The organism is Streptomyces sp. NBC_00726, from assembly GCF_045161735.1.
Taxonomy (GTDB): Bacteria; Actinomycetota; Actinomycetes; order Streptomycetales; family Streptomycetaceae; genus Streptomyces.
On the sequence record NZ_CP108983.1, the window covers coordinates 3,023,627 to 3,080,506 of the forward strand.

Below are 56,880 nucleotides of genomic sequence, written 5' to 3' on the forward strand. Positions count from 1 at the left end.
CTCGAAGCCCACGATGCCGCCGCTCCGCACCACGCAGTTCTCACCGGACACGTTGGCGATGCGGAAGGCCCCGTACACCGTGCCGTCGGCACCCGCCGCGCCGGTCTTGGCCGACTCCACGCCGAGCTGTCCCGGATCGCACGGACGCATGGCGTCCACCGCGCTTCTGGACGGATCGGCGGACGCGCCGGCCGGATCGCCCTCCTGGCTCCGGCCGCTGCTGTCGGACGGACTCGTGGGTTCCTGCGGAAGCCCCTGGCCTCCGTTCGGGTGGCCGCCGCCGCTCTCGCCGCCGCCGTTGCCGGAGTCAGCGCCGGAGTCGTCGCCGCTGCCGCCCTGCGCCTGCTCACCGTGGCCGGCGATGGCGGGGCTGGCCGTGCTGGAGCCTTCGGAGTTGGCGACGTGCACGAACGCGGGGATCGCGGTGCCGATGAGCAGTGCCGCCGCCGCCGCGCCGACCAGGGCCTGCCGCCGGCGGGCCCGCCGGGCGGGCACCGCGCGCTGAAGCCGGTCGAGGCTGCCCTCGCTCGGCTCCAGGCCCTGCACGACACCGTGCATCATGCGGCGCAGTGCGTCCTCGGCACCGTCGTCGCCACCCTCGCCGAAGGACACGCCGCCGCCAGACAGGCCGGCCGGGGCCGCGAAGCCCAGCGTGTCGCGGTCGCGGCCCGCGTGCGGAGCGTTCTCCGGCCCGTGGTTCACAGTTCCGTTCCCAGTCCGGTCCAGCGGGAAACCGCGCGAGGAACCGCGCCGGTATCCGTTACGGCCCCCCGGCCGCGGGTCCTGTTCAGGGTCGTGGTCAGCACGCCGGCTCATACCTGCGCCTCCATCACCACGCGCAGGGCCGCGATACCGCGTGACCCGTACGCCTTCACCGAGCCCAGGGATATCCCGAGCGTCTCGGCGACCTGAGCCTCGGTCATGTCCGCGAAGTAGCGCAGAACCAGCACCTCGCGCTGGCGCCTCTGGAGGCCGCGCATCGCCTTGATCAGCGCGTCCCGCTCCAGCTGGTCGTACGCCCCCTCCTCCGCGCTCGCCATGTCCGGCATCGGCTTCGAGAGCAGCTTCAGCCCGAGGATGCGGCGGCGCAGCGCGGAGCGGGAGAGGTTGACGACGGTCTGGCGCAGATACGCGAGGGTCTTCTCGGGCTCGCGGACCCGGTTGCGCGCGGAGTGCACGCGGATGAACGCCTCCTGCACGACGTCCTCGCAGGACGCCGTGTCGTCCAGCAGCAGGGCCGCGAGGCCGAGCAGCGAACGGTAGTGGGCGCGGTAGGTTTCGGTGAGATGGTCGACGGTGGTTCCGGCTGCCACGCTCTCTTCAGCACCCTCGCGCTGCGCCGGCAGCCCCGTCTGACGCGCGGCGGGCATGGGCGCGATCACCGGCATGCCACCGGCTGCACGGGCCCGTCGGAGCGGTCGCACCGAAGCGCCGCGCAAGGGGCCCACCACTGTGATATCGAGAACCTCTGCCACGCCAGTTGGACACGCTTCCCCCCGTCAGGGTTGTACGCATACGGCACAGCGTTTGAGGCCCTGCGATATGCCTTCATACGTACCCGCTCTTCTCCAGATTCCCCGCACATGCGCTCCGCCGCGCAAGAAGTGACCGCTTAGACGCCCGGCGCCCGACCCGCGGTTGCAACAAACCGAAAGGTCATCGTCTGTCACGGCGACTGCCCAGCTCAAGAGGTTCAGACCAGCGAGTTGCTCACAGATCGTTCACAGAAAGTGCGAAAGGGGTTCGATCCGGACCTCATGATCACGGCCGCTCAGGACCGGGGAAATTCGGCGGCCACCGACTCGGCGATCTGCGCCACGTTGAGCGCGGCGCCCTTGCGGAGGTTGTCGCCGCAGACGAAGAGCTCCAGCGCCTGCGGGTCGTCCAGCGAGCGCCGGACCCGGCCGACCCAGGTGGGGTCGGTGCCGACCACGTCGGACGGGGTGGGGAAGTCGCCGGCGCCCGGGCTGTCGTACAGGACCACTCCGGGAGCGGTCGCCAGGATCTCGTGGGCCCGCTCGACCTCGACCTCGTTCTCGAAGCGGGCGTGCACGGACATCGAGTGTGTGGCGATGACGGGTACGTACACACAGGTCGCCGACACCCGCAGGCTCGGCAGGCCGAGGATCTTGCGGCACTCCTCGCGGATGGCCAGCTCCTCCGACGACCAGCCGCCGCCGGCGTCGGTCCCGGCCCACGGGACGACGTTGAGCGCGACCGGGGCGGCGAACGGGCCGCCGTGCGTGTCGCCCACGACGCGGCGCACGTCGCCCGGTTTCGTACCGAGTTCGGTGCCGGCCACCATCGACAGCTGTTCGCGCAGTGCGGCGACGCCGTCGCGGCCGGCGCCGCTGACGGCCTGGTACGAGGAGACGACCAGCTCCCGCAGACCGAATTCGGCGTGCAGGGCCCCGATGGCGACGATCAGCGCCAGCGTGGTGCAGTTCGGGTTCGCGACGATGCCGCGCGGCCTCATCCGTACGGCGTGCGGATTGATCTCGGGCACGACGAGCGGGACGTCGTCGTCGGTCCGGAAGGCGGCCGAGTCGTCGATGACGACCGCGCCCTTGGACGCGGCGAGCGGGGCCCAGCGCGCGGAGACCTCGGCGGGCACCAGGAACAGGGCCACGTCGATGGTCTCGAAGACGTCCTCGGTGAGTTCGAGGACCTCGCACTCCTCACCGCGTACGACCAGCTTGCGGCCGGCCGAGCGCGGCGAGGCGACGAGTCTGACCTCGCCCCAGACATCCGCGTGCTGCGAGAGGATCTGGAGCATGACGCCACCGATCGCCCCGGTCGCACCGACGACCGCGAGCGAAGGGCGGCGTGCGGTCATCGGCCGGTGCCCCCGTACACGACGGCCTCGTCGGAGTCGCTGTCGAGACCGAAGGCGGTGTGCACGGCGCGCACGGCCTCGTTGACGTCGTCGGCGCGGGTGACCACCGAGATGCGGATCTCGGATGTCGAGATCAGCTCGATGTTGACGCCGGCGTCGGACAGCGCCTCGAAGAAGCCCGCGGTGACCCCGGGGTTCGTCTTCATGCCCGCGCCGACCAGGGAGATCTTGGCGATCTGGTCGTCGTAGCGCAGCGAGTCGAAGCCGATGACGCCGCGGTTGCGCTCCAGGGCGTCGATGGCCTTGCGGCCCTCGGCCTTCGGGAGCGTGAAGGAGATGTCCGTCAGACCGGTCGACGCGGCGGAGACGTTCTGCACCACCATGTCGATGTTGACCTCGGCGTTCGCGATCGTACGGAAGATCGCGGCGGCCTCGCCCGGCTTGTCGGGCACGCCGACGACGGTGATCTTGGCCTCGGAGACGTCATGGGCGACTCCGGAGATGATCGCGTGCTCCACCTTCTGGTCCCCTTGCGGCTCGTTGCTGACCCAGGTGCCGCGCAGTCCGGAGAAGGACGAGCGGACGTGGATCGGGATGTTGTATCGGCGTGCGTACTCGACGCAGCGGTGCAGCAGCACCTTGGAGCCGGACGCGGCCAGCTCCAGCATGTCCTCGAAGGAGATCCAGTCGATCTTACGGGCCTTCTTGACGACCCGCGGGTCGGCGGTGAACACGCCGTCCACGTCGGTGTAGATCTCGCAGACCTCGGCGTCCAGCGCGGCCGCGAGCGCGACGGCGGTGGTGTCGGACCCGCCGCGGCCGAGGGTGGTGATGTCCTTCTTGTCCTGGGACACACCCTGGAACCCCGCGACGATCGCGATGTTCCCCTCGTCCAGCGCCGTACGGATACGGCCCGGCGTCACATCGATGATGCGCGCTTTGTTGTGGACCGAGTCGGTGATGACGCCGGCCTGGCTGCCGGTGAACGACTGGGCCTCGTGGCCCAGGTTTTTGATCGCCATGGCCAGCAGCGCCATGGAGATCCGCTCTCCCGCGGTCAGCAGCATGTCGAACTCACGCCCGGCCGGTATCGGGGATACCTGCTCGGCGAGATCGATCAACTCGTCCGTCGTGTCGCCCATCGCGGACACCACGACAACCACCTGGTTGCCGTTCTTCTTGGCATCGACGATTCGCTTGGCGACGCGCTTGATGCCCTCGGCATCGGCTACGGAGGAGCCTCCGTACTTCTGCACGACAAGGCCCACGTGCGCTCCTCGCTCAGTCCATTACTGCGGTCGGCTCAGTTTAACGAGCAGTCCGGAAACGCCCCGCTGATACCACATGGTGAGATGTCCCGCTCACCACGTGATCATCGGCGTGTCGCCCCGAACCGCTCGTACCGCCCTGCTGCCCACCGAACTCGTACGCATGCCCCTTTGTGGCCCAGCCCACACGGACCGGGGCACAGGTGGCCCTACTTCGCCGGGCGCAGCCCCAGCGGGCCCGCGATCTCCTCGAACATGACGCGGCCCGCCTCCTCGGCGAGGTTGTCGTCGCCGGCGTTCTGGTCGGTGTCCAGGCCGTCCAGCTCCTGGAGGGGCTGGTTGAGGCGGATGTGGGCGATCAGGGACTGGAGGGCACGGAGGGTGGCGGAGGCGGTGGAGCCCCAGTTGGAGAAGTAGGAGAACTGCCACCACCACAGAGCCTCCGTGGTGCGCTCCTCCTCGTAGTGGGCCAGGCCGTGGCGCAGGTCGGTGACGAGGTCGGCCAGGTCGTCGGAGATGCGGGCCGCGACCGGGGCCTTGCGGGGCTCGTACGGGTCGAAGACCTCGGAGTAGACGTCGATCGGCTCCAGGAGGGCCGCGAAGCGCTCGCGCAGGCCGTCCGCGTCCGGTTCGGCGCCCAGGTCGGGCTCGTAGCGCTCGTCGGGGACGATGTCCTCGTACGCGCCGAGCCGGCCACCGGCCAGCAGGAGCTGGGAGACCTGGAGAAGCAGGACCGGAACGGCCTCTTCCGGCTCCTCGGCCTTGGACACCTCGGTGACCGCGACGATGAACGTCTTGATCTGGTCGGCGATCTGGACCGCGAAGTCGCCGGGGTCCTGCGTGACGGTGTTCAACGTGGCGTCGGACATCGAGGAGACCTCCCGTGTGAACGGTCGGAGACGTTGGGTAGAAGATAACCGCGCTGACCGTAAAGCCGCCGTGAGATGCGCAGAACGCGACCGTCAGACATCGAGCAGCCGCCTCCCCTCGAAGGCGCGGCCGAGCGTGACCTCGTCCGCGTACTCCAGGTCGCCGCCCACCGGCAGGCCGCTGGCGAGCCGGGTGACGCGCAGGCCCATCGGCTTGACCATCCGCGCCAGGTACGTCGCGGTGGCCTCGCCCTCCAGATTGGGGTCGGTCGCCAGGATCAGCTCGGTGATGGAGCCGTCGGCGAGGCGGGCCAGGAGCTCGCGGATGCGCAGGTCGTCCGGGCCGACGCCCTCGATGGGGCTGATGGCCCCGCCCAGCACGTGGTAGCGCCCCCGGAACTCACGGGTCCGCTCGATCGCGACGACGTCCTTGGGCTCCTCGACCACACAGATGACCGACCGGTCGCGCCGCTGGTCGCGGCAGATCCCGCACTCCTCCTCCTGCGCCACATTGCCGCAGACCGCGCAGAAGCGGACCTTGTCCTTGACCTCCAGGAGGGCGTGGGCCAGGCGCCGCACGTCCGTGGGCTCCGCCTGCAACACGTGGAAGGCGATCCGCTGCGCGCTCTTGGGACCGACGCCGGGAAGCCTGCCCAGTTCGTCGATGAGGTCCTGAACCACGCCTTCGTACAACGGAACGCCTTCCTGACGGAGTCGGCTGAGTCGTGGTACGTACCGTAGGGGGTACGTACGGTCTTGGGTATGCGGCCGGTCAGAACGGCAGGCCGGGCATGCCGCCGCCCAGGCCCTGGGCCAGCGGGCCCAGCTTCTGCTGCTGGAGCTGCTGGGCGTTCTCGTTGGCCGCCTGGACCGCCGCGACGACGAGGTCCGCCAGGGTCTCGGTGTCCTCCGGGTCCACCGCCTTCGGGTCGATCACCAGCGAGCGCAGCTCGCCCGAGCCGTTGACCGTCGCCTTGACCAGGCCGCCGCCCGCCTGACCGTCGACCTCGGTCCTGGCCAGCTCTTCCTGGGCCTGGGCGAGCTCCTGCTGCATCTTCTGGGCCTGTTGCAGCAGCTGCTGCATATTGGGCTGACCACCACCGGGAATCACGGTCACTCCAGGCATTTCGACGACAAATGTTTCGGTACGCCGAGCCTACGTTGTCCCCGGGCGGCACGCCCTACCCGCCGAGGAGCAACTCTTTCGAGTGAGATCGAGGGAGCGGTGCCGGGACTCCTATACCTGACCAGAGGCCGTGCACACCCGGGAATACCGCGATTTCGACCCCACGGCCCACCATTCGGCGGTAGGAAGGGCATGCGTCCCGGCACGCACGCGCCTACCCCTCGTCACGCATGGTTACGCATGGGGGACTGCCCGTCGCGTCAAAGGGACCGGGAGCAGAGCAGAGATCCGCCCCGTCGTCGAGTACGCGGCCGAGAGCACGCGTCGCTATGCAGCATGCAGAGGAGTACCCCGGTGAGTCAGCCGGAGATGCAGCCCGAAGTGCCGCCCCGCAAGTCCGGCACGTCCGGCCAGGCGGGTGCGGCCGCTCCCTCCGGCACGGACTCCGAGGACCGTTCGGGGCGGGCCCGTGACCTGACCGGGGAGCCGTTCCCACTGGGCGACTGGGGAGAGCCGTCCCAGCGGCTGGACGAGCTCTACCGGTGGCTGGAGGCGGACGCGCTGCGCACCGCCGACTGGTATCTGAACGACCGGCTGTGGAAGCGGCGCGGCGCCAGGGCGCTGCGGATGGGCACCGCCGCCGGGGCGGTCGCGGGCGCCGCCCTGCCGCTGCTCGATCTGACGGGCGCGCTGCACGGCGCGGCCGGCTGGGGCTATCTGTCGCTGCTGCTCGGCGCCGCGTGCATGGCGTGCGACCGCTACTTCGGCCTGACCTCGGGCTGGATAAGGAACCTCGCGACCGCGCAGGCCGTGCAGCGCCGGCTTCAGGTGCTCCGGTTCGACTGGGCTTCGGAATGTGTACGGGAGGTGCTCGGCCCGGCCGAGGGCACGGCGAGCGAGGCGACCGAGCGGTGCCTGGGCGTGCTGCGGCGCTTCTCCGAGGACATCACGGAGCTCGTACGGTCGGAGACCGCCGACTGGATGGTGGAGTTCCGGGCCGGTCCCGCGCCCCTGGGCATGCAGGCGCTGGTCTCCGGCGGCTCCGGGAACGGGCGCCCGGAGCCGGGGGCGGCGCCCGGACGCTTCCCGCTCCAGTCGATGGGCCGGCCGAACATGCCCCGGCAGCGTCCGCCGGAGTCCCCGCGCTGACCGTTCGCCGGCCGGTGCGGGGCTCCGGGGCAGGACGCCGCGGCCGGGTCAGCTGAAGACGATCATCGATCCCTGGGCGAGGCTGCGGGTGGCCGCGGCGTGCAGGCCGAGCCAGACGTGGCGCTCCCGGGCGAAGGGGTTGTCGTCGTACGGGACGGAGGTCGCCGGTTCCTCCAGCTCGGTGGGGGCTTCGGGCGGCAGGGGGGCGGCCGGCGGGTTCGCCGGGTCGATTCCGATGGCCGGGGCGACGAACTCCAGCTCCCGCAACAGCCCGTGCGCGGAACCGAGCGGTCCGCCCGCTGCCAGCAGGTCGTCGGTGGAGACGGGCGCGGCGAAGTCGAGGGGGACGTACGCCCCCGCGTGGTCGAAGTGCCACACCAGGTGCGACTGCCGGGCCGTGGACTCGAACATCTCCAGCAACTGCTCGTAGTCCCCGCCCAGCTCACCGACCGGGGTGACGGCGAGGCCGCTGAGCTGGAGCAGATAGGCGCGGCGGAGGAAGTGCAGGGCGTCGTAGTCAAAGCCCGCGACCGGGGCGACGTCTCCGGTCAGTCCCGGCATGTAGGCGTAGACGGGGACGGGCGGCAGTCCCGCCTCGCCCAGGGCCTTGTCGTAGCGGGCGATCTCTTCGGCGAAGGGGTTGTCGGGGCTGTGGCACAGCACATCGACGAGGGGGACCAGCCACAGGTCACAGGCCACGAAGTCTCGCTCTCCAACGGGGGCGTGCGGTGGTCGGGACAGCGTAATGCGACCGGCAGCGCGCGCACAGTGGTCGCTCACGACCGGCCCGGGGCGCGGAGGGGCGGCGCCGGTGGCCCGGGGGATTCAGGCGCGCCCCTCGGTCTCCGCCGCGGACGGCCCCAGTCCGGCCAGGCGGTCGGCCCAGCTCAGCGCATGGCCGTTGTATCCGTCTATCACCGCACGCAGGGCCTCGCGGTCCCGGTGCGTGATGGCGGCGACCAGTTCGGCGTGGCCGTTCCACAGCCAGTCCCGCACATCGGCGTCGCCCCGCAGATACGGCACGGCGAACACCCATGCCTGGACGCGCAGTCGGTGCAGGAAGTCGCTGATGTAGCCGTTGCCGATGAGCCCGCCGAGCTCGCGCCAGAAGCGCAGGTCGTAGCCGATGAGGATGTCCAGGTCGCCGCCGCGCGCCGCGCGGGCGGCCTCTTCGGCCCGGCGGCGTACGGAGACGAGCGCGTCCCGGTAGTCGGCCCGCCGGTCCGGAACGGGCTCCTGGAAGACGTCCCGGATGACGCCGTCCATGACCAGGGCGCGGGCCTCCACCATCGCCCGGTAGTCCGCGACCGTGAACTGGTGGACCCGGAATCCGCGGTGCTGGTCGGATTCGAGCAGGCCCTGCGCGGACAGGTCGAACAGCGCCTCGCGGACGGGCGTCGCGGACACCCCGTACTGCTCGGCGATCTGCTTGACGGTGAACTCGCGCCCCGGCAGTAGACGCCCGGCGAGCACCTCGTCACGCAGCGCGTCCGCGATCTGCTGTCGCAGGGTGCTGCGGGTGACGGCTCCGCTCGGGCACATGGCGCCCCTTCCCCATTCGGTTCCGGGTCACCTTAGACCGGGGCCGCACCGGTCCTGAGCCCCGGAGGGGCCCGGTCGGACGACCCACGCCGCTATTCTCGTCCCCGTCCGGCGTGTTGTCGTACGGGGGAGGCCGCACACCATGGAGAAGCTCGGGTCCACCGATCCACAGCGCATCGGCGCCTACCGGCTGCTGGGGCGCCTCGGCGTGGGCGGGATGGGGCAGGTCTATTTGGCCCGGTCCGACCGCGGCCGTACGGTCGCGCTGAAGCTGGTACGCGAGGAGCTGGCCGCGCAGCAGGAATTCCGCGACCGGTTCCGCCAGGAGGTGCGGGCCGCCCGGCGGGTGGGTTCCACGTGGACCGCGCCCGTCCTGGACGCCGACACCGAGGCGGACGTCCCATGGGTCGCCACCGGATATGTGGCCGGCCCCTCTCTGCACGCCACCGTCTCGGGCAGGCCGGGCACCGCGTCCGGCCGGGCTCCCGGCGCCTACGGCCCCCTGCCGGAGCGGTCCGTCCGCATTCTCGGCTCCGGCCTGGCGCACGCCCTGAAGGCCATCCACACGGCCGGCCTGATCCACCGGGACCTGAAGCCCTCCAACATCCTGCTCACGATCGACGGCCCGCGCGTCATCGACTTCGGGATAGCCAGGGCTCTGGACACCATCACCGACGGCGGTCTCACCCGCACCGGCGCTCTGGTCGGCACGCCCGGTTTCATGTCTCCGGAGCAGGTGCGGGGCGAGCGGGTGAGCGCTGCCAGCGACGTGTTCTGCCTGGGGTCGGTGCTGACGTACGCCCTGACCGGCCGGCTCCCCTTCGGCGCCGCGGCCAACGAGATGCACGCCCTGCTGTTCCGCATCGCACAGGAGGACCCGGACCTGACCGGGGTGACGCCGGGGCTCGACGACCTGATCCGCGGCTGCCTCCACAAGGACCCGCAGGCCCGGCCGTCCACCGACGACATCCTGGCGCTCCTGGCCGACGACGACAACAGCCCGGAGCCCTGGCTCCCCGGTGCGCTTCTCGCGCAGCTCGGCCGCCATGCCGTGGAACTGCTCGACTCGGAGGACCCCGAGGACGCGGTGCCGGGCGCGGTCGCGCTCACCAAGCCGGGCAGCCCCGCCGACGCGGTGAGCGGCGCCCCGTCCAACGCCGCGGGCGCCCCCTCCGACGCTCCCCCCGGCGCCCCGTCCGGCCCGGGCGCCGAGCCGCCCGCCGAGCCGGAGACCGCGGTCCTCGACGCCCCCGCCGCTCCGCCCGCCCCGCTCCCGTCCCCCGGGCAGCCCGGGCCCGGCCCCGTCCACGCGCTCCCCACCGCGGCCGCGGGCCCCGCCGGCGCGGCCGGTGCCGCCGCCACGCCGCCGAGCGGGCCGCCCCCGGCCACCCAGCCGCCCGGCTACGGCCACCCGCATCAGGCCGCCCAGCCACAGCAGGCGCAGGGCTACGGCCACCCCCAGCAGCCCAACCCCGCCCAGGGCTACGGCTATCCACAGCAGCCCGGCCAGGGCCAGGCATACGGGCAGCCCCAGCAGCCGAGCCCGGACCACGGCTACCCGTACGGCTACCCGCAGCAGCCCGGGCAGGGCGCCACTCCCCCGTACGGCCCCGGATACCCCTCGGGCACCCAGCATCCGGCCCCCGCTCCGGAACCGGCCCGCAGGAACAGCGGCTCGACCATCGCGCTGATCCTCGTCGCCGTACTGGTCGCCATAGGCGCGGGCGGGTCCGTCTACGCCCTCATGAGCGACAAGGACGGGACGCCCACGGGCAAGCCCACCCGCTCGGCCGGTCCCTCCCCTTCGCAGGCCATCGACGACTCCCCCACCCCCGACGTCTCCCCCGATCCCTCGCCCGACGACGGGGTCAACGGTGACAAGGGCGGCATCCCCGACGGTTACCTGGGCTCCTGGTCGGGCAGTATCGACAATGCCACCGGCCACTCCACCCGTGAACTCGTCATCCGTCAGGGCGAGGTGGGCGACACGGTCCTCACCCTGACCGCAGAGGGCCCCCTGGCCACCGGCGGCACCTACCGCTGTGTCTTCGAGGCGGCCCTGACCGCCGAGGCCGCCGTCGGGGAATCCGTCAGCATCGGCCCCTCCACCGTGACGGAGGGCGAACCGGCGGCCTCCTGCTCGCCGGGGTCTCCGACCACGCTCACCCTGCTCCCGGACGGCAGTCTGAGCCGGGAGAACACGTCGAGCGGCGAGAAGCTCACGTACACGAAGTCCGGCTGACCCGCCGGGCTTCACTGGACCAGCGGCCGGAGCGACATGAGCAGGTGCTGGTGGACCGTGTCCCCAGCCCCGTCCGCCGCTGCCGCCGCCTCCGCGTGGTCCCGGTGCCCGGTGATCATGGCGCGCTGGCCCTGGCCCATGAGCTGGAACCGGACGACCGGGGTGTCGAACGTGGCCAGCGCGTCCATCAGATAGGAGGGGTTGAACCCCACGGTGATCTCCTCGGCGCCCAGGAGCCCGGCGGGCAGGCGCTGGGAGGCCACGTCGTCCTCGTATCCGGCCTGGAGCAGGACGGAGTCGCCGGTGAACGCGAACTGGAGCGGGCTGTCGCCGTCCGCCACGACCGCGACCCGCTTCACCGCCTCGACCAGCGGTTCGCGCTCGGTCACCGCCTTGACCGGCCCGCTCAGCACGAACAGCTTGTCGTGGCGCGGGAGCCGGCCGTCGAGCAGCCGGACCGTGGTGCGCATGCCTTCCCGTTCGAAGCCCGCCGAACCGCCGTCCAGGGCGAGGCGGACCGTACCGGGGCGGCTGCCGACCGAGCGGGCGATCTCGCTGAGCCGGCGGGCCGAGACGACGAAGTCGGCCGTGCCGCCCTGGCCGGCGGGCCGCCAGTCGAGCGTACGGACGGCGAAGCGGTAGCGGTCGGTGGCCGCGAGGGTCATCCGCTCGCCGTCGAGCGCCAGGCGGATTCCGGTGAGTGCGGGGAGGGTGTCGTCCCGGCCGGCGGCCACCGACACGTCGGCGACGGCCGCCGCGAACTCCTGCCCGTCCACCTCGCCGAGTATCTCCGGCAGCGGCGGCAGCGCGGGATAGTCGTCCATCGGCAGGACGGACAGGCCGAATCCGGCGCCGCCGCCCTTCACCGTGAACCGTGAGCCCTCGACCGCGCATTCCACCGGTCCTTCGGGCAGCACCTTGCACACGTCCAGCAGACGGCGGCCCATGACCAGGACCTTCCCGGGCCGTTCGGTCCGCGCGGCGGTCTCGATGCGGGCGGACGCCTCGTAGTCCAGGCCGGAGATGCTCAGTCTGCCGTCCGCCGCCTCCAGCAGCAGCCCGCCCAGGACGGGCACGGGCGACCTGGTGGGCAGTACACGGGCGGCCCAGGAGACGGCGTCCGTCAGCTCGCCCCGTTCGATCCGGAACTCCATCGTGATGTCCTCTCCTCGTGCGTCGACCGCCTGCGGTCCCGACGCTTGCGACGTTAGAGGCCACCACTGACAACGAGGTGGGGGACGCCTCCGGCCACGAGGCCGGGGGCGTCCCCCACACGAGTGAATCTGCCGGGCGAAAGCCCTGGTCAGCAGCTCAAGTTGGAACCGGGCGTGGTGCCGAGGATCTGCACGAACGCCTGGTACCTGTCGATGCGGCTCTGGACCTGGGCGGGGTTGCCGCCGTTGCACTCGATCGAGCCGTTGATGGAGCGGATCGTCTCGCCGAAGCCGGCGCCGTTCACCATGGCGTTGTGGGCCGTCATGGAGCCGGGGCCGTTCTGGGTGTTCCAGTACCAGAGGCCGGTCTTCCAGGCCACGGCGGCGTCCTGCTCGACCAGGTAGGGGTTGCCCAGCAGGTCGATGCCGAGCGCGTCGCCCGCGGCCTTGTAGTTGAAGTTCCAGCTGAGCTGGATCGGACCGCGCCCGTAGTACGCGGCCTGGCCCGCCGGGCAGCCGTAGGGCTGGCTGCTGTCGCAGTAGTGCGGGTAGTTGGCGGTGTTCTGCTCGACGATGTACACCAGTCCGCCGGTCTCGTGGCTGACGTTGGCGAGGAAGGCCGCGGCCTCCTGCTTCTTGACGGTGTCGCTGCCGGTGTTGGCGAAGCCCGGGTAGGCATCGAGCGCGGCGACCAGACCGCTGTACGTGTAGAAGGAACTGCGGCCCGGGAACATCTGGTTGAACTGCGCCTCGCTGACCACGAAGTCGGAGGACGAGCCCGGGTCACCCGGGTCCGTGCCGCCTCCGCTTCCGCAGGCGCCCTGGTCGGCCCAGACGTCCGAGCTGCCCGGCGTCTCGTTCTGGGTCCACCACTTGGCGGTCCAGTTGTGCCCGTTGTACGAGGCGGAGCCGCCGCCGGTGTAGACGGACGAGGCGTTCCAGGCGGCCGCGCAGTCGGCGGCCGACGCGGTGGTGGCGGGGAGTACGACGAGCCCTGCGACGACCGCGCCCAGCGCGGCTAGCAGGCCCATGACGCGACGGAACATCTGCACACTCCTTCGTCGCGGCGCACCGATCGTCGCGGCGCACCGCCGTGGGGGTTGCCGCCACTCAAGCGCGGTTGGTCTGGACCTGTCAAGGTCTAGACCAAAAGCCGGAACCCTTCCGCCACGAGGACCCCGGGACCCTCGCACGACGCGGAGATCGCACGGGCCCCGGGGTTCGAAGCAGCGTCAGCAGGTAAGGCGCGAGCCCGGGTCGACGCCGATGACCTCGGTGATGTGCTCGTACTTGGCCGCCCTGGCCCGCACCGACTCGGGGTTTCCGCCGTTGCACTCCAGCGAGCCGTTGAGCGAGCGGATGGTCTCGCCGAAGCCGGCCCCGCCGACCATGGCGTCGTGGGAGGTCATGGTTCCGGGACCGTTCTGGGTGTTCCAGTACCAGAGCGCGGTCTGCCAGGCAACGGACGGATCGCGCTCCACCAGCCACGGGTCGTTGAGCAGATCGAGGCCGAGCGCGTCACCGGCCGCCTTGTAGTTGAAGTTCCAGCTGAACATGATCGGGCCGCGCCCGTAGTAGGCGGACTGGCCGGCCGGGCAGCCGAACGGCTGGCTGTAGTCGCACTTGATCCAGTAGTTGGCCTCGTTGATCTCCTTCACGTACCGAAGGCCGACCGACTCGAAGTCGGCGTGCGTCAGGAACGCCGCGGCCTCCCGGGCCCTGGTCCGCTCGGTTCCGGTGTTGGCGAAGCGGGGATACGCGTGCAGTGCGTCGATCAGGCCCTGGTAGGTGTAGAAGGAGTCGCGCTCGGGAAAGATCGCGTCGAACTCCGCCTCGCTGATGACGAAGTCGGAGACCCCGCCCGTACAGGCGCCCTCGTCCGCCCAGACGGTGGTGGCGCCCGGGTTCTCGTTCTGCGTCCACCACTTCGCCGTCCAGTTGCGGCCGTGGTGCGAGACCGTGCCGCCGGCCGTGTAGGCGGTCGAGGAGTTCCACAGGGGTGCGCACGACGCGGAGCCCGTGGTGTCCGAGGCGGCCGGTGCGGCGCTGGCGGCGCCGGGCAGGAAGGCCGCCGTGGCGACGACCGCGCTCAGTACGGTCAGGATGCTCTTGATGCGGTTCAGCGCTGCTCACTCCTTCTACGAGGACGGGCACGGTGCGCCGCATACCTCGCGGGCGGGCCGTGCGGGCATCCCTGCACCCAACCGTCGCTGGTCTGGACCTGTCAAGGTCTAGACCAGACAGTCCGGTAGGCGCGCACATGCCGGAGGGCCGGGGCTCATCCGCCGCCCCGGCCCCCCTGTGCCCCCGTATCGACTACAGGAACGAGTTGATCTCGATGGTCTCGGTGCGGCCGGGGCCGACGCCGATCGCGGAGATCGGGGCGCCGGACATCTCCTCCAGCGCCTTCACGTACGCCTGCGCGTTCTTCGGCAGGTCGGCGAACGTCTTCGCCTTGGTGATGTCCTCGGACCAGCCCGGAAGCATCTCGTAGACCGGCTTCGCGTGGTGGAAGTCGGTCTGGCTGTACGGAAGCTCCTCGACGCGCTTGCCGTCGATCTCGTACGCGACGCACACCGGGATCTGCTCCCAGCCGGTCAGCACGTCCAGCTTGGTGAGGAAGAAGTCGGTGAGGCCGTTGACCCGGGTCGCGTACCGCGCGATGACCGCGTCGAACCAGCCGCACCGGCGGTCACGGCCGGTGGTGACACCGCGCTCGCCGCCGATCCGCCGCAGCGCCTCGCCGTCCTCGTCGAGCAGCTCCGTCGGGAACGGGCCGGCGCCGACACGGGTCGTGTACGCCTTGAGGATGCCGATGACCCGGCTGATCTTGGTCGGACCGACCCCGGCACCGGTGCAGGCGCCGCCCGCGGTGGGGTTCGAGGAGGTCACGAACGGGTACGTGCCGTGGTCGACGTCGAGCAGGGTGCCCTGGCCGCCCTCGAACAGGACGACCTTGCCCGCGTCGATGGCGTTGTTCAGGACGAGCGTCGTGTCGGCCACGTAGGGCTTGAGCTGCTCCGCGTACTGGAGCATGTCCTCGACGACCTTGCCGGCCTCGATGGCACGCCGGTTGAAGACCTTGGCCAGAAGCTGGTTCTTCTGCTCCAGGGCCGCCTCGACCTTCTGCTCCAGGATCGACTCGTCGTAGAGGTCCTGGACGCGGATGCCGACCCGGTTGATCTTGTCGGCGTACGTCGGGCCGATGCCGCGACCGGTGGTGCCGATCTTGCGCTTCCCGAGGAACCGTTCCGTCACCTTGTCGACGGTGACGTTGTACGGGGTGATCAAATGAGCGTTGCCGCTGATCAGCAGCTTCGACGTGTCCACGCCGCGGTCGTTCAGCCCACTCAGCTCGGAGAGCAGGACCGCCGGGTCGACGACGACACCATTACCGATGACCGGGGTACATCCCGGTGACAGGATGCCGGAGGGGAGGAGATGCAGTGCGTACTTCTGGTCACCGACGACCACCGTGTGGCCGGCGTTGTTGCCGCCCTGGTAGCGCACCACATAGTCCACGGATCCACCGAGGAGGTCGGTGGCCTTTCCCTTGCCCTCGTCACCCCACTGAGCACCGAGCAGCACAAGTGCGGGCACAGGCGTACACCCCTTCCGGGCGGGGCATGTCCAAGGTCAGGGGGCGTACGAAAACGCCGTACATGCCGTACGTCGTTGTACGGCACCGTCCGAACCGTCGAACCGGGTGCCCCGGAATAGACGAAACCCCTGGCGCAATAGCGCAAGGGGCTCTTGCACCAAGATGCTACCCGAGGAAGGACCGAGGTGTCGGCTGCCCAGCCCCCCGGTAACGGTGCGCCCCACCTGCTGGTGGTGATCGATCCGGTCGCCCGCCGGACGGACGGCGAGTCCGTCCGCATCGCGAAGGACGTGCTGAGCGCGGGCTCGCACGCCAAGATCTGCCTCCCGGACAGCCCCGGGGAATTCGCCCGGGCGCTGTCCCGCCGGGGCGGCCGGCGGCCGGTGGTGATCGGCGACGACCGGGCGCTGCGGCGTGCCGTGTCGCTGCTGCACCGGGAGCGGGAGCCCGCCATGAGCGCGCTGTCGCTCGTCCCCGTCGGCGCGTCGGGCGCGCTGGAACTCGCCCACTCGCTCGGCGTGCCGAACGGTGCCGTGGCGGCGGCGCGCACGGCGCTGGACGGGGCGGTGCGCCGCCTCGACCTGCTCGTGGACGACAGCGACGGCGTGGTCCTGGGCGCGCTGCGCATCCCCGCGCTGAACGGAGCCCCCGGCACGGGGGCCGACCGGCCGGGCGGGTCCTCCGTCTGGGACGCCTGCCGCTCCCTGGTCCGCACCCTGGTGCGCCCCGCGCCCGAGGAACCGGCCGCCGTGCCGCCGACGCACCGGTTGCGCGTGGAGGCCGACGGCGTCGTGCTGAACGACCTCGACCGCCCGGTCGCGTCCGTGACGGTGACGTCGGGCTGCGGCGACGACGGCCTGGCCGCCGTGACGATCGACGCGCCGGACACCGCCCCGGTCACCACGGAGGCGAAGGCGGTCACGGTCTCGGGGGCGGACTTCCGCTACCGGGCGGACATACAGGTCGCGGGGCCGGTGCGGACGCGGACGTGGACGGTACGGGCGGGGGCCTGGGGGCTGATGCTCCCGGCGGGGTAGCGGGCGCGGGAGGGCGCGCGGGAGGGCCGTCCGCCCGCGGGCCTCACACCTCGACCCGCAGCTCCTTCAGGCCCCTGATGACATAGCCCGGGTTCCACTCGGGCTCGGCGGTCAGCCGCAGCCCGGGCGCCTTGCGCAGCAGCTCGCCGAAGGACGCGGCCAGCTCGACGCGGGCGAGCGGGGCGCCCAGACAGAAGTGGATGCCGGCGCCGAAGGTGATGTGCGGGTTCTCCCGCCGGGCGAGGTCCAGGGTGTCCGGTTCGGTGAAGCGGGCCGGGTCGCGGTTGGCCGAGCCGAAGAGCAGGGCCACCTCGGAGCCCCGCGGAATGACCGTGCCGTCGATCTCGATGTCGTCCAGGACCCAGCGCTCGAACATCTGGAGAGGGGTGTCGTACCGCATCAGTTCCTCCAGCGCCGTGGGCAGCAGCCCGTGGTCGGCACGGAGGGCGGCCAGCTGCTCGGGGTGGCGCAGCAGCGTCCACCAGCCGTTGACCGTGGTGTTGACGGTCGCCTCGTGGCCGGCGTTCAGGAGGAGGACGCAGGTGGAGACCATCTCCTGCTCGGTCAGCCGCTCGCCCTCGTCGTGGGCGGCGACGAGGGCGGAGACGAGGTCGGTGCCCGGGTGCGCGCGCCGCTCGGCGATCAGTTCGCGCAGGTACGCGGAGAACTCCAGGGAGGCGCGGACGGCGGCGCGGGCGGTGTCCTCGGACGGGTTGAGCTCGAACATCCCGCAGATCGCCGCGGACCAGGGCCGCAGCGGGGCCCGGTCGGACTCCGGGATGCCGAGCATCTCGGCGATCACGGCGACGGGCAGCGGTTCGGCGACGGCCGCCAGCAGGTCGCCCCCGCCCTGCTCCACGAAGTCGTCCACGAGCCCGGCGGCCAGCCGCCGGACGGTGGGGACGAGCTGTTCGACGGTGCGCGGGGTGAACGCCTTGGACACCAGGCGCCGGATGCGGGTGTGGTCCGGCGGTTCGAGGTCCAGCAGCCCCTGCCCGTTCAGCGTCTCGAACGGCTCGTGCTCCGGGGGCGGCGGCGTCCGGCCGAACTCCTCGTGCGTGAACCGGTGGAGGTAGGTGCGCCCCAGCCGCCGGTCCCGCAGCAGGGCGGACACGTCGGCGTGGTGCGGGACGAGCCACTGGCCGGTGGCCTCGAACCAGTGCGCCCGGCCGGTGGCCCGCAGCTCGGTGTAGGCGGGGTACGGGTCGGCGACGAACGCCGCCGACCAGGGGTCGAACGGGGCGGGGGAGGTGCTGGGCTGTTCCATGGGCCGACGCTAGACCACCGTGCGGGAAGACGCTTGGCCCACCGTGCTCAGGAAGGCGTGACCAAGCGGGCCTCGTAGGCGAAGACGGCGGCCTGGGTGCGGTCACGGAGGCCGAGTTTGACCAGGATGCGGCTCACATGGGTCTTGATGGTCGACTCGGCGACGACCAGGTGGCCCGCGATCTCCGCGTTCGACAGACCCTGGGCGATGAGGACGAGCACTTCGGTCTCGCGCTCGGTGAGGTCGCCGACCCGGGCCAGGGCCGGCGGGCGGGGAGCGGCGGCGAGCCTGGAGAACTCGGTGATCAGCCGCCGGGTCACGGTGGGGGCCAGCAGCGCCTCACCGGAGGCGACCACACGTACCCCGTCGGCCAGCCGGCGGGCCGAGGCGTCCTTGAGGAGGAAGCCGGAGGCCCCGGCGCGCAGGGCCTGGTAGACGTATTCGTCCAGGTCGAAGGTGGTGAGGACCAGGACCTTCGCGTCCTCGTCGGCGGCGACGATCTCGCGGGTCGCCTCGATGCCGTTGAGCTCCGGCATGCGGATGTCCATCAGCACCACGTCGGGGCGGAGCGCGGCGACCTGGGAGACGGCCTCGCGGCCGTTCACCGCCTCGCCGACGACCTCGATGCCCGGCATGGCGTTGAGCAGGACCGAGAAGCCCTCGCGGACCATCATCTGGTCGTCCACGATCAGGACCCGGATCGGCGGGGCGGCGGGCCGCGTCGTCACAGCTGCTCCGTCCGCTGGGCCGGGATGAAGGCCATGACCTCGTAACCGCCCTCCTCGGTGGGCTCGGCGGTCATCTCGCCGTTCAGCATCGCGACCCGCTCCCGCATCCCGGTGATCCCGTGCCCGGCCCCCGGCGACGGCTTCACCGGAGCGGTCGGCGGTCCGTTGACCACGCGCAGCCCGAGCCCGCCGAGGACGTAACCGATCTCGACCCTGGCGGTGGCGCCCGGGGCGTGCCGCAGGCTGTTGCTGAGCGCCTCCTGGATGATCCGGTACGCCGACAGCTCGACGCCCTGGGGCAGCTCGCGGACCGCCCCGGTCACCGCCTTCTCCGTCACCAGGCCCGCGTCCCCGACGTTGGCGAGCAGCCGGTCGAGGTCGGCGAGGGTGGGCTGCGGCGCGTCCGGTGCCTCGTAGTCGTCGGCCCGGACCACACCGAGCACCCGGCGCAGCTCGGTGAGCGCGGCCACGGCGTTCTCCCTGATCGTGACGAACGCCTGCTCCAGCTCCGGCGGCGGGTTCTCCACCCGGTACGGAGCGGCCTCGGCCTGGATGGCGACGACGGACATGTGGTGGGCGACCACGTCGTGGAGTTCGCGGGCGATCGTGCTGCGCTCCTCCAGCAGCGTGCGCCGGTCGCGCTCGACGGCGGTGACGGTGCGCTGCACGGTGACCTCGCGCTGCGCCTCCCGCCGGACCTGGGCCATGCTCACCAGGAGCAGCGCGAACGCCGAGACCACCGCCATGCCCGCGGTGCCCGGCCCACCGGCCCCGCCGGTGACGACGCCCTCCACGACGAGGCCCAGCAGCAGCGTGAGCACCCACATCCCGGCGGCGGTGCGCGGCCGGGTCCTGGCCGCGACGACGAACAGCACCACCAGGTGGGCGACGAAGACGCTCGCCGACCACGGTTCGTAGCCGCCCACCACCACGCTCACCGGCATCAGGACCATCGACATCCAGAACGCCCCGACCGGCCTGACCAGCGTCATCGCCACACAGGCGGCGGGCAGCAGCCCGGCCAGCAGGACGCCGGCGTTGCCGGTGATGGCGAACCCCTCGATGAAGATGATCAGCGCGACGCCCAGCACCACCGCGTGCGGCATCCACGCGGCCTGCGCCGCGAGCCGCCGCGGCAGCCGCCCGGTCAGAAGCCCGTCCGTGCGCATCGGGGGCATCGGCCGGTAGGCGAAGGCGTCCTCGAAGAGGTCTTCCCTGAGGTCGTCCCTCGCTCGCGCGGCGAGCCGTAGCTCCGGGCTTCTGGTCCTGGTCTCGGTCACGTCTCCACGGTAGGCGGGGCGGCGGCCCGGGTCGTCAGCAGTGTTGCGGATTCCCGGCCGTCCGTCGCAAGTACTACGCGCCCGCCGCCGCGGCTACCAGGCGAGCTGGGCGATCTCCTCCGCGACCACCGCGCACGCGTCGGCGGCCGGGTCGATCAGCGGGAAGTGGCCGACGTCCGGCAGCAGGGTCAGGCCCACCGTCTCGCCCTCCTTCGCCGCCGCGTCCACGAACGCCTCGGCGACGGCCGCCGGGACCGTGAGGTCCGTCGTGCCCTGGACGACCGCGGTCGCGATGCCCGTGGGCAGCAGCCGGGACGGATCGGCGTACGCGTTCCGCTCGGCGAAGTCCTCCGCGGCCCCAAGGAGCTGCCCGACCGCCCCCGAGCACACGTCGAGCGCGACCGCCGAGCCGAAGTCCGCGATCGGCGCCAGCGCCACCACGCCCCGCAGCGCGGGCGGCCTCGGGAGCCGCCACGGCGACCCCTCCGGCAGTACGTGCCGGGCGGCGGCCCACAGCGCCAGCTGTCCGCCCGCCGAGTGCCCCGTGACGACGATCCGGCGGACGTCCGCCGCCGGCAGCTCCCGCGCCAGCAGCTCCGGCAGCGCGTCCATCGCGGCGGCGACGTCGTCGAAGGTCTCCGGCCAGCGCCCCGCGACCGGGCCGGTCCCGCGCTGCTGCGGAAGCTCGCTGCCGCGCCGGTACTCCACACTGGCCACGGCGAATCCGTGCCGGGCCAGGAAGTCCGCGAACGGCGACACATGCGCCCGGTCGTACGGGGCCCGCCACGCGCCCCCGTGCAGCACGACCACGACCGGCGCGCCGGTGCGGCCCCCGCGCGGCGCGTAGAAGTCGATGACCTGGTCGGGGTGGCCGCCGTAGGCGGCGGACGCGTCGGGGGCGACGGCCGGATGGGAGAAGGCCGACTCGGTCTCGGCGGCGTCCCGCTCGCGCGCGGCGGAATCCGACATCCTGCTCCCACCCTCCCTGTCGTCCGGCCCAACTGGCCTGACCTGCGGGGACGGTACCAGTACGGGGGAGAGCCCCGCCCACCGGGAATCGGCGCCGTCCGGTGACCGGGGCGAGCCGGTCACCGGACGGATGCGGCAGCCTACGCCGCCGGAGCGCCCAGGACCTCCGCGAGCACCCGCGCCGCGCGTTCCGCGTCCGCGAACCCCACGTACAGCGGTGTGAAACCGAACCGCAGCACATCGGGCCGGCGCAGGTCCCCGACGACACCGCGCGCGATCAGCTCGGCCATCACGGGCTCCGCGTCGTCGCACCGCAGCGCGATCTGGCTGCCCCGTTCCGCGTGGGCGGCCGGGGTGACGGAGGTGACCCGCCCCTCGGGGGCGTACGCCTCGACGCACTCCAGGAAGAAGTCCGTCAGGGCCAGGGACTTGGCCCTGACGGCCTCGATCCCGACGCCGTCCCAGACGTCGAGGGACGCCTCCAGGGCCAGCATGGACAGGATGTCCGGCGTGCCGACCCGGCCCCGGACCGCGCCCTCGGCCGGGGTGTAGCCGGGCGTCATCGCGAACGGGTCGGCGTGCGACGTCCACCCCGGCAGGGGCGAGTCGAAGGACGCCTGGTGGCGCTCGGCGACGTACAGATAGGCGGGCGAACCGGGGCCGCCGTTGAGGTACTTGTACGTGCAGCCGACCGCCAGGTCCACGCCGTGCTCGTCCAGGCCGACCGGGAGCGCGCCGGCGCTGTGGCACAGGTCCCAGACGGCGATCGCGCCCGCGGCCCGCACCGCGGCGGTCAGCCCCGGCAGGTCGTGCAGCCGGCCCGAGCGGTAGTCGACGTGGTTGAGCAGGACGGCGGCGGTCCGCGGACCGAGCGCGTCCGGCACGTCGGCGGGGGCGACCGGGACGATCCGGTGGCCGGTCATCCGGGCCGCCGAGGCGGCGATGTAGCCGTCGGTGGGGAAGGTCTGCGCGTCGACCAGGATCTCGTCGCGGCCCGCCGGCGCCAGCCGGGTCGCGGCGACGAGGGCCTTGAAGACGTTCACGCTGGTCGAGTCCCCGACGACGATCTGGCCGGCCGCCGCACCGACGACCGGGGCGATGCGGTCGCCGATCCGTTCCGGCGCCGTCCACCAGCCGCTCTCGTCCCAGGACCGGATGCGCAGCTCGCCCCACTCGCGGGTCAGGACCTGCTGCACCCGGGCGGGCACATGGCGGGGCAGCGCGCCGAGCGAATTGCCGTCCAGGTAGACGGTGTCGTCCAGGGTGAACAGCTCGCGCAGCGGTGCGAGGGCGTCATCGGTGTCGAGCGCCTGTGCGCGCTCTCGCAGGTCAGACATGGCTGCGGGCCGTCCAGAGCTCGGGGAACACGTTCTTCGTGGCGCGCTTCTCCAGCCAGGCCACGCCGGCCGAGCCGCCGGTGCCGGTCTTGGAGCCCATGGCCCGCCGGGTCGCGAGGAGATGGTCGTTGCGCCATCGCCACACCAGCTCGCCCACGTCGGTGAGCACCTCGCCGAGGCGGACCAGCTCGTCGTTCTGGTCCGGGTTGGCGTAGATCTCCGCCCAGACGGCCTCGACCTCGGGCGACGGCTCGTACTTACGGGTCAGGTCCCGGCCGAGCACGGAGTCCGGGACCGGGTGCCCGCGCCGGGCGAGCAGGGCCAGGGCCTCGTCGTACAGGCCGGGCTCCGCGAGGGCCTTCTCCAGCTCCGCGTGGACCCGGGGCGCGCCCCGGTGCGGCACCAGCATGGACGCGGACTTGTCGCCGAGCAGGAACTCCATCCGCCGGTACATCGCCGACTGGAAACCGGAACCCTCGCCGAGCGAGGACCGGTAGGAGTTGAACTGGGCGGGGGTGAGCTGGGCGAGCGGCGTCCAGGAGGCGTTCAGGGCCTCCAGTTCGCGCAGTGACCGCTTCAGCGCGTCCCGCGCGACGTCCAGGCGGTCCTCGCGCATCGCGTGCGCGGCGGTCTCCCACTCATGGACGATGACGGTGAACCACAGCTCCATGACCTGGGTGGTGACCAGGAAGACCATCTCGCCGGGATCGTCCGAGCGGAGGTGCTGGAGGTGGGTCAGGACATCCGCCTGGACATAGTCCTCGTACGGAGTCGTGCCCGCGAAGTCGAGGTGCGGGGTCTCCGCACCGGTGGCTTCGGGGTCGGGGTGAATCGTCGACATCGCTGTCTCCTCGACACGAGCTTCCGGGTAGCGGTCCGCCCCTTCCCTGCGGAAGTGGAGCCCCGGTCCCCTGTTCGCATAGTAATCGCCGTCCCCGGACACGCGCAGGCCCCGCAGTCGCGGATGCGGAGCTGCGGGGCCTGCGGGTATCGCGTCGGGGGCCGGGTCCGGACGCGGCCTAGCCGAGGGTTTCGGCGGCGGTCGGCGAGGAGTCGCGCAGGAACGTCGAGCAGCGCTCGTACTCCTCCTGCTCGCCGATGGCCTGCGCGGCCCGGGCGAGGGCGTGCAGGGCGCGGAGGAAGCCGCGGTTCGGCTCGTGCTCGAACGGCACGGGGCCGTGGCCCTTCCAGCCGGCCCGGCGCAGCGCGTCGAGGCCGCGGTGGTAGCCGGTGCGGGCGTAGGCGTACGACTCGACGACCCGGCCGCCCTCGAACGCCTCGTCGGCGAGCTGCGCCCAGGCCAGCGAGGAGGTCGGGTACTTCGCGGCGACGTCGGCGGGCGCGGTGCCGGCGGCGAGCAGTTCGCGCGGCTCCGGGTCGTCGGGCAGGTGGGTCGGGGGCGGGCCCCCGAGCAGGTTCTCGTGGATCGACATGCCCCCAGTGTGCCTGGCACGGGGCCCGCCGAGGACCCGGTGGGCCCGATTCCGGCCCCGGCCCGCGCGGCCGGGGCAACCTGTACCGCTCAGCCGGTGGTCTCCGGCGGGCCGGCCTCCGGTGCGGGTTCCAGCGGCGGGCTCGTGACGCCGCAGTGCACCGCGCACTCGGGCCGCGCGGTGTCCTCCACGGGGGCGGGTGTGCGTACGGCCGCCCAGGCGATCAGCGCGCCGAGCACCAGCAGCCCGGCGCACATCGGCATCGCCCGCCGGAACGTCGCGGCGAACTCCCCGGCGTCCCGGTACGCCTCCGGCCCCATGCCGGCGAGCAGCGGCAGCGCGGCCACCGCGATGAGGCCGGCGGCACGGGCGGCGGCGTTGTTGATGCCGCTGGCGAGCCCGGCCCGGCCGGTGTCCACGGAGGCCAGGACGGTCGCGGTGAGGGGTGCCACGACGGTGACCAGGCCGACGCCCAGGACGGCCACGGCGGGCAGTACGTCGGTCAGGTATCCGGTGACGGAGTCCGAGCCCGGCCCCACGCGCAGCATCAGCAGCATGCCGGCGGCGGCGGTCAGCGGCCCGACGGTGAGCGGGATACGCGGGCCGATGCGCTGGCCCAGCTCGCCCGAGGCGGCCGAGAACAGCAGCATCAGGAGGGTGGTCGGCAGCAGCGCGGTGCCGGCGCCCAGCGCCGAGTAGCCGGCGACGACCTGGAGCTGGATCGCGGAGAGGAAGAAGTAGCCGCCCAGTGCCGCGTACACGCACAGGGTGACGACGTTGACGGCGGTGAACTGCCGGGACGCGAACACCGACGGCGGCAGCATCGGATGCGCCCGCCGCCGTTCGAGCCGGACGAAGCCGGCTCCGAGGAGCACCCCGCCCGCCGCCGACCCGATCACGGCCGGGGAGGCGCCCTCCTCCGGCGCGGCGATCAGCGCGTATGTGACCAGGGCGAGCGCGAGGGCGCCGAGGGCCGCCCCGGCGACGTCGAAACGCCCTTGCGCGTGCGGGTCCCGGGACTCCGGTACGTGGCGCAGCGCGACGGGCACGCAGACGGCGGCGAGCGGCAGGTTGAGCAGGAACACCCAGCGCCAGCCCGGTCCGTCGACCAGCCAGCCGCCCAGGAACGGCCCCACGGCGGCGCCGACCCCGCCGAACCCGGACCACAGCCCGACCGCGCGGGCCCGGTCGTCGGGATGGAAGCTCGCCTGGATCAGGGCCAGCGAGCCGGGCGTCAGCAGCGCCCCGCCGACCCCTTGGAGGGCGCGGGCGGCGATGAGCACGGGGGCGTTCGGCGCGAGGCCGCAGAGCAGCGAGGCGGCGGCGAACCAGATGACACCGGCCACGAAGACCCGCCTGCGCCCGTAGCGGTCGCCGAGCGCCCCGCCGAGCAGGATCAGCCCCGCGAGGGTCAGCATGTAGGCGTTGACGGTCCACTGGAGCGCGGCCAGATCGGTGCCCAGGTCGTCGCCGATACGGGGCAGGGCGACGTTGATGACGGTGGAGTCGAGCATCGCCATGCTCGACCCGAGCACCGTCGTCAGGACGACCCAGCGCCCGGCGGCGGAGGCCACCCTGATCGCGGGCCCGTCCGCCTCGCTCTTCTCCATGGCCTCAGCATCGTCGGCACCCGGCCGAAAGGCCACCGGGCACCCTCAGCCGGCGACCCGTACCGCCTCGATGCCCCGGATCAGCGCATCGAGCCCCGCCTCGACCTTGCTCCGCGCGCACCCCACGTTCAGCCGTACGAAGCCGTCGGCCCCGTAGGTGCTGCCGGGCATGACCGCGACGCGCTCCCGCTCGATCAGCACGCGCTGCAACGCCTCGTCGTCCCGGACGCCCGCGCGCCGCAGATCGATCCAGGCCAGGTACCCGGCCTGCGGCGGCTCCCACGCCAGGGCGGGGAACGCGGCGTTCAGCCGCTCGGCGACCAGGGCCAGGTTCTCCACGACGTACGCACGTACCGCGTCCAGCCACGGCCCGCCCTCCCGGTACGCGGCGATGTGCGCGGTCAGCGAGAGCACCGCCGGTGAGGCCAGGCCCTCCGCCGTCTCCATCCGGCGCAGATACTCGGTCCGGTCCTCCGGCCGCCCGATGAGGCCGTACGAACCGGTCAGCGCCGGGAAGTTGAACGACTTCGAGGCCGAGGTGATGACCGCCCAGCGCGCATCACCGCCCACCCGGCTCCACGGCACGTGCGGGCGTCCGTCGTGCACGAAGTCCGCGTGGATCTCGTCACTGATCACGGCCACTCCGTGGCGCGCGGCGAGCGCGGCCATCCCGGCGAGCTCCGCCTCCGTCCACACCCGCCCGGACGGGTTGTGCGGGGAGCAGACCAGCAGGACCTTGCTGTCCGGCCGGGCGAGCTCCCGCTCCAGCGCGTCGGTGTCCCCCAGCGGCACACCCCGCAGCTCCCGCCCGAGTCCGTGGATCGCCTTGCGGAAGCCGTCGTACGTGGGCGTGTGCAGGACCACGCCGTCGCCCTCGGCCGTCCACATCTGGAGCAGCTGCGAGAGCTGGCTGAGCACGGACGGCCCGTAGACCAGGCTCCCGGTGTCGATCTCGGTGCCGTACCGCGTCGCGTACCAGTGGGCGATGGCCGGCCGGAAGTCGCCCAGCCGCCAGTCCGTGTAGCCGAGCACACCGTGTTCGAGCCGGGTCCGCAGGGCGGCCAGCACCTCGGGGGCGGTCTCGAAGTCCATGTCGGAGATGGTGAACGGCAGCAGCCCGTCCACCCCGAAGCGGTCCGCGACCCCGTCCCACTGGACACACCAGGTGCCGCGGCGGTCGATCGCGGTGTCGAAGTCGTAGGACGTACTCACAGCTGTTCCCTCGGGTCGTGCGTGCCGGGTCCGGACACGCCGTGGGCCCGGCACCCCGAGGGGAGCCGGGCCCACGGCACACATCCGTACCGGATTACTTCAGCTTGGTGCCGGTGGAGCGCAGGTTGGCGCACGCCTCGGTGACACGCTTGGCCATGCCGCCCTCGGCGGACTTGCCCCAGCTGCGCGGGTCGTAGACCTTCTTGTTGCCGACCTCGCCGTCGACCTTCAGCACACCGTCGTAGTTGCGGAACACGTGGTCCACGATCGGGCGGGTGAAGGCGTACTGGGTGTCGGTGTCGAGGTTCATCTTCACGACGCCGTTCTCCAGCGCGGTGGCGATCTCCTCGGCGGTGGAGCCGGAGCCGCCGTGGAAGACGAAGTCGAACGGCGACGTCTTGCCGTACTTGGCGCCGACGCCCTCCTGGAGGTCCTTGAGGAGCTCCGGGCGCAGGACGACGTTGCCCGGCTTGTAGACGCCGTGCACGTTGCCGAACGAGGCGGCCAGCAGGTAGCGGCCCTTCTCGCCCAGACCCAGCGCCTCGGCGGTGCGCAGCGCGTCGTCCACGGTCGTGTAGAGCTCGTCGTTGATCTCGTGGGTGACGCCGTCCTCCTCGCCACCGGTCGGGGTGATCTCGACCTCAAGGATGATCTTGGCGGCGGCGGCCTTGGCCAGCAGCTCCTGGCCGATGGCCAGGTTGTCGGCCAGCGTCTCGGCCGAGCCGTCCCACATGTGCGACTGGAACAGCGGGTTCAGACCCTTGGCGACACGCTCCGCGGAGACGTCGATCAGCGGACGGACGTAGGTGTCCAGCTTGTCCTTGGGGCAGTGGTCGGTGTGCAGCGCGACGGTGATGTCGTACTTGGCGGCGACGATGTGCGCGAACTCGGCGAGAGCGACGGCGCCCGTGACCATGTCCTTGTTGTACTGGCCGCCCAGGAACTCCGCGCCGCCGGTCGAGATCTGCACGATGCCGTCGCTCTCGGCCTCCGCGAAGCCGCGCAGGGCGGCGTGCAGGGTCTGGGTCGACGTCACGTTGATGGCCGGGTAGGCGAACTTGCCTGCCTTCGCCCGGTCGAGCATCTCGGCGTATGCCTCGGGGGTTGCGATGGGCATCTGTCCGCTCCTTGGGATGTGCGGGTGTGCGTGCTGGGTCCCTGACCTGGGGGCGACGTCATCGTCGCCCCCATCTTCCCAGACTCTCGTTCCGGCTCCACCCGGCGGTGTCTCCCAGCCGGGGCGGCCTCCGCTCACGGGCGTACGACGAAGGCGGTCTGTTTCACGTGAAACAGACCGCCTTCGGGCAAACCACCAGGTCAGGCGAGGTCGAGGTCCGGGACCGTGTACACGTGGACGTACGGAAGGCCCGCCTCGGCGATGGCCGGAGCGGCACCGCGCTCCACGATCACGGCCACGGCCACGACCTCGCCACCGGCCTCGCGCACGGCCTCGACGGCGGTCAGCGGCGAGCCGCCGGTGGTCGAGGTGTCCTCGACGACGAGGCAGCGACGGCCCTTGACGTCCGCGCCCTCGATCCGGCGCTGCATCCCGTGGGCCTTCTGCGCCTTGCGGACGACGAAGGCGTCCAGCTCCTGGCCACGGGCCGCGGAGGCGTGCAGCATCGACGTGGCGACCGGGTCGGCGCCGAGCGTCAGCCCGCCCACGCAGTCGTAGTCCAGCTCGGCCGTCGCGTCGAGCATGACCTGACCGACCATCGGAGCGGCCTTGCCGTCCAGCGTGATGCGGCGCAGATCGATGTACCAGTCGGCCTCCAGGCCGGAGGAGAGCGTCACCTTGCCGTGAACCACGGCCTTGTCCTTGATCTGCTGGAGCAACTCAGCACGTACGTCAGTCATGGCTACGAGGATAAGGCGCGCGTTTTACGCGACAGCCGCCCGAGGCGTCACGCGCCCGAGGCCGCAGACCACCCGGGGCCGCGGGCCCGCCCGCCGGGCCCTCGCGTTCAGAGCCGGCGCCAGCTCCAGGTGGTGGCGATCTCCAGCGGGTCGATCGGGGTGACGAGGCGCGGGTCGGTGTTCAGCCCGTTCGGCGGGCCCGACTGCGGCTCCACGCAGACCGCCTCGTCCTGCTCGTCGTAGATCACGACCCACTCGGACCGGCTCTTCACCGTCAGCTCCAGCCGCTCCGGCCAGGTGAGGGTGACATCGACTCCGTCCGGCATCCCGAAGCAGTCGTCCCACGGGCCGGGCAGCGGCGGAATCCGGCGGCCGGTCGGCAGATGGTTCCCGCCGCGCTCCTCCTGCCAGGCGGCGTCGAAGTCGATACGGACCTCCTCGCCGGTGTCGAGGCGGCGGCGGAACCACGGGTGCCAGCCCGCCTGGGCCGGGAAGGAGTCCCCGTACGTCTCGATACCGAAGGCCAACGTCAGGGAGTCCTCGGCCAGTTCGAAGATCTGCGTCACCCGGCCCGGGTACGGCCAGGGGTCGGCCAGGTCGTAGTAGAACGACGCCTGGGTCCCGCTCTCCAGCGCGGTACGCCACGCCGTGTCGCGGCCCGTGCCGTGGATGGCGTGCGGCGGAGCGGTCAGCGGCAGCTGGTGGAGGACGCCGCCGTCGCGGAACTGCCCGTTCTCGGTCCGCCCGCACCACGGCACCATCGGGAAGCAGCCGTACCGCTCCCCCTGCCGCAGCAGTTCGGTACCGCCGATCCGCAGGCTGCTGATCCGGCAGCCGTTGGCGGGGTTCACGGTCAACTCTGTGTCGCCGACGGAGAGCCGGACGTCCTTCTCGCTGCTGCTCACGGGACGACCCTACTGGCGCCGCTACCTCCGGCGCCGCAACGCCCGGCTGACGACCACCGCCGAGGCGAGGGCCAGCGCGGCCGCCGGGGCGACCCAGCGCAGCGTCGCGCCCGCACCGCCCGAATCCGGCGAGGGCGCGGGGGCGTACCGGCCGCGCGGCGGGGCGTGGTCGACCTCCTCCGCGCTGCGCCCGATCATGGTGCGCCGGGCATGCGCGGCCTCGGCCGGAGGCCCGTCCGGCACGGTGAACTCGATCCCGGCGACCGGATCCAGAGACGACGGCGGGATGGGCGCGTCGAACAGGGACTCCCGCTCCTGCGACGGCTCCCCGGCCTGCTCGGCGTCCGGCTCGCCGGCCCGTTCCCCGTCTTCCGCGCCCCGCTCCCCCGGGTGCTCCGCGCCCGGGGCCTCGTCGGGGGCCGCCTCATGCGTCGGCAGCGACTCCTCGGCGCCGCTCAGGGGTCCGGAGCCGCTGAGCGGGGAGGGGGAGCCGGCCGAGGGCTCGGGGCCGGTCTGGTGGCCGGTCTGGTCCGCCTCCTCGGCGGCCTCTTCGAGCGCCTTCTCCACGGCCTCCCCGACGGCCAGCTCATCGGCGGTGACCTCGGCGGCGCCGGGGGTCTCCGGCGTACCGGCGGAAGCCCCGGCCGCCCCGGCGGCCCCCGCACTGCCGCCCCACGCCTCGTCGGCCGCGCCCTCGCCCTGGGCCGCCAGCGACTCCGTCACGAGCTGCTGGGCGAACCGGTCCAGCAGGCGATGGGCCGTCGACAGCGCAGCCGCCGGCTCCAGGTCCCGCAGGCGGCCGTCACCGCTCGCCCCGCCCCCGAAGGAGATCGACGTGCCCTCGTCGCCCTCGGTCAGCCGGAGGGTCAGGGACAGCTTCGCCGAGCCGCCGCCCCGGGCCTCCGTGCCCTCGCCCTCCACCAGGACGGCGTGCACGGAGTCCACGTCCGGGTCGCCCGGCAACGGCGTGAGGCGCAGCGCGCCCCGGTACGTGATGGTGTGGCCGCCCGCCCGGATTCTGAGCCGGCCCGCCAGGGGGCTCGCCGACGCGTCGGCGTCCTGCTGGAACCCCGGTACACAGCGGGCGACCCGGACGGGGTCGCCCAGCGTCCGCCGCAGGGCCGGGACCGGAACCGGAACGAACACCTCATGCTCCATGGTGAACGAGCCTACTCAGCCCGGGCCGTCCCGTCAGCGCTTCCGCGTCCGCGACCGCCCCCGCACCCCGGCACCGCACCCGCCCGCCGCCCTCACCGCCCCTCCCAGTAGCGCGGGTGCACCAGCGTCGACGGCGCGAGGCCGGACAGCCGCCCGGCCTCCGCCCTGCGCCCCGCGTCCAGCAGCCCCGGGACGCTCAGGGAGCGCAGCGCGGGCGCGTCCGGGGCCAGGCCGAGCGTGGGCGTCGCCGCCGTCCCGGCCAGCAGGAACCCCCAGCCGCGGTCCCCGCCCGCGCCCTCCTTGGCCCGGTCGGGGCCCGCCGCGAAGCCCGACTGGCGCCCGCTGATCCGATAGGGGCGCGGACGCAGCCCGGCGGCCCGCATGGACGCGTCGACCGTCCAGTAGGTGCGCGGCCGGCCGACGGGTGGCCCCGCGTGCACCGCGAGCCGTCCGTCCGGCGCCAGGGCCTCGGCGATCAGGCCGTAGAACTCCGCCGAGTAGAGCTTCGTGCTGGCGGAGATCCCGGGGTCGGGGAGGTCGGAGATCACCACGTCGTAGCGGCCGCGGGCGGTCCGCAGCCAGGTGAACGCGTCGCCGGTCACCGTCGTCACGCGGGGGTCGTCCAGCGCGTGCGCGTTCAGCGCGGAGAGCGCGTGGTCCGTACGGGCCAGTCGGGTGACGGCCGGGTCCAGCTCGACCAGGGTCACGCTCCGCACGTCCGGGTAGCGCAGCACCTCCCGCGCCGCCAGCCCGTCCCCGCCGCCCAGGATCAGCACCCGGGTGCGCGTCCCGTTCATCGCCGGGTGCACCAGCGCCTCGTGGTAGCGGTACTCGTCGCGGGAGCTGACCCGCAGCCGCCCGTCCAGATAGAGGTCCAGGGAGCTGCGGCCGGCTCCGGTCAGCACGACCTCCTGCACATCGGTCTGCACGGCGACCCGCACCTGGTCCCCGTACACCGCGCGCCGAGCCGCCCGTTCGAAGTCGTCGGCCAGCAGCGCGGCCGTGGCCAGCACCGCGATCACCGTGACATTGGCGGCGATCAGCAGCCACCGCGCCCTGGGGGTCACGTCCCGCCGGAACACCCACAGCACCAGCGCCCCGCCCGCCGCCGCGTTCACCGCGCCGGTCAGCAGCGCGCCGGTGAGCTGGCCGAGCATGGGCAGCAGCAGGAACGGGAAGGCGAGGCCGCCGACGAGCGCGCCCACGTAGTCCGCCGCGAACAGATCGGCGACGGCCCCGCCCGCGTCCTGCCGGTCCACCCGCTGGATCAGCGTCATCAGCAGGGGGATCTCCGCGCCGATCAGGACGCCGATCGTCAGCGAGAACCCGACCAGCGCGTACCGCGATTCGCCGAACCAGGCGAACGACGCGTAGAGCACCAGCGCCGAGAAGCCTCCGACCAGCGCGAGCGCCGCCTCGATCAGCCCGAAGCCCACCGCGGCCCGGTTGCGTAAACGTTTCGCGAGCAGCGAGCCGATCCCCATCGCGAACACCATCACGGAGAGCACGACGGACGCCTGGGTGACCGAGTCACCGATCAAGTAGGACGCGAGCGCCACCAGTTCGAGCTCGTACACCAGTCCGCAGGCGGCACAGACGAAGACGGCGGCCAACACGAGGTACCGGCCGGTCCTCGGCCGGACGGGAAGCCGCGCCGCGCCCCCTCGCAGCGACACCTGCTGGTCGATCATGCCGCGAACGCTACGTCACTGATCGATCGCTGCTTGTCACCCACAAGGGTGTAACTGGCGCACCCGAGGCGCGGCGGGTGTGTGTCACAGCATCACCGCGGGCACCCGCACGCCCACCCGGGTCCGGGTCACGACGAGCCGGCCCTCCTGCGGGTACGCGTGCCAGGTGCGCCACCGCACCTGGCCCTCGGTCCGCTGGGCGAGCATGGCCGTGAAGGCGTGCGGGCTGCCCGGAAACGTTCCGGCGAGACCGTGCGGGTGGTCGGCGACGAGCGCCAGCAGCTCCTGCGCGCGCCCGGCGAAGGAGCCCGCGTTCAGCGTCTCGACGCGGGCCGCGAACTCGTACTCCCAGCCGCCGATCCGCTTGGCGACGCCCAGTGGCAGCGGGGTGCTGCTGCCGGGCATACAGGCGACGGTCTCGGAACAGCTTCCCTGCTCCTCCTCCAGAAGCACCTGGTGGGAGGCGCCGAGCAGCCGCAGCTGCATGGTGGCGCCGGCGAGTTCGAGGTCGAGGACGGCCAGCGCCGGGAGCGGCTCGCGCCCCAGCGCCCAGGCCAGATCGGCGGCACGGGTATCGGAATAGGCCGTATGAAGGGTCGTGAGCATGGGTCGGCTCCGCAAACACGCATGGACACATGGGACAGGGGACGCCCCCGCGTCGTACGCGTGGGGGTGGGAAGCGCCCGATCAGGTCCAACTGGGGTCCGAGGGCTGAATGTTCTCTCCAACGAGGGAATCACGAACTACGCCGCACTCACAGCGTTTTTGCCCAACTTGCCGGGGTTTCCATCCCCCTCGGGGGGCCTTCCGCTCACCTGTTCACCGCAGACCCATGAGCGGCCCCAACAAAAAGGAGCCCGGCGGGACTTGGCGCGTGCATCGCGCGTCCCGCCGGGCCTCAGGGCGTGTCCGCGGACACGCCCTCGCGGACCAACTGCCCCGTGTCAGCTGCCTCCGCCGCATCCGCCCCCACCACAGGAGGACCCTCCGCCGCACGAAGAACCCCCGCCGCAGGAGTGGCCGCCCGAGTGCCCACCACCGGAGTGCCCACCGCCGGAATGCCCGCCACCGCTCCCGCAGGACGAGCCGCCGCTGTCCCCGGCCCACCAGCTGCCCCCGGCGGCCGAACCGCCCGCCGTACCGCGCCGCCTGCCGCGCGCCGGCGTACGCCCCCGTCCGCCGGCCCCCGCCACCATCGCGACGAGGACCACGACCAGCACGACCAGAATCAGGCCGACCAGCACACCGCCCATGACCTCACGTCCTTCCGTCCCCCGAAGCGAGGCCCCCCGCTCCGCGCCCTTCCGGGCGTGCAGGGGAGATGCCCCCGCCGCCGGACGGCCAAAGCAGACTTGAGCAAGTCCAGAGCTTGCGCGCAGGATGGCGGCCATGACACACGGACGACCGCTGCTCAACCGCCGCCTCGCCGAGTTCGGCACGACGATCTTCGCGGAGATGTCCGCGCTGGCCGTCCGCACCGGAGCGATCAATCTCGGCCAGGGATTCCCCGACACCGACGGCCCCGAGGAGATCCGCGAGGCCGCGGTGCGTTCCCTGCGCGCCGGGCAGGGAAACCAGTACCCGCCCGGCCCCGGCGTCCCCGAGCTGCGCACCGCGATCAGCGGCCACCAGCAGCGGCGCTACGGCCTGGCGTACGACCCCGACACGGAGGTGCTGGTCACCGCGGGCGCCACCGAGGCCATCGCCGCCTCGCTCCTGGCGCTCCTGGAGCCCGGCGACGAGGTCATCGCGCTGGAGCCGTACTACGACTCGTACGCCGCCTGCATCGCCATGGCGGGCGCGACGCGCGTACCCGTCACGCTGCGCCCCGACACCTCCGCGGGCACCTATCGGCTGGATCTGGACGAACTGCGCGCCGCGGTCACCCGCCGTACCCGGCTGCTGCTGATCAACACCCCGCACAACCCGACCGGCACCGTCCTCAGCCGCGAGGAACTGGGCGCCATCGCGGAACTGGCCTGCGAGCACGACCTGCTCGTCGTCACCGACGAGGTCTACGAGCACCTGGTCTTCGAGGGCGAACACCTGCCCCTGGTGGGCTTCCCCGGCATGCGCGAGCGCACGGTCACCATTTCTTCGGCCGGCAAGACATTCTCGTACACCGGCTGGAAGATCGGCTGGGTCACCGGCAGCCCCGAGCTGGTGACGGCGGTGCGCTCGGCGAAGCAGTACCTGACATACGTCTCCGGCGGCCCCCTCCAGTACGCCGTCGCCGAGGCGCTGCGACTGCCCGACAGCTTCTACGAGAAGCTGCGCGCGGACCTGCGCGCCAAGCGGGACCTGCTCTGCGCGGGCCTCGCCGAGGCCGGGTTCGCGGTCTACCGGCCGGCCGGCACGTACTTCGTCACCACCGACATCCGCCCGCTCGACGCGACCGGCGACGGCATCGCGTTCTGCCGCGCACTACCGGAACGCTGCGGAGTGGTGGCCGTCCCCAACGCCGTCTTCTACGACCACCGTGACCAGGGCGCTCCCTTCGTCCGCTTCACGTTCTGCAAACGCGACGACGTACTCCAGGAGGCCGTTTCCCGGCTGAAGCGGCTCTGACACATGAAGTGGCCCGGCACGGGTTCCCCCGGCCGGGCCGCTTCATGCGTACGGGAAGGACTCAGGCGTCCGGAGCGGCCTGCTCCGTGCCTTCCTCGGCCTTCTCGGCCGGGGCCAGGCCCAGGCGCTCCAGGAGCCACTTGTCGAACTCGATGGAGGCGCGCACCCAGCTGACCGTCGAGGAGACGAAGTGCTCCAGGGAGACGCCGGTGCCGATGAGCATCTGCGCCTCACCGATCAGGCGGACCGAGGGGCCGCCCTCCTCGCCCTCCTCGGGCTCGTGGGTGTGCGTGTAGACCTTGGGCCACAGGGTGCGGCGGTTCCAGTCGTCGATCGCGTCGAGGAGGACCGGGCGCTGGTCCGTGGGGTGCGGGCGGTCGTAGAACGTACGGACCGAGAAGACCTGCTGCTCGCCCTCGCCACGGAACATGAAGTACGTGCGGAATTCCTCCCACGGCGCGGCGAGGTCGCCCTCGTCGTCGACGACGTACTTCAGCTCCATCTGGTCCAGCAGCTGCTTGACGAGGTCCTGGTCAGGGACGACGGGGCCCTCCGGTCCTGCCGCCTGCGGTTCGGGCTGAGCCCCGAAGTTAGGAATCGAGGACGGGTCGATAGACATTGCCGGTACTCCTGTGGATCTCGTGGTTTCCTGCCCACGACCCTAGCCGCGTTTGGCCTCCGGGGCGTAGACCGCCCGGGTTATGCGTTCCGCGGAATCATCTCGGCACCGGTTCCCCGGGCCCTGGCCCAGGCGGTGGCGGCCAGGACGGAACAGAGCACTCCGAGGAGCCCGGAGGCCCCGATGGTGTTCGCCGAGGACCCGGTCAGCTCGGTCACCGCGCCTCCGGCCGCCACGCCGATGCCCTGCATGGCGGTCATCCCGGACCGGGCGAGCCCCAGTGCCTGGCCCCGTCGGTCGGGCGGGGTCAGCAGGACGAAGGTGGCCCCGGCGGTGATCTGGTACGCCGAGCACACCCCGGCGACGAACAGCAGGAGCATCGCGACTTCCACACCGGGACCGAGCAGATAGACGACCAGCGGCAGATTCGCGGCGACCGCCAGCGGGCCCAGGAGCCTGCGCCGGGTCTCGTCCCCGACCCCGGCCCGTCCCAGCAGGGCCGCCCCCAGCACCACGCCCGCCGGATGCGAGGCGAGCAGCAGTCCCACCGCGTAGGCTCCGCCGCCGGCCTCGTCCGCGAAGGGGGCGGCCAGCCCCTCCGGCAGGACGACGAAGCCCGCGAGCCAGCCGAGTGCGAGCAGCACGCGGAGCCTGCGGTCCCGCCAGATCAGCGCGGCGGCGCCGCCGACCTGGGCGCCGAGCTTCGCCGTACGGGCCTCGGCGCTCGTCACCGGGCGGGACTTCACCCCGAACCGGATGAGGACTGCCGAGAGCAGGAAGGTCGCCGCGTCCACCGCCAGCGACCGGCTGTTGCCCAGCCATGCGACCAGCAGCCCTCCCCCGGCGAAACCGACCAGCTGGCCGGCCTGATGAGTGATCAGCATGACCCGCTGGCCCCGCTCGTAGCTCTCGACGCCGAGCACGGTGGGCAGCAGCGCACCCTGGGCGGCGCGGAAGGGTGCCTCGGCCAACTGCGCCAGCACCAGCAGTCCGGCGAGCAATGGCAGCGGCATCCCCGGCAGCGCCATCAGCCCCACCATCACCATCCTGATCAGGTCGCAGCTGATCATGACCGTGCGCCGGGGGAACCGGTCGGCGAGACCGGAGAGAAGCACCCCGGACACCAGGTTCGGCAGGGTGGTCAGGGCGTAGGTCGCCGCAGTCCATCCCGGTGAGTCCGTACGTTCGAAAACAAGCAACGACAGCGCCACACGCGCCAACTGGTCGCCCAGAATCGACTGAGCAAAGGCGGCCCAAAGGGTACGGAATTCGCCAAGGTGAAAGAGATTGTCAGGTCTGGACTTCTTGGGTCCGTTGGTTATCTCATCGCCTACCCGCTCGTTCATGCGGGCACGCTACCGGCCACCCGATTCGACCTCTAACCCCAGCCACGAGAAGGTTGCCGCAGGTGAGGCACGGTGTCCTGATTCTGCGCGCGCCCCGGTCAGAACAGCGTGACACCGTGTCCCGAACTCCCTTGCCAGAGGGGGTGCAAGGGGGTCACGACAGCTCCTGGGAGCTCGTTCAGGCGCCAAGGGCCAGGCGCAGTGTTTGGCTCGATCCCGATGTTGAAGAATGGATCACCCCGGGTGGGGGAATGTGACACCCGGCAAGTCGGATGTCACATTCCCACCGATCGGCGCTTCTCAGCTCGCCGCTCCGACGATCAGGCCGTCCTCGAAGCGGTCCACACGGACCGTGTCGCCGTCCCTGATCTCGCCCGCCAGGATCTCCTTCGCGAGCCGGTCGCCGATCGCCGTCTGGATGAGGCGGCGCAGCGGCCGGGCGCCGTACGCCGGGTCGTTGCCCTCCTCGGCCAGCCAGGCCAGGGCCTCCGGGGTGACGTCCAGGGTGAGCCTGCGGTCGGCCAGGCGCTTGGCCAGGCGGTCGATCTGGAGGCCCGCGATGTGCGCCAGCTCGTCGCCGGACAGGGCGGAGAAGACCACCAGGTCGTCCAGCCGGTTCAGGAACTCCGGTTTGAAGGAGGCGCGTACGACCTCCAGCACCTGGCGCTTCTTCTCTTCCGGTTTGGTCAGCGGGTCGGTGAGGAACTGGCTGCCGAGGTTGGACGTCAGGATCAGGATGGTGTTCCGGAAGTCCACCGTCCGGCCCTGTCCGTCGGTGAGCCGGCCGTCGTCCAGGACCTGGAGCAGGATGTCGAAGACCTCGGGGTGCGCCTTCTCGACCTCGTCCAGCAGGACGACGGTGTACGGGCGGCGGCGGACCGCCTCCGTGAGCTGGCCGCCCTCCTCGTAACCGACGTAACCGGGCGGGGCGCCGACCAGCCGGGCGACGCTGTGCTTCTCGCTGTACTCGCTCATGTCGATGCGGACCATGGCCCGCTCGTCGTCGAAGAGGAAGTCCGCGAGGGCCTTCGCCAGCTCGGTCTTGCCGACTCCGGTCGGGCCGAGGAACAGGAACGAGCCGGTCGGGCGGTCGGGGTCGGCGATTCCGGCGCGGGTGCGGCGTACCGCGTCCGAGACGGCCTGCACGGCCTCGGTCTGCCCGATCAGGCGCTTGCCCAGCTCCGACTCCATGCGCAGCAGCTTCTGCGTCTCGCCCTCCAGGAGGCGGCCGGCCGGGATGCCGGTCCAGGCGCCCACGACATCGGCGATGTCGTCCGGCCCGACCTCTTCCTTGACCAGGGTCTCCTTGGGCTCGCGGGCGGCCTCCTGCTCGGCCTCGTCGGCCTCGGCCAGCTCGCGTTCCAGGCCGGGGATCTCCCCGTACAGCAGCTTCGACGCGGTGTCGAAGTCGCCGTCGCGCTGGGCGCGTTCGGCCTGGCCTCGCAGGTCGTCCAGGCGTTCCTTCAGCTCACCGACCCGGTTGAGGCCCTGTTTCTCCTTCTCCCAGCGGGCGTTGAGGCCGCGCAGCTCCTCCTCCTTGTCGGCGAGGTCGCGGCGCAGCTTCTCCAAGCGCTGCTTGGAGGCGGCGTCGGTCTCGTTCCTGAGAGCCAGCTCCTCCATGTGCAGACGGTCGACGGAGCGCTGGAGCTCATCGATCTCGACGGGCGAGGAGTCGATCTCCATGCGCAGCCGGGACGCCGCCTCGTCCACCAGGTCGATGGCCTTGTCGGGCAGGAAGCGTGAGGTGATGTAGCGGTCGGACAAGGTCGCCGCGGCGACCAGGGACGCGTCGGCGATCTGGACCTTGTGGTGGGCCTCGTAACGCCCCTTGAGGCCGCGGAGGATCGCGATGGTGTCCTCGACGGACGGCTCGGCGACCAGCACCTGCTGGAAGCGGCGCTCCAGGGCGGGGTCCTTCTCGATCCGCTCGCGGTACTCGTCCAGCGTGGTCGCGCCGACCATCCGCAGCTCGCCGCGGGCCAGCATCGGCTTCAGCATGTTGCCCGCGTCCATCGCGGAGTCGCCGCCGGCGCCCGCGCCCACGACGGTGTGCAGCTCGTCGATGAACGTGATGATCCGGCCGTCGCTCTCCTTGATCTCGGAGAGGACGGTCTTCAGGCGCTCCTCGAACTCACCGCGGTACTTCGCGCCCGCGACCATGGCGCCCAGGTCGAGCGAGACGAGCCGTTTGTCCTTGAGGGATTCGGGAACGTCGCCCTTCACGATGCGCTGGGCGAGCCCCTCTACCACGGCGGTCTTCCCGACGCCCGGCTCGCCGATGAGCACCGGGTTGTTCTTGGTGCGCCGCGAGAGCACCTGGACGACGCGGCGGATCTCCTGGTCCCGGCCGATGACCGGGTCGAGCTTGCCCTCGCGCGCGGCGGCGGTGAAGTCCGTACCGAATTTCTCCAGGGCCTTGTACTGCCCCTCCGGGTCGGGAGTGGTCACCCGGCGCCCTCCCCTGCTCTTCTCGAACGCGGCCAGCAGCTTTTTCGCGCCGGCCCCCTGCCCGTCGAGGATCTCACCGGCACGGCCGCCCTTCGCGGCGATCCCGATCAGCAGGTGCTCGGTGGAGACGTAGTCGTCGCCCAGCTCCTGGGCGCGCTGCGCGGCGTCCGCGATGACGGCCAGCAGCTCGCGGTTGGGCTGGGGCGGCGCGACGGTCGACCCGGTCACGCTGGGCTGCGCGGCCAGGAGCCGTTCCGTCTCGGTGCGTACGGCGATCTGATCGGCCTCGACGGCGGCCAGCAGATCGACCAGATTCTCGTTTTCCTCACCCGCGAGCAGCGCGAGCAGCAGATGCCCCGGGGTCAGATCGGGATGCCCGTCCTGCACGGCCCTGCTGGTGGCCGCGTTGATGGCGTCCCTGCTCCTGTTGGTCAGCTCGGCGTCCACGTGCGCTGTCTCCTCCTTGCGATGACGAGTCCGTTCCGTCTCACTACTGACACGATCAACGTGTACAAAGTTGAGTCTATTCCACTCAATGCTGTGCGCGTCGAAAGTTGAGCGCATTCCACTCAAGGCGAAACGCGGCAGCCCCCTCTTCCGAGTGAACCGGCCGTCGCGGGTACCCGCCACCGCAGGCCGCTCCCGCCCGCATACGCTGGGGCCATGGCAGTCGACGTACACCAGCCGAGCCCCGAATACCTCGCGTTCTGGCGCGAGAGCCACGTGTGCACGCTCACCACACCTCGCCCCGACGGCACGCCGCACGTGGTCCCGGTATGCGTGACGTACGACCCCGAGGCCGGCCTCGCCCGGGTCATCACCAACAAGCACAGCCGCAAGGTGGCCAACATCCTGGCCGCGGGGCCGGACGGCGCCCGGGTCGCGGCATGCCAGGTGCACCGGCGCCGCTGGGCGACTCTGGAGGGCACGGCCCGGATCAGCACGGACCCGGAGCGGGTCGCGGAGGCCGTACGCCGCCACACGGAGCGCTACGACCGGGTGCCCTCGCCCAACCCGGACCGGGTCGTCATCGAGATCACCCTGGACCGGGCGCTCGGCCGCGGCTGAGCGCACCGCGCATCGGCAAAGCACAACGGCGCCACCGTGTTCAGGTCACGGTGGCGCCGTTGTGTGGGGGAAGTGACTGAGCGACGTGGAACGACGGGGGATCACTCAGGCACTGTGGGGGGTGGCGGCAATGGTTTCTGGTTCGAACAGCTGATGGTCACGCTGTGCGAGATTCACGAAGATCATGTCGTACCGGATGGCGCAGCGCACCGGCTGCGGCGCGCCCCGCGGCCTGCGCAGGCACCGGTAGGCGCGGACCTCACCGTCGTCCTCGCGGGCGACGACGACCGGGTCGCCGAACAGAGTGACCATCAACGAATCGCCACGGTGGGGCAGCGCCGTGACGAGATCGATGAAATGCCACCCTGACCGGTAGGCGGTCGCCATCTCACGTCGGAAGGTGCGGTCGTCCGGGGGGGTGGTCATGCTCCCGCCGCCCTCTTCGGGGCGGTGTCCCAGGCCAGGTCCGATGCTGGTACCGCGTTGGCCACCCCCGTCGACTTTGCGGCGGCACCGTCCCAGGCAAGGTCCAGGGCGCCGAAGACCCCGAGCACGAGCCCGGCGGAGAAGGCCACAGCAAGCACCGAGCGAAGCTTTCTACTACGCATGGTTGGCTTCGTCCTCACTTCCAAGGTTTTCTTCTCCCCCGCACCAGAAGACGATGGCTCATTCAGGCACGTCGATGCCACAGAAGCGGTGCATCATGTTCCTGTACATGCATGTTCCTGGGGGGTGGACAAATGGGCGCAGAGAGCACAAAAGAGGCACATAGCCACTCAGTGACTGCACTGTGTGACGAAGGAGCGCGTCTCTACGCCAGCGCGCTGAGTGTCGGAAAAATAGCCCGCAGCGAAACGGCGAACGCGCCGTGCCTGCTGGAATTCGCCCTTCTGCATCCCGATCCGGACGACCCCGACTGGCTCCGCCCGGTCCCTCCGTCAGCCGCCCTGACCCAGCGCCTCCACCCCATCGAACGCGAGATACGCGACCGTCGGCGGCTCTCCCTGGAACTGACCGACGCCTTCGAACCGTTCATGGCCATCAGCGCCCAGGCACCACCGACGACCCATGCCATCACGGTGCTCGAAGGCATAGAACGGATCAATGCCTCCATCGAACTGGCCATGGCCGAGTGCCGGTACGAGGTCCTCACCATCCAGCCCGGCGGCGGTCGCAGCGAGGACGCGCTCAACACCGCGGTGGAGCGCGGCAGGCTGCTCACCCAGCGGGGCGTGGCCATGCGCACGCTCTACCAGCACACCGTCCGGCACAGTCATGGAACCCTCAGCTACGCGGAGCGGATGGCCAGCGGCAACGTACAGATCCGCACCCTTGAGGAACTCATAGAACGGCTGATGATCTTCGACAACACCGTCGCCTTCATTCCGGCCACGGACGACCGGCGGATCGCCCTGGAGCTGCGACACCCAGGGATCGTGTCCTACCTGGTGACCGTGTTCGAACAATTCTGGCGCCGGGCGGTGCCGCTCCAGGAACAGATCCCGTACGACCCCACCGTCGAGGGCGTCTCCGGCGTGCGCCACTCCATCGCCAAGCTGCTGGTCGAGGGGCATGTGGACGAGGCCATCGCCCGGCGGCTCGGAATGAACGTCCGCACCTGCCGCTCCCACATCGCCAAGCTAGGTGCCGCGCTCGGCAGCACCAGCCGCGCCCAACTCGGCTATCTGATCGCCCGGTCAGGAATCCTGGACCAGGATTCCTGACCGGCCGGCCCCAAAGATCCCCACCCCCCGGGCCGGACGGGCGTGCCACGTAACGGGGGAGAGACATGGCCACGCCCTTGATCAGCCGGGGGAGTTCCCGGCTCCCCCGACACGTCCACAGTGGCCCGGGAATTAGGCTGGCACCACCGTCATCTTGCTGCACTGCCAAAAGTGGGGGGTCACAAATGGGAAGGGACAAGGGCATATCGCACCAGTCGCACGGTGATCTGGAACTGTGCGACGCCGGCGTCAGGACCTACACCGAGGCGCTCAAAGCCGGCCGACTGCCCCGCTCCGCTCTCGAACTCGCCCCATGCCTCGTAGAGTTGGCCCTCGTCCATCCCGACCCCCAGGACGATGGCTGGATCCGGCCGGTTCCGCCGTCCGCGGCGCTCTCGCATCTCCTACAGCCCGTCACCCGGGAGATCCACGAGCGCATCCGGCTCTCCGCAGCCCTGGCCGACTCCTTGGCCCCCCTGGCCTCCGTCGCCAGCGCCGATCCCAACCTCGCCATTACCGTCCTCGAAGGTATCCCGCTGATCGACGCGGCCATTCAGAACGCCACGGACAGCACGTGGGAGGAGGTCCTCACCCTTCAGCCCGCCGGGACCGGGGGGGAGGAAATAAGGCTCGAAAAGGCGCTGGACCCGACCCTGGCCATGGTTGAACGCGGTGTGACGCTGCGTCACATATACCAGCACCCGGCCCGCTACCACCCGGCCATCAAGACGTATCTGGACGAAATACCTCCCGGACACCTCCAGGTCCGCACCATTGAGCAGACAGCCGAACGGCTCATCGTCTTCGACCGCACGGTCGCCTTCATCCCCGCCAGCGCCAGGCGGGACGTGGCCCTGGAGATCCGTCATCCGGCGCTCGTGCGCTACCTGATCCAGGTATACGAGGTGCTGTGGGCCCAGGCCAAACCGCTCACATCCCCCCTTCAGGCCGCCGCGCCCCACACCCCGGTCACCGCCGCCCAGCTGAGCGTCGCGCGCCTCCTCGTCGAGGGGAACACCGACCAGATCGTGGCCCGCAAGCTCGGCATCAGCGTCCGCACCTGCCGCGCCCACATCGCCAAACTCATGCAAGCCCTCGGCGCCACCAGCCGCACCCACCTCGGGGCCCTGATCGTCCAGTCCGGCGTCGCGGCGGACGCCGGGGAAGACCTCGCGGAAGACGCCGAGGAAGGCGCCGGGGAATGACCGCACCGGCGGCGCACCCCCACAGCGAACGGGAGCTCTGCGAAGCCGCTCTCACCCTGTACGGGGACGCCCTCGCCGCCGGCCGCATCGCCCGCAGCGCCACGGAGCCCGCCCCCTGCCTCACCGCACTCGGCCTGCTCCTCCCCGACCCGCAGGACGAGGCGTGGCTGCGCCCCGTGCCGCCGTCCGCGGCCCTGGGGCACCTGCTCGGCCCCCTCAGCCGGGAGATCGACGCACGGGTCCGGCTGACCACCGAGCTGACCCGGTCCCTGCTGCCGCTGCTCACGGGGGCGGACGAGGACCCGAACCGCGCGATCACCGTGATCGAAGGCCCCGACCGGATACGCGCGGCGCTCCACAACGCCTCGCAGTCCGCCAGGGAAGAGGTCCTGACCGCCCAGCCCGGCGGCAACCGCCTGGCGCACAACATGCGCCAGGGCCGGATGAACGCGGAGTTCGTCCTCGCGGCGGGCGGCCGGCTCCGGCACCTGTACCAGCACTCGGCGCGCTACAGCCCCCGGCTCAAGGAGTACCTGACGGAGATCCCGGCCGGCCGCCTCCAGATCCGCACCATGGAGCAGACCGTGGGCCGCATGCTCGTCTTCGACCGGACCGTCGCCTACCTCCCCGCCGACCCCGAGGGCAGCGCCGCCCTGGAGATCCGCCACCCCGGCCTCGTGCGTTACCTGGCCGGCGTCTACGAAACACTCTGGGCCGGAGCCACCCCCTTCACCGACCCCCTCCCCGCTACCACCCCCGGCGCCCCCGTAACCGCCGTCCAGCAAAGCATCGCCCGCCTCCTGGCCGACGGCTGCACCGACCAGACCGCCGCCGAAAAACTCGGCATCAGCGTCCGCACCTGCCGCGCCCACATCGCCAAACTCATGCACACCCTCAACGCCACCAGCCGCACCCACCTCGGCGCCCTCCTCGTCCAGTCCGGCATCGCGGAGCCCACCCGATGACCCAGCCCACGGAACACCACCACGACGGAAACGAACTGTGCGACGAGGCCGTCAGCCTCTATACACAGGCGCTCACTCAGGGCAGCATCTCCCGGTCCGCCGTCGCGCACGTGCCCTGTGTCGCCGACGGCGCCCTGCTCGTCCCCGACCCCCACGACAGCTTCCGGCTGCGGCCCGTACCGCCCACCGCCGGCCTGGCGCACCTGCTGCATCCCCTGGCCCGCCAGATCCTCGACCAGGTACGCGCGATCGACCTGCTGGCGAAGTCCCTCGTCCCCCTCACCTCGGCGGACCGGGAACCCATATCCCTCGCCACGCTCTACGGACGGTCGGCCATCCAAGCGTCCATCAACGGCTCCGCGCACGATGTCCGGGACGAGATCCTGACCATTCAGCCCGGCAGCACCCGTACCCCGGAACAGCTCCAGATCGCGCTGTCGGGGACACTGCCCACGGTCGCGCGGGGCGTCCGCATCCGGCACATCTACCAGCACTCCGCGCGCTACAGCATCGGCCTCAGGGCGTACGTGGCCCAACTGCCCAGCGGACTGCTGGAGGTCCGCACCGTGGAGCGGGCCATCGACCGGCTCATCATCTTCGACCGGGCCGTCGCCTACCTCCCGGCCGATCCCGAGGGCAGCGCCGCCCTGGAGATCCGCCACCCCGGCCTCGTGCGTTACCTGGCCGGCGTCTACGAAACACTCTGGGCCGGAGCCACCCCCTTCACCGAGCACCTGCCCACCGCGCTCCCCGGCGCCCCCGTAACCGCCGTCCAGCAAAGCATCGCCCGCCTCCTGGCCGACGGCTGCACCGACCAGACCGCCGCCGAAAAACTCGGCATCAGCGTCCGCACCTGCCGCGCCCACATCGCCAAACTCATGCACACCCTCAACGCCACCAGCCGCACCCACCTCGGCGCCCTCCTCGTCCAGTCCGGCATCGCGGAGGGCCCCGCCGGGCCCGTACCGCCGGAGTACGCGAAACGGCCCGCCACACCCGGGACACCGGGGTGACGGGCCGCGTGGCGCGGGGTCAGTCCTTGGGGCGCTTGGGGCGCCAGACCACCAGGGCGCTGGTCTGCTGCACGTCCTGGTAGGGGACCAGGTCGCGCCGGTACGACGCGTGGACCTGGGCCTCGCGCTGCTGCATGGCCGCCGCGGCGCCGTCCACGGCCGCCGAGAGTTCGGCGACGCGCTGCTGGAGCGCCGCGACCTGGTTCTCCAGTTCGATGATGCGCTTGATGCCGGCGAGGTTGATGCCCTCGTCCTGCGACAGCTGCTGCACCGTACGCAACAGCTCGATGTCGCGGGCCGAATAGCGCCGGCCGCGGCCGGCCGTGCGGTCGGGCGAGACCAGGCCGAGGCGGTCGTACTGGCGCAGTGTCTGCGGATGCAGGCCCGAGAGCTGGGCCGCGATCGAGATCACGTACACCGGGGACTCGTCGGTCAGTTCGTAAGGATTACGCCGTCGGCCGTCCACCTCAAGCTCCCTTCGCCGCCTGGAACAGCTCCGCCCTCGGGTCATGCCCCGCGGTCGCCTTGCGGTATGCCTCCAGCGCGTCCCTGGCCTCGGTACCGAGGTCGGTGGGCACGGTCACCTCGACGGTGACCAGGAGGTCGCCCCGGGTGCCGTCCTTGCGGACCGCGCCCTTGCCACGGGCCCGCATCGTACGCCCATTCGGCGTACCGGCCGGTAGCTTGAGGGTCACGGAGGGGCCGCCGAGCGTCGGGACCTTCACCTCGCCGCCGAGCGCCGCCTCCGGGAAGGTGACGGGCACCGTGACGGTGAGGTTGTCGCCCTTGCGGCCGAAGACCGGGTGGGCGTCGACATGGACCACGACGTACAGATCGCCGGCCGGTCCGCCGCGCTCGCCCGGGGCGCCCTTGCCGCGCAGCCGGATGCGCTGCCCGTCCGAGACACCCGCCGGGATGCGCACCTGCATGGTCTTCGAGGAGCGGGCCCGGCCGCTGCCCTTGCAGACGTCGCAGGGGTCCTGGGCGATGAGGCCGCGGCCCTTGCAGTCCACGCACGGGTCGGTGAGCGAGAAACCGCCGCCGCTGCCGCGCGAGACCTGGCCGGTGCCGACACAGGTCGGGCAGACCCTGGGCGTGCCGTTCTTGTCGCCGGTGCCGGAGCACGCCTTGCAGGGCGCCTGGCTGGACATCCGGAGCGGGACCGTGGCCCCGTCGACCGCCTCGGTGAAGCTGAGCGTCACCTCGGACTCGATGTCCTGACCGCGCCGCGGCTGCACCCTCGTACCGGCACCGCCGCCGCGGTTGAAGAGGCCGCCGAACACATCGCCGAGGCCACCGCCGCCGAAACCGCCGGCGCCGCTCTGGCCCCCGCCCTGGGCGCCTCCGAAAAGGTCCCCCAGGTCGAAGTTGAAGTTGCCCTGGGCGCCGCCGGGCCCGGCGCGGAAACCGCCGTTGCCGAAGAGGGCGCGCGCCTCGTCGTACTCCTTGCGCCTCTTGGCGTCGCCGAGGATGTCATTCGCCTCGGAGATCTCCTTGAAGCGCTCCTCCGCCTTGTCGTCGCCCTTGTTGGCGTCCGGGTGGAACTCGCGGGCGAGCTTCCGGTACGCCTTCTTGATCTCGGCGTCGGTGGCGTCCTTGGGGACGCCGAGAACCTTGTAGTAGTCCTTCTCGACGAAGTCCTTCGTACTCATCGACGTCCCTCCTTCCGGACGACCGGCCGGGAGCCCCCCGTCCGGCCGGCGCCGGGCCCGCAGGCCCTGGCACCGGCCGGGCGGAAGGCCCTGGTGGCCGGGCGGTGTGCTGCCAGGTGATCGGACGGAATGTCAGACCTCCTCGCCGCCACCGCTCTCCTCGTCGTCTGCCTTCTCTTCCTTCGCGGCCGCGGGAGCCGCGCCCGGCTGGGGTTCGGCGACCGCGACCCGCGCGGGGCGGATGGTGCGCTCCCCGATCCGGTACCCGGGCTGGAGGATCGCCACGCAGGTCGTCTCCGTGACGTCCGGCGCATAGCTGTGCATCAGGGCCTCGTGGACCGTCGGGTCGAAGGGCTCGCCCTCCTTGCCGAACTGCTGGAGGCCCAGCTTCGCGACGACCGTCTCCAGCGATTCGGCCACCGACTTGAACCCGCCCACGAGCTCGCCGTGCTCGCGGGCCCGGCCGACGTCGTCCAGGACGGGCAGCAGCTCGGACAGGAGGTTCGCGACGGCGATCTCCTTGACCGTGACCCGGTCCCGCTCCACCCGGCGACGGTAGTTCTGGTACTCGGCCTGAAGCCGCTGAAGGTCGCCGGTGCGCTCGTTGAGCGCCGTGCGGACCTGGTCCAGCTGCGCGGTCAGGGCCGTGCTCTCGTTCGCGTCCCCGGCCGGGGCCGCCGCCTCCTCCTCGGAGGGGGTGGCGGCCTTCGGCTCGGCGTCGTCAGAGGTGGCGCCGGAGGGGACGTCGGGCTTCTCCTCGAAGCCCGGAGTCTCCTCGGTCACGCCGCACCGCCCTTGGAGTCCTTCTCGTCGTCCACGATCTCGGCGTCGACGACATCGTCCTGGGCCTCGCCCTGGGCCTGCTCGGCACCCGGCTGCGCGTCGGCCTGCGGGCCGCCCTCGCCCTGGGCGTTGGCGTACATCGCCTGGCCCAGCTTCTGGGAAACGGCCGCGACCTTCTCGGTCGCCGTGCGGATCTCCGCGGAGTCCTCGCCCTTGAGCTTCTCCTTCAGCTCCGTGACCGCGGTCTCCACCTCCGTCTTCACGTCGGCCGGAACCTTGTCCTCGTTGTCCTTGAGGAACTTCTCCGTCTGGTAGACGAGCTGCTCGCCCTGGTTGCGCGATTCGGCGGCCTCGCGGCGGGCGTGGTCCTCCTCCGCGTACTTCTCGGCTTCCTCACGCATCCGGTTGACCTCGTCCTTCGGCAGCGAGGAGCCGCCGGTGACGGTCATCTTCTGCTCCTTGCCGGTGCCGAGGTCCTTCGCCGTCACGTGCATGATGCCGTTGGCGTCGATGTCGAAGGAGACCTCGATCTGCGGGACCCCGCGCGGGGCCGGCGGCAGACCGGTCAGCTCGAACATCCCGAGCTTCTTGTTGTACGCCGCGATCTCGCGCTCGCCCTGGTAGACCTGGATCTGCACGGACGGCTGGTTGTCCTCGGCCGTCGTGAAGATCTCGGACCGCTTGGTCGGGATCGTGGTGTTGCGCTCGATGAGCTTGGTCATGATGCCGCCCTTGGTCTCGATACCGAGGGACAGCGGGGTGACGTCGAGGAGCAGGACGTCCTTGACCTCACCCTTGAGGACACCGGCCTGGAGCGAGGCGCCGATGGCGACGACCTCGTCCGGGTTCACGCTCTTGTTGGCCTCCTGGCCACCGGTCAGTTCCTTGACGAGCTCGGTGACGGCCGGCATACGGGTCGAGCCACCGACGAGAACGACGTGGTCGATCTCGGAGAGCTGGATGCCCGCGTCCTTGATGACGTTGTGGAACGGGGTCTTGCAGCGGTCCAAGAGGTCCGCGGTGAGCTGCTGGAACTGCGAGCGCGTGAGCTTCTCGTCCAGGTGCAGCGGGCCCTCGGCGGACGCCGTGATGTACGGCAGGTTGATCGTGGTCTCCGTCGAGGAGGACAGCTCGATCTTCGCCTTCTCCGCGGCCTCGCGGAGACGCTGGAGAGCCATCTTGTCCTTGGACAGGTCCACGCCGTGGCCGTTGGCGAACTGCTTCACCAGGTAGTCGACGACGCGCTGGTCCCAGTCGTCACCACCGAGCTGGTTGTCACCGTTGGTGGCCTTCACCTCGACGACGCCGTCGCCGATCTCCAGGAGGGACACGTCGAAGGTGCCGCCACCGAGGTCGAAGACGAGGATCGTCTGGTCGTCCTTGTCGAGCCCGTACGCCAGCGCGGCGGCGGTCGGCTCGTTGACGATGCGCAGGACGTTCAGGCCCGCGATCTCGCCGGCCTCCTTGGTCGCCTGGCGCTCGGAGTCGTTGAAGTACGCCGGGACGGTGATCACCGCGTCGGTGACCTTCTCGCCCAGGTAGGACTCCGCGTCACGCTTCAGCTTCTGCAGGATGAAGGCGCTCATCTGCTGCGGGTTGAAGCTCTTGCCGTCCAGGTCGATCTTCCAGTCAGTGCCCATGTGGCGCTTGACGGAGCGGATGGTCCTGTCGACGTTGGTCACAGCCTGGCGCTTGGCGACCTCGCCGACCAGCACCTCGCCGTTCTTCGCGAAGGCGACGACGGACGGCGTGGTCCTGGCGCCCTCTGCGTTGGTGATGACGGTGGGCTCGCCGCCTTCGAGAACGCTGACGACGGAGTTAGTCGTGCCCAGGTCGATGCCGACCGCACGTGCCATTTTCGATTCCTCCAACTGACTACTTGAGTGGATCTGACTCAAGGATGCACGACTACCCTCCCGGAGTCAACAGACCTGAGTCAACCCGACTCAACTTACGTGCTTCCCATATACGCCGCCGGCGACACCTGGCGCCCCATACGCCGCACAGCCCTCCCCCATCATGGCCGCATGGGATCGTTCTGTCACAAAATGCCGTGAGCAGCGCAAAAGCGGCATTCGATCCGCCGATTGCAGGCAGGTGCGAACGATGCGTACGCAGAAACAGTGGGGAAGAGGGCCCCGGCCGCCCTTCTGGCGCCCGCCCCGGCTACCCCACCCGAGCGCCAAACGCACCCTCGACCTGACCCTCGGTTCGGCTCTGCTGCTCCTCGCCTCCCCTTTACTGGCCGCCGCCGCGCTGGCGCTGGCCGTACGGGGCCGCCGTGTGACACGCCGCTCCCCGCGCACCGGTCTGCACGGCAGCCCCTTCGTCCTGTACTACCTGGACACCCGGTGGCTGAAGCTGGACGTGGTTTCACGCCTGCACCACGTGGTACGCGGCGAGCTCTCCCTCGTCGGGCCCGCGCCGCTCGCCCCGGGCGACGCACGGAACGGCACCGGGGGCGCCCGGCACTGGCGGCAGGAGCTGAAGCCCGGGCTGACCGGCCTGGCCCAGGTGCGGCACCGGTCGGCGATGCCGTGGGACGAGGCGGACCTCCTGGACCAGCACTACGCCGAGCACCAGGGGCTGCGGCTGGACCTCGCGGTCCTCGTCGAGGCCGTACGCGTACCCCTGCGCGAGGCGGTCCACACCCTGCCGTGGCCCGGCAAGGCACACCTGAGCGACACAGATCACCGCCTGCCCGGCTACAGCGCGGCGGAATATGTGGGTAGTGTCGGCACGGACTGATTAAGTTACTGCTTAGTAGTAGCGATACTCGTAGTCCCGGTGGTCACTGGAAGACGCAGTAATCGCTAGTAGACGCTGGATCGATCCCACCCTCGCAGGCCCGAGGAGCCCCCAATGCAACTCGCCGCGATCATCGTGTCGCTGGTGCTGACCGTGGTCGGCGTTGCGCTCATCGCCCGAGCCGTCGCGCAGATCTACCGGTTCGTCACGCTCGGACAGCCGGTCCCGGCCGGCAGCCGCACCGACAACCCCAAGCAGCGCACGATCACCCTGGTCCGGGAATTCCTCGGCCACACCCGGATGAACCGGTGGGGGATCGTCGGCTTCGCCCACTGGTTCGTCGCCATCGGCTTCCTGACCCTGCCGCCGACGCTGCTCCAGGCGTACGGGCAGCTGTTCAAGGCCGACTGGGTGCTGCCGGTCATCGGCGAATGGCTGCCGTTCGAGCTGTACATCGAGTTCATCGGCCTGATGACGACGGTCGGCATCCTCGTGCTCATCGCCATCCGGCTGCTGAACCTCCCGTCCCGGGCGGGCCGCAAGTCCCGCTTCGCGGGCTCCAAGGCGTGGCAGGCGTACTTCGTCGAGTACGTCATCCTCATCATCGGCCTGGCGATCCTCTCCCTGCGCGGTCTTGAGGGCGCGATCCACCACGTCGACGGCTACGAGGCCGCGTACTTCGTCTCGTACCCGCTGGTCCTCGCCTTCAAGGGACTGGCCCTCGGCACCCTCCAGAACCTCATCTACTTCGTCGCGATGATCAAGATCGGCACCTCGCTGATCTGGATGATCACGGTGTCGCTCAACACCAACATGGGTGTCGCCTGGCACCGCTTCCTCGGCTTCCCGAACATCTGGTTCAAGCGGAACGCCGACGGTGCGGTGGCGCTGGGCGCGCTCCAGCCGATGACCACGGGCGGCAAGGAGATCGACTGGGAGGACCCGGCCGACGACGCGGTGTTCGGTGTCTCCCAGGTCGAACAGTTCTCCTGGAAGGGCATCCTCGACTTCTCCACCTGCACCGAGTGCGGCCGCTGCCAGTCGCAGTGCCCCGCCTGGAACACCGGCAAACCGCTCTCCCCGAAGCTCCTGATCATGTCCCTGCGCGACCACGCGCACGCCAAGGCCCCCTACCTGCTGGCCGGCGGCGGCAAAGACATGGAGGGCGAGGAGAAGGCGACCGAGGAGCAGCTGAAGGACGTTCCCGCGGCCGCCCTCGCGGAGGCCGAGCGCCCGCTGATCGGCACGGTCGAGGAGAACGGCGTCATCGACCCGGACGTCCTCTGGTCCTGCACCACCTGCGGTGCGTGCGTGGAGCAGTGCCCGGTCGACATCGAGCACGTCGACCACATCGTGGACATGCGCCGCTACCAGGTGATGATCGAGTCCGCGTTCCCGTCCGAGGCGGGAACCATGCTCAAGAACCTGGAGAAGAAGGGGAACCCCTGGGGGCTCGCCAAGAAGCAGCGCGTCGAGTGGACCAAGGAGGTCGACTTCGAGGTCCCGATCGTCGGCAAGGACGTCGAGGACCTCACCGAGGTCGACTACCTCTACTGGGTCGGCTGCGCCGGCGCCCTGGAGGACCGCGCCAAGAAGACCACCAAGGCTTTCGCGGAGCTGCTGCACATCGCGGGCGTCAAGTTCGCGATCATGGGCGGCGACGAGAAGTGCACCGGTGACTCGGCCCGCCGTCTCGGCAACGAGCCGCTGTTCCAGCAGCTCGGCGCGGAGAACGTGGCGATGCTGAACATGGCCTTCGGCGAGGACGGTGAGGACGACTCGACCAAGAAGGCCAAGGCCGCGAAGAAGATCGTCGCGACCTGCCCGCACTGCTTCAACACGATCGCGAACGAGTACCCGCAGCTCGGCGGCGAGTACGAGGTCATCCACCACACGCAGCTGCTCCAGCACCTCATCGACGAGGGCAAGCTGATCCCGGTGACCCCGGTCGAGGGACTGATCACGTACCACGACCCCTGCTACCTGGGCCGTCACAACAAGATCTACACGCCCCCGCGCGAGATCATCGCCAAGGTGCCGGGCCTCCGGAACGAGGAGATGCACCGCCACAAGGAGCGCGGCTTCTGCTGCGGCGCCGGTGGTGCCCGGATGTGGATGGAGGAGCGGATCGGCAAGCGCATCAACAACGAGCGTGTGGACGAGGCCCTCTCCCTCAACCCGGACATCGTCTCGACGGCCTGCCCGTTCTGCCTGGTCATGCTGACCGACTCGGTCAACGGCAAGAAGGCTGCTGCCGAAAGCGGCTCCGCCACGGGCGTCAAGGTGAAGGAGTCCGTCCAGGTCGTGGACGTGTCCCAGCTGCTGCTCGACTCCGTGAAGACCCCGGCCGACCCGGCGGGCGACCAGAAGTCGGCGGACGAACCGGAACCGGAACCGGCGAAGTAGCCGGACCGGCGTCACGGCGCGGTGGAGCGGTCGGACCTGCCTCGGGGGCAGGACCGGCCGCTTCCGCGTTTCCCTTCCGGGAGGGTAGGGAAGGCCCCCCGGGGTTCCCTTAGGGGATGTCACAGCTGGGCGTCAAAGGCCGGTACTTCCCCAGCCCCGGGCTCTCGTAACCGACGGACCGGGTACGTTCGATGACGTGGCTGGATTCAGGATCGGACGCGGCCGGGACAACCGCACCCCTCAACAAGGGCAACAGCAACCGCGGCAGCAGCCGTACGGCAATCAGGCACCGCCGCCGCCGTACGGGCAGCAGCAATGGCCGCCGTCGGGAGGACCGGGCGCCCCGCACCACGCCGCCCCGGGCTACCACGGCGGACACCAGGGGGCCGGTGGCTACCCGGGCGGCGGCTACGCGGGCGCCGGCCCGGACGAGCCGGAGTACTTCACCGACCCGACGCCGTACCCGTATCCCCAGGGCCCCAACCCCGGCGACCCGTACGCGAACAATCCGGGCCACACGCAGGCGTTCCGCGTGGACGAGGAACCGTACAGCGACGGCAACGCCTACCGCGCCGGTCACGCGCCCGCGGCCCCCATAGGCCCGCGGCTGCACTGGAAGCAGCTGCTGAGCGGCATCGTGACGCGCCCCGGCCCGACGTTCTGGCAGATGCGCGACTACGCGGTCTGGGGCCCCGCCCTGACCGTGACGTTCCTCTACGGTCTCCTGGCGCTCTTCGGCTTCGACCAGGCCCGCGACGACGCGATCCACGCCCCGGTCTCCAGCGCCGTGCCCTACGTCATCCTCACCGGCGTCTGCTTCGTACTCGGCGGCCTGGTGCTTGGCGCGGTCACCCACACGCTGGCCCGCCAGCTCGGCGGCGACGGCGCGTGGCAGCCGACGGTGGGCCTGTCCATGCTGATCATGTCGGTCACGGACGTCCCGCGCCTGGTCTTCGCGATGTTCCTTGGCGGCGAGAACGCGCTGGTCGTCATCCTCGGCTGGGTCACCTGGCTGGCCGCGGCCGCGCTCCTCACCTCGATGGTGAGCAAGTCGCACGACCTGCCGTGGCCGAAGGCGCTGGGCGCCTCCGCGATCCAGCTGCTGGCGCTCGTCTCGATCCTGAAGCTGGGCACGATCTGACGGCTGCGCGCTACGTACGCGAAAAGGGCCCCGGGTTGCTTAAGTTCTAGTGGTCGTTGCAACACCCCAGTTCAAGGGGTGTCATGGACTTCGAAATCCGCAAGGACAGGAACCGGCAGGGGCGCAAGCCGTTGACCCGGGAACGGGCCGCATACTTCCAGCTCATGGAGCAGGGTTACAGCACCCGGGAAGCGGCCCGAATCGTCGGCATCGACCGCCGCACGGGCAAGAAGTGGCGCAACGGTCACAAGAGGGGCCGCAAGGCAGTTCCTCCGCTCTACCAGGAGCTCGGGCACGCGTCCGTGGCTGCGGAAGATCTGGAGTCGCCGTCTTGCGGCCCCTCGCGGTTCCTCCAGGAGCGCGACCGCATCCACATTGCCGACCGGCTGCGCGAGAAGGCGTCCATCCGGCAGATCGCCGCCGAGCTGGGCCGCAGCCCGTCCACCATCAGCCGCGAGATACGCCGCAACCGGCGGACCATGCCCAAGGGAGGCTGGTACTACCGGCCTCACACCGCCCAGGCCCGTGCAGACGCCCGCCGGCCTCGCCCGAAGATCGGCAAGATCGGCCACAACCCCGAACTGCGGGACTTCATCCAGGACCACCTCACGATGCGGTGGAGCCCTGAGCAGATCTGCCAGGCTCTGCGGGCACGCTTCCCCGACCGGTCGGAGATGCACGTGACCCACGAGACGATCTACCAGGCCCTCTACGTCCAGGGCCGCGGAGAACTCCGCCGGGAGCTGACCCGTTCCCTGCGCACGGGCCGGGCCCGCCGGCGTCCGCAGCGCCAGGCCCACAAGCGCACCTCCCGCCCCATCAAGGACATGGTCCTGATCAGTGAACGCCCTGCCGAAGCCGCTGACCGGGCAGTTCCCGGCCACTGGGAAGGCGACCTCATCATCGGCAAGGACGGCCGCTCCGCCATCGGCACCCTCGTCGAGCGAGCCACCCGCTACGTGATGCTCGTGCACCTGCCGATCGGGCACAGTGCTGTCGCGACCCGCAACGCGCTCGCCGCCACTGTCCAGGCCCTGCCGCCGCATCTATGGCGTTCCCTGACCTGGGACCAGGGCTCGGAGATGGCCGCCCACAAAGCCTTCACCGTGGCCACGAACATCCCCGTCTACTTCTGCGACCCGGCCAGTCCCTGGCAACGGGGATCGAACGAGAACACCAACGGCCTGCTGCGGCAGTACTTCCCCAAGGGCACCGACCTGAGCGCTCACACCCCCAACCACCTGGAGCTCGTGGCCGCCGAACTCAACAGCCGCCCACGCAAAACGCTCGGCTGGGAAACCCCAGCCGAGCGCCTCGCTAAGCTACTGGACCTAGCCAGCTGACCAGCAGTGTTGCAACGACCCCTCGAATTCGCCTTGACCGGGGCCCTTTTGCACTAGGGCGTGTCCGGAAAGTCCCGTCGTACGCCCGGAGGGCGTCAGACGGGACTTTCCGGACACGCCCTAGCCGCTGTTACGCGTCGAGAACCTGCCCACTGCGCCGTACGACGGGCTTCTCCACGCTCCACGGGAAGTTGATCCAGCGGTCGGTCTTCTTCCACACGTACTCGCACTGCACGAGCGAGTGGGACTTCTCGTAGATGACCGCGGACCGCACCTCGGCGACGTGGTCGATGCAGAAGTCGCGCACCAGCTTCAGCGTCTTGCCGGTGTCGGCGACGTCGTCCGCGATCAGGACCTTCTTGTCCGAGAAGTCGATGACGTTGGGCACCGGTGCCAGCATGACCGGCATCTCCAGCGTGGTGCCCACTCCCGTGTAGAACTCCACGTTCACCAGGTGGATGTTCTTGCAGTCCAGCGCGTACGCCAGACCGCCCGCGACGAACACCCCGCCGCGCGCGATGCTCAGCACCACGTCCGGCTCGTACCCGTCGTCGGCCACGGCCTGTGCCAGCTCCCGTACGGCGTGCCCGAAGCCGTCGTACGTCAGGTTCTCCCGTACAGCGTCGGTCATCGGGCCCTCACACCTGCGTCCGGTGGAAATTCATGAAGGAGCGCGACGCGGTGGGACCGCGCTGCCCCTGATATCGCGACCCGTACCGCTCGGAGCCGTAAGGGAACTCGGAAGGAGAACTCAGCCGGAACATGCACAGCTGGCCGATCTTCATACCGGGCCAGAGCTTTATCGGCAGTGTCGCGAGATTCGACAGCTCCAGGGTCACGTGTCCGGAGAAGCCCGGGTCGATGAAGCCGGCCGTGGAATGCGTGACCAGCCCGAGCCGGCCGAGCGAGCTCTTCCCCTCCAGCCGCGACGCGAGATCGTCGGGCAGCGAGATGACCTCGTACGTCGACGCCAGCACGAACTCCCCGGGGTGCAGGATGAACGCGTCATCCCCCTCCGGTTCGACGGTGCGGGTCAGGTCCGCCTGCTCGACGGCCGGGTCGATGTGCGGGTAGCGGTGGTTCTCGAACACCCGGAAATAGCGGTCGAGCCGCACGTCGATACTCGACGGCTGCACCATCGACGCGTCGAATGGATCAATACGTACGCGTCCGGCGTCGATCTCGGCGCGGATGTCCTTGTCTGAGAGAAGCACCCACCGAGGATACGCAGAACGCGCGAGCCCGCCCTCATCGGGCCGCCCGCGCGCCTGTTGTCCGTCACCCGCCGCCGCTACCGCCGCTCGAACACCACGGGCACGGCATGCCGCAACCGAGCGCACCGGGGACACCGGATGAGCCGCCCGGGCCCGATCCGCCCTGCCCCGAGCTGCTGCATCGGAAACGAGCTGGTAGCGAAAACGTGCCCTTCGGCACAGCGGACGACGGTGCGCTCCATGGAGTCCATCAAGTCCCTTCCCCATCAAGCCGTGGACGAGACCGCCACATTAGGGGATGAACAGGACCCCCCTCCACGCGGCACTCCGACACCCACGCTACGCCCCCAACTCCCGCCACACACA

General features: G+C 71.0%; 52 protein-coding genes (1 of these 52 running past the window's edge). 13 read left to right on the forward strand and 39 right to left on the reverse strand.

The window, feature by feature from the left end:
* The 7 genes from OG338_RS13425 to OG338_RS13455 form a co-directional block, all read right to left on the reverse strand.
* Positions 1 to 702, reverse strand: the 5' portion of a protein-coding gene (locus tag OG338_RS13425; RefSeq protein WP_405937563.1) for a hypothetical protein. The gene continues 432 nt to the left of window position 1, outside the view; 702 of the gene's 1,134 nt are visible here — the first part of the coding sequence; its start codon is at positions 700 to 702; its stop codon lies beyond the left edge, outside the window.
* A 110-nt stretch (positions 703 to 812) separates the two neighbouring features.
* Positions 813 to 1,388 (reverse strand): SigE family RNA polymerase sigma factor, encoded by a 576-nt coding sequence (locus OG338_RS13430; RefSeq protein ID WP_018102121.1) that lies wholly within the window; start codon positions 1,386 to 1,388, stop codon positions 813 to 815.
* Positions 1,389 to 1,771: 383 nt separating this feature from the next.
* Positions 1,772 to 2,836: an aspartate-semialdehyde dehydrogenase gene (locus OG338_RS13435; RefSeq protein WP_405937564.1), complete on the reverse strand. Its 1,065-nt coding sequence runs from the start codon at positions 2,834 to 2,836 to the stop codon at positions 1,772 to 1,774.
* Positions 2,833 to 4,104 carry an aspartate kinase gene (locus OG338_RS13440; protein WP_018102119.1) on the reverse strand — a complete coding sequence of 424 codons (1,272 nt, stop codon included), beginning with the start codon at positions 4,102 to 4,104 and terminating at the stop codon, positions 2,833 to 2,835. The genes OG338_RS13435 and OG338_RS13440 overlap by 4 nt, the downstream gene beginning before the upstream one ends.
* A gap of 209 nt (positions 4,105 to 4,313) precedes the next feature.
* On the reverse strand, positions 4,314 to 4,973 hold the full coding sequence (locus OG338_RS13445) for a DUF5063 domain-containing protein (protein ID WP_405937565.1): 660 nt from the start codon (positions 4,971 to 4,973) through the stop codon (positions 4,314 to 4,316).
* 93 nt (positions 4,974 to 5,066) lie between these two features.
* A complete protein-coding gene (recR, locus tag OG338_RS13450; protein WP_018102117.1) occupies positions 5,067 to 5,666 on the reverse strand; it encodes a recombination mediator RecR in 600 nt (199 codons plus the stop codon).
* Between the two features lie 79 nt (positions 5,667 to 5,745).
* Positions 5,746 to 6,084 (reverse strand): YbaB/EbfC family nucleoid-associated protein, encoded by a 339-nt coding sequence (locus OG338_RS13455; protein WP_405940410.1) that lies wholly within the window; start codon positions 6,082 to 6,084, stop codon positions 5,746 to 5,748.
* A gap of 384 nt (positions 6,085 to 6,468) precedes the next feature.
* On the opposite strand from OG338_RS13455, the gene OG338_RS13460 reads away from it, so the two are divergent.
* Positions 6,469 to 7,248 (forward strand): SLATT domain-containing protein, encoded by a 780-nt coding sequence (locus OG338_RS13460; protein WP_405940411.1) that lies wholly within the window; start codon positions 6,469 to 6,471, stop codon positions 7,246 to 7,248.
* A gap of 48 nt (positions 7,249 to 7,296) precedes the next feature.
* On the opposite strand, the gene OG338_RS13465 is transcribed toward OG338_RS13460, so the two are convergent.
* Both OG338_RS13465 and OG338_RS13470 read right to left on the reverse strand, forming a co-directional pair.
* Complete coding sequence (locus OG338_RS13465; protein ID WP_405937566.1) at positions 7,297 to 7,947, reverse strand: hypothetical protein; 651 nt, start codon at positions 7,945 to 7,947, stop codon at positions 7,297 to 7,299.
* 126 nt (positions 7,948 to 8,073) lie between these two features.
* Positions 8,074 to 8,790, reverse strand: coding sequence for a GntR family transcriptional regulator (locus tag OG338_RS13470; RefSeq protein ID WP_405937567.1), 717 nt, complete (start codon positions 8,788 to 8,790; stop codon positions 8,074 to 8,076).
* 142 nt (positions 8,791 to 8,932) lie between these two features.
* On the opposite strand from OG338_RS13470, the gene OG338_RS13475 reads away from it, so the two are divergent.
* Entirely contained in the window at positions 8,933 to 11,032 is a 2,100-nt protein-coding gene (locus OG338_RS13475) for a protein kinase domain-containing protein (RefSeq protein WP_405937568.1), read from the forward strand.
* Positions 11,033 to 11,043: 11 nt separating this feature from the next.
* Here OG338_RS13475 and dnaN read toward each other — a convergent pair whose 3' ends face one another.
* The 4 genes from dnaN to OG338_RS13495 all read right to left on the reverse strand — a co-directional run bounded on the left by dnaN (position 11,044) and on the right by OG338_RS13495 (position 15,786).
* Positions 11,044 to 12,186 carry a DNA polymerase III subunit beta gene (dnaN, locus tag OG338_RS13480; protein ID WP_405937569.1) on the reverse strand — a complete coding sequence of 381 codons (1,143 nt, stop codon included), beginning with the start codon at positions 12,184 to 12,186 and terminating at the stop codon, positions 11,044 to 11,046.
* A 149-nt stretch (positions 12,187 to 12,335) separates the two neighbouring features.
* A complete protein-coding gene (locus OG338_RS13485; protein ID WP_405937570.1) occupies positions 12,336 to 13,232 on the reverse strand; it encodes a glycoside hydrolase family 19 protein in 897 nt (298 codons plus the stop codon).
* 186 nt (positions 13,233 to 13,418) lie between these two features.
* Positions 13,419 to 14,309: a glycoside hydrolase family 19 protein gene (locus OG338_RS13490; RefSeq protein WP_405940412.1), complete on the reverse strand. Its 891-nt coding sequence runs from the start codon at positions 14,307 to 14,309 to the stop codon at positions 13,419 to 13,421.
* 193 nt (positions 14,310 to 14,502) lie between these two features.
* Positions 14,503 to 15,786, reverse strand: a complete 1,284-nt coding sequence (locus tag OG338_RS13495; RefSeq protein ID WP_405937571.1) for an adenylosuccinate synthase — start codon at positions 15,784 to 15,786, stop codon at positions 14,503 to 14,505.
* 186 nt (positions 15,787 to 15,972) lie between these two features.
* On the opposite strand from OG338_RS13495, the gene OG338_RS13500 reads away from it, so the two are divergent.
* Positions 15,973 to 16,824, forward strand: a complete 852-nt coding sequence (locus OG338_RS13500) for a diacylglycerol kinase (RefSeq protein WP_405937572.1) — start codon at positions 15,973 to 15,975, stop codon at positions 16,822 to 16,824.
* 43 nt (positions 16,825 to 16,867) lie between these two features.
* On the opposite strand, the gene OG338_RS13505 is transcribed toward OG338_RS13500, so the two are convergent.
* The 15 genes from OG338_RS13505 to OG338_RS13575 form a co-directional block, all read right to left on the reverse strand.
* The gene (locus OG338_RS13505) at positions 16,868 to 18,091 is read right to left on the reverse strand and encodes a cytochrome P450 (RefSeq protein ID WP_405937573.1); all 1,224 of its coding nucleotides are present in this window, start codon (positions 18,089 to 18,091) and stop codon (positions 16,868 to 16,870) included.
* A gap of 47 nt (positions 18,092 to 18,138) precedes the next feature.
* Positions 18,139 to 18,819 carry a response regulator gene (locus OG338_RS13510; protein ID WP_405937574.1) on the reverse strand — a complete coding sequence of 227 codons (681 nt, stop codon included), beginning with the start codon at positions 18,817 to 18,819 and terminating at the stop codon, positions 18,139 to 18,141.
* Positions 18,816 to 20,099 carry a sensor histidine kinase gene (locus OG338_RS13515; protein ID WP_405937575.1) on the reverse strand — a complete coding sequence of 428 codons (1,284 nt, stop codon included), beginning with the start codon at positions 20,097 to 20,099 and terminating at the stop codon, positions 18,816 to 18,818. The genes OG338_RS13510 and OG338_RS13515 overlap by 4 nt, the downstream gene beginning before the upstream one ends.
* A 93-nt stretch (positions 20,100 to 20,192) precedes the next feature.
* Positions 20,193 to 21,068 carry an alpha/beta hydrolase family protein gene (locus OG338_RS13520; protein ID WP_405937576.1) on the reverse strand — a complete coding sequence of 292 codons (876 nt, stop codon included), beginning with the start codon at positions 21,066 to 21,068 and terminating at the stop codon, positions 20,193 to 20,195.
* A gap of 140 nt (positions 21,069 to 21,208) precedes the next feature.
* A complete protein-coding gene (kynU, locus tag OG338_RS13525) occupies positions 21,209 to 22,405 on the reverse strand; it encodes a kynureninase (RefSeq protein ID WP_405937577.1) in 1,197 nt (398 codons plus the stop codon).
* The gene (locus OG338_RS13530; RefSeq protein WP_405937578.1) at positions 22,398 to 23,246 is read right to left on the reverse strand and encodes a tryptophan 2,3-dioxygenase family protein; all 849 of its coding nucleotides are present in this window, start codon (positions 23,244 to 23,246) and stop codon (positions 22,398 to 22,400) included. The genes kynU and OG338_RS13530 overlap by 8 nt, the downstream gene beginning before the upstream one ends.
* A 178-nt stretch (positions 23,247 to 23,424) precedes the next feature.
* Complete coding sequence (locus OG338_RS13535) at positions 23,425 to 23,838, reverse strand: DUF3151 domain-containing protein (RefSeq protein WP_018522275.1); 414 nt, start codon at positions 23,836 to 23,838, stop codon at positions 23,425 to 23,427.
* Between the two features lie 89 nt (positions 23,839 to 23,927).
* Positions 23,928 to 25,448, reverse strand: coding sequence for an MFS transporter (locus OG338_RS13540; protein ID WP_405937579.1), 1,521 nt, complete (start codon positions 25,446 to 25,448; stop codon positions 23,928 to 23,930).
* Positions 25,449 to 25,493: 45 nt separating this feature from the next.
* On the reverse strand, positions 25,494 to 26,660 hold the full coding sequence (locus tag OG338_RS13545) for a MalY/PatB family protein (RefSeq protein ID WP_405937580.1): 1,167 nt from the start codon (positions 26,658 to 26,660) through the stop codon (positions 25,494 to 25,496).
* 94 nt (positions 26,661 to 26,754) lie between these two features.
* On the reverse strand, positions 26,755 to 27,777 hold the full coding sequence (gene fbaA, locus OG338_RS13550) for a class II fructose-bisphosphate aldolase (protein ID WP_164398683.1): 1,023 nt from the start codon (positions 27,775 to 27,777) through the stop codon (positions 26,755 to 26,757).
* A 200-nt stretch (positions 27,778 to 27,977) separates the two neighbouring features.
* Entirely contained in the window at positions 27,978 to 28,517 is a 540-nt protein-coding gene (gene pyrE / locus OG338_RS13555; protein WP_018102092.1) for an orotate phosphoribosyltransferase, read from the reverse strand.
* Positions 28,518 to 28,624: 107 nt separating this feature from the next.
* A complete protein-coding gene (locus OG338_RS13560) occupies positions 28,625 to 29,422 on the reverse strand; it encodes an aldose 1-epimerase (protein ID WP_405937581.1) in 798 nt (265 codons plus the stop codon).
* Positions 29,423 to 29,443: 21 nt separating this feature from the next.
* Entirely contained in the window at positions 29,444 to 30,568 is a 1,125-nt protein-coding gene (locus tag OG338_RS13565) for an SRPBCC domain-containing protein (RefSeq protein WP_405940413.1), read from the reverse strand.
* A gap of 104 nt (positions 30,569 to 30,672) precedes the next feature.
* Positions 30,673 to 32,271: a polyamine aminopropyltransferase gene (locus OG338_RS13570; RefSeq protein WP_405937582.1), complete on the reverse strand. Its 1,599-nt coding sequence runs from the start codon at positions 32,269 to 32,271 to the stop codon at positions 30,673 to 30,675.
* Between the two features lie 84 nt (positions 32,272 to 32,355).
* Positions 32,356 to 32,877, reverse strand: coding sequence for a DUF2617 family protein (locus OG338_RS13575; protein WP_405937583.1), 522 nt, complete (start codon positions 32,875 to 32,877; stop codon positions 32,356 to 32,358).
* A 783-nt stretch (positions 32,878 to 33,660) separates the two neighbouring features.
* Between OG338_RS13575 and OG338_RS13580 the strand changes: the two genes are divergently transcribed.
* Positions 33,661 to 34,839 (forward strand): pyridoxal phosphate-dependent aminotransferase, encoded by a 1,179-nt coding sequence (locus OG338_RS13580; protein WP_405937584.1) that lies wholly within the window; start codon positions 33,661 to 33,663, stop codon positions 34,837 to 34,839.
* Between the two features lie 61 nt (positions 34,840 to 34,900).
* On the opposite strand, the gene OG338_RS13585 is transcribed toward OG338_RS13580, so the two are convergent.
* The 3 genes from OG338_RS13585 to clpB all read right to left on the reverse strand — a co-directional run bounded on the left by OG338_RS13585 (position 34,901) and on the right by clpB (position 39,699).
* Positions 34,901 to 35,458 (reverse strand): YbjN domain-containing protein, encoded by a 558-nt coding sequence (locus OG338_RS13585; protein ID WP_405937585.1) that lies wholly within the window; start codon positions 35,456 to 35,458, stop codon positions 34,901 to 34,903.
* An 80-nt stretch (positions 35,459 to 35,538) separates the two neighbouring features.
* Positions 35,539 to 36,804: an MFS transporter gene (locus tag OG338_RS13590; protein ID WP_405937586.1), complete on the reverse strand. Its 1,266-nt coding sequence runs from the start codon at positions 36,802 to 36,804 to the stop codon at positions 35,539 to 35,541.
* A 300-nt stretch (positions 36,805 to 37,104) separates the two neighbouring features.
* Entirely contained in the window at positions 37,105 to 39,699 is a 2,595-nt protein-coding gene (clpB, locus tag OG338_RS13595) for an ATP-dependent chaperone ClpB (protein WP_405937587.1), read from the reverse strand.
* A gap of 216 nt (positions 39,700 to 39,915) precedes the next feature.
* Here clpB and OG338_RS13600 point away from each other — a divergent pair, with 216 nt between their 5' ends.
* Complete coding sequence (locus OG338_RS13600; RefSeq protein WP_405937588.1) at positions 39,916 to 40,320, forward strand: pyridoxamine 5'-phosphate oxidase family protein; 405 nt, start codon at positions 39,916 to 39,918, stop codon at positions 40,318 to 40,320.
* 105 nt (positions 40,321 to 40,425) lie between these two features.
* Here the strand turns inward: OG338_RS13600 and OG338_RS13605 are convergent, their stop codons facing one another.
* Together OG338_RS13605 and OG338_RS13610 are read right to left on the reverse strand one after the other, a co-directional pair.
* Complete coding sequence (locus tag OG338_RS13605) at positions 40,426 to 40,746, reverse strand: (2Fe-2S)-binding protein (RefSeq protein WP_405937589.1); 321 nt, start codon at positions 40,744 to 40,746, stop codon at positions 40,426 to 40,428.
* Positions 40,743 to 40,904: a hypothetical protein gene (locus tag OG338_RS13610; RefSeq protein ID WP_405937590.1), complete on the reverse strand. Its 162-nt coding sequence runs from the start codon at positions 40,902 to 40,904 to the stop codon at positions 40,743 to 40,745. Before OG338_RS13610 ends, OG338_RS13605 begins: the two co-directional genes overlap by 4 nt.
* 135 nt (positions 40,905 to 41,039) lie before the next feature.
* Between OG338_RS13610 and OG338_RS13615 the strand changes: the two genes are divergently transcribed.
* The 4 genes from OG338_RS13615 (at position 41,040) to OG338_RS13630 (ending at position 45,227) form a co-directional block, all read left to right on the forward strand.
* On the forward strand, positions 41,040 to 42,044 hold the full coding sequence (locus OG338_RS13615; RefSeq protein ID WP_405937591.1) for a helix-turn-helix transcriptional regulator: 1,005 nt from the start codon (positions 41,040 to 41,042) through the stop codon (positions 42,042 to 42,044).
* Between the two features lie 185 nt (positions 42,045 to 42,229).
* Complete coding sequence (locus tag OG338_RS13620) at positions 42,230 to 43,249, forward strand: LuxR C-terminal-related transcriptional regulator (protein WP_405937592.1); 1,020 nt, start codon at positions 42,230 to 42,232, stop codon at positions 43,247 to 43,249.
* Positions 43,246 to 44,214, forward strand: a complete 969-nt coding sequence (locus tag OG338_RS13625; RefSeq protein WP_405937593.1) for a LuxR C-terminal-related transcriptional regulator — start codon at positions 43,246 to 43,248, stop codon at positions 44,212 to 44,214. Before OG338_RS13620 ends, OG338_RS13625 begins: the two co-directional genes overlap by 4 nt.
* Entirely contained in the window at positions 44,211 to 45,227 is a 1,017-nt protein-coding gene (locus OG338_RS13630) for a LuxR C-terminal-related transcriptional regulator (protein WP_405937594.1), read from the forward strand. The genes OG338_RS13625 and OG338_RS13630 overlap by 4 nt, the downstream gene beginning before the upstream one ends.
* A gap of 19 nt (positions 45,228 to 45,246) precedes the next feature.
* Here the strand turns inward: OG338_RS13630 and OG338_RS13635 are convergent, their stop codons facing one another.
* From OG338_RS13635 to dnaK, 4 genes are all read right to left on the reverse strand, one after another.
* Positions 45,247 to 45,693, reverse strand: coding sequence for a heat shock protein transcriptional repressor HspR (locus OG338_RS13635; RefSeq protein ID WP_018522258.1), 447 nt, complete (start codon positions 45,691 to 45,693; stop codon positions 45,247 to 45,249).
* Position 45,694: 1 nt separating this feature from the next.
* Positions 45,695 to 46,879, reverse strand: a complete 1,185-nt coding sequence (dnaJ, locus tag OG338_RS13640; protein WP_405937595.1) for a molecular chaperone DnaJ — start codon at positions 46,877 to 46,879, stop codon at positions 45,695 to 45,697.
* 132 nt (positions 46,880 to 47,011) lie between these two features.
* On the reverse strand, positions 47,012 to 47,662 hold the full coding sequence (gene grpE / locus OG338_RS13645) for a nucleotide exchange factor GrpE (RefSeq protein WP_405937596.1): 651 nt from the start codon (positions 47,660 to 47,662) through the stop codon (positions 47,012 to 47,014).
* The gene (gene dnaK / locus OG338_RS13650; RefSeq protein ID WP_405937597.1) at positions 47,659 to 49,518 is read right to left on the reverse strand and encodes a molecular chaperone DnaK; all 1,860 of its coding nucleotides are present in this window, start codon (positions 49,516 to 49,518) and stop codon (positions 47,659 to 47,661) included. Before dnaK ends, grpE begins: the two co-directional genes overlap by 4 nt.
* A gap of 250 nt (positions 49,519 to 49,768) precedes the next feature.
* On the opposite strand from dnaK, the gene OG338_RS13655 reads away from it, so the two are divergent.
* The 4 genes from OG338_RS13655 to OG338_RS13670 all read left to right on the forward strand — a co-directional run bounded on the left by OG338_RS13655 (position 49,769) and on the right by OG338_RS13670 (position 55,300).
* Positions 49,769 to 50,410, forward strand: a complete 642-nt coding sequence (locus OG338_RS13655) for a sugar transferase (protein WP_405937598.1) — start codon at positions 49,769 to 49,771, stop codon at positions 50,408 to 50,410.
* Between the two features lie 114 nt (positions 50,411 to 50,524).
* Positions 50,525 to 52,816, forward strand: a complete 2,292-nt coding sequence (locus OG338_RS13660) for a (Fe-S)-binding protein (protein WP_405937599.1) — start codon at positions 50,525 to 50,527, stop codon at positions 52,814 to 52,816.
* 196 nt (positions 52,817 to 53,012) lie between these two features.
* Entirely contained in the window at positions 53,013 to 53,957 is a 945-nt protein-coding gene (locus OG338_RS13665; protein ID WP_405937600.1) for a Yip1 family protein, read from the forward strand.
* A gap of 164 nt (positions 53,958 to 54,121) precedes the next feature.
* A complete protein-coding gene (locus OG338_RS13670; RefSeq protein WP_405940414.1) occupies positions 54,122 to 55,300 on the forward strand; it encodes an IS30 family transposase in 1,179 nt (392 codons plus the stop codon).
* 130 nt (positions 55,301 to 55,430) lie between these two features.
* Here OG338_RS13670 and OG338_RS13675 read toward each other — a convergent pair whose 3' ends face one another.
* Together OG338_RS13675 and dcd are read right to left on the reverse strand one after the other, a co-directional pair.
* A complete protein-coding gene (locus OG338_RS13675) occupies positions 55,431 to 55,931 on the reverse strand; it encodes a phosphoribosyltransferase (RefSeq protein ID WP_405937601.1) in 501 nt (166 codons plus the stop codon).
* A 7-nt stretch (positions 55,932 to 55,938) separates the two neighbouring features.
* Positions 55,939 to 56,514 carry a dCTP deaminase gene (gene dcd / locus OG338_RS13680; RefSeq protein ID WP_405937602.1) on the reverse strand — a complete coding sequence of 192 codons (576 nt, stop codon included), beginning with the start codon at positions 56,512 to 56,514 and terminating at the stop codon, positions 55,939 to 55,941.
* Positions 56,515 to 56,880: the final 366 nt, after the last annotated feature.

What these genes read in the sequence shown, in the direction of transcription:
- OG338_RS13430 (WP_018102121.1), bottom strand. Translation starts at nt 1,388, where the DNA reads ATGCCGGTGATCGCGCCCATGCCCGCCGCGCGTCAGACGGGGCTGCCG.
- OG338_RS13435 (WP_405937564.1), bottom strand. Translation starts at nt 2,836, where the DNA reads ATGACCGCACGCCGCCCTTCGCTCGCGGTCGTCGGTGCGACCGGGGCG.
- OG338_RS13445 (WP_405937565.1), bottom strand. Translation starts at nt 4,973, where the DNA reads ATGTCCGACGCCACGTTGAACACCGTCACGCAGGACCCCGGCGACTTC.
- OG338_RS13460 (WP_405940411.1), top strand. Translation starts at nt 6,469, where the DNA reads ATGCAGCCCGAAGTGCCGCCCCGCAAGTCCGGCACGTCCGGCCAGGCG.
- OG338_RS13470 (WP_405937567.1), bottom strand. Translation starts at nt 8,790, where the DNA reads ATGTGCCCGAGCGGAGCCGTCACCCGCAGCACCCTGCGACAGCAGATC.
- OG338_RS13475 (WP_405937568.1), top strand. Translation starts at nt 8,933, where the DNA reads ATGGAGAAGCTCGGGTCCACCGATCCACAGCGCATCGGCGCCTACCGG.
- dnaN (WP_405937569.1), bottom strand. Translation starts at nt 12,186, where the DNA reads ATGGAGTTCCGGATCGAACGGGGCGAGCTGACGGACGCCGTCTCCTGG.
- OG338_RS13485 (WP_405937570.1), bottom strand. Translation starts at nt 13,232, where the DNA reads ATGTTCCGTCGCGTCATGGGCCTGCTAGCCGCGCTGGGCGCGGTCGTC.
- OG338_RS13505 (WP_405937573.1), bottom strand. Translation starts at nt 18,091, where the DNA reads ATGGAACAGCCCAGCACCTCCCCCGCCCCGTTCGACCCCTGGTCGGCG.
- OG338_RS13520 (WP_405937576.1), bottom strand. Translation starts at nt 21,068, where the DNA reads ATGTCGGATTCCGCCGCGCGCGAGCGGGACGCCGCCGAGACCGAGTCG.
- kynU (WP_405937577.1), bottom strand. Translation starts at nt 22,405, where the DNA reads ATGTCTGACCTGCGAGAGCGCGCACAGGCGCTCGACACCGATGACGCC.
- OG338_RS13530 (WP_405937578.1), bottom strand. Translation starts at nt 23,246, where the DNA reads ATGTCGACGATTCACCCCGACCCCGAAGCCACCGGTGCGGAGACCCCG.
- OG338_RS13535 (WP_018522275.1), bottom strand. Translation starts at nt 23,838, where the DNA reads ATGTCGATCCACGAGAACCTGCTCGGGGGCCCGCCCCCGACCCACCTG.
- OG338_RS13540 (WP_405937579.1), bottom strand. Translation starts at nt 25,448, where the DNA reads ATGGAGAAGAGCGAGGCGGACGGGCCCGCGATCAGGGTGGCCTCCGCC.
- fbaA (WP_164398683.1), bottom strand. Translation starts at nt 27,777, where the DNA reads ATGCCCATCGCAACCCCCGAGGCATACGCCGAGATGCTCGACCGGGCG.
- pyrE (WP_018102092.1), bottom strand. Translation starts at nt 28,517, where the DNA reads ATGACTGACGTACGTGCTGAGTTGCTCCAGCAGATCAAGGACAAGGCC.
- OG338_RS13570 (WP_405937582.1), bottom strand. Translation starts at nt 32,271, where the DNA reads ATGATCGACCAGCAGGTGTCGCTGCGAGGGGGCGCGGCGCGGCTTCCC.
- OG338_RS13575 (WP_405937583.1), bottom strand. Translation starts at nt 32,877, where the DNA reads ATGCTCACGACCCTTCATACGGCCTATTCCGATACCCGTGCCGCCGAT.
- OG338_RS13580 (WP_405937584.1), top strand. Translation starts at nt 33,661, where the DNA reads ATGACACACGGACGACCGCTGCTCAACCGCCGCCTCGCCGAGTTCGGC.
- OG338_RS13585 (WP_405937585.1), bottom strand. Translation starts at nt 35,458, where the DNA reads ATGTCTATCGACCCGTCCTCGATTCCTAACTTCGGGGCTCAGCCCGAA.
- OG338_RS13590 (WP_405937586.1), bottom strand. Translation starts at nt 36,804, where the DNA reads ATGAACGAGCGGGTAGGCGATGAGATAACCAACGGACCCAAGAAGTCC.
- OG338_RS13600 (WP_405937588.1), top strand. Translation starts at nt 39,916, where the DNA reads ATGGCAGTCGACGTACACCAGCCGAGCCCCGAATACCTCGCGTTCTGG.
- OG338_RS13605 (WP_405937589.1), bottom strand. Translation starts at nt 40,746, where the DNA reads ATGACCACCCCCCCGGACGACCGCACCTTCCGACGTGAGATGGCGACC.
- OG338_RS13615 (WP_405937591.1), top strand. Translation starts at nt 41,040, where the DNA reads ATGTTCCTGGGGGGTGGACAAATGGGCGCAGAGAGCACAAAAGAGGCA.
- OG338_RS13620 (WP_405937592.1), top strand. Translation starts at nt 42,230, where the DNA reads ATGGGAAGGGACAAGGGCATATCGCACCAGTCGCACGGTGATCTGGAA.
- OG338_RS13625 (WP_405937593.1), top strand. Translation starts at nt 43,246, where the DNA reads ATGACCGCACCGGCGGCGCACCCCCACAGCGAACGGGAGCTCTGCGAA.
- OG338_RS13630 (WP_405937594.1), top strand. Translation starts at nt 44,211, where the DNA reads ATGACCCAGCCCACGGAACACCACCACGACGGAAACGAACTGTGCGAC.
- dnaJ (WP_405937595.1), bottom strand. Translation starts at nt 46,879, where the DNA reads ATGAGTACGAAGGACTTCGTCGAGAAGGACTACTACAAGGTTCTCGGC.
- dnaK (WP_405937597.1), bottom strand. Translation starts at nt 49,518, where the DNA reads ATGGCACGTGCGGTCGGCATCGACCTGGGCACGACTAACTCCGTCGTC.
- OG338_RS13655 (WP_405937598.1), top strand. Translation starts at nt 49,769, where the DNA reads ATGCGTACGCAGAAACAGTGGGGAAGAGGGCCCCGGCCGCCCTTCTGG.
- OG338_RS13660 (WP_405937599.1), top strand. Translation starts at nt 50,525, where the DNA reads ATGCAACTCGCCGCGATCATCGTGTCGCTGGTGCTGACCGTGGTCGGC.
- OG338_RS13670 (WP_405940414.1), top strand. Translation starts at nt 54,122, where the DNA reads ATGGAGCAGGGTTACAGCACCCGGGAAGCGGCCCGAATCGTCGGCATC.
- OG338_RS13675 (WP_405937601.1), bottom strand. Translation starts at nt 55,931, where the DNA reads ATGACCGACGCTGTACGGGAGAACCTGACGTACGACGGCTTCGGGCAC.